Origin of the sequence: Mycolicibacterium peregrinum, from assembly GCF_001665625.1 — a bacterium.
Taxonomy (GTDB): domain Bacteria; phylum Actinomycetota; class Actinomycetes; order Mycobacteriales; family Mycobacteriaceae; genus Mycobacterium; species Mycobacterium peregrinum_B.
In genome coordinates, this window is sequence record NZ_LZSY01000088.1 from 1 (window position 1) to 56151 (window position 56151).

At 66.5% G+C, this 56151-nt stretch carries 63 protein-coding genes (1 of these 63 only partly in view); 45 read left to right on the plus strand and 18 right to left on the minus strand.

Annotation, left to right across the window (positions count from 1 at the left end; all coding sequences use genetic code 11):
* Positions 1-121 precede the first annotated feature (121 nt).
* From A5779_RS12300 to A5779_RS12320, 5 genes are all read left to right on the plus strand, one after another.
* Positions 122-400: a phosphatase PAP2 family protein gene (locus A5779_RS12300; protein WP_082941661.1), complete on the plus strand. Its 279-nt coding sequence runs from the start codon at positions 122-124 to the stop codon at positions 398-400.
* Between the two features lie 406 nt (positions 401-806).
* Entirely contained in the window at positions 807-1952 is a 1146-nt protein-coding gene (locus tag A5779_RS12305) for a hypothetical protein (RefSeq protein ID WP_064882202.1), read from the plus strand.
* Between the two features lie 197 nt (positions 1953-2149).
* Positions 2150-3679 (plus strand): aldehyde dehydrogenase family protein, encoded by a 1530-nt coding sequence (locus tag A5779_RS12310; RefSeq protein ID WP_064882204.1) that lies wholly within the window; start codon positions 2150-2152, stop codon positions 3677-3679.
* 63 nt (positions 3680-3742) lie between these two features.
* Positions 3743-4600 (plus strand): polyphosphate kinase 2, encoded by an 858-nt coding sequence (gene ppk2 / locus A5779_RS12315; RefSeq protein WP_055110501.1) that lies wholly within the window; start codon positions 3743-3745, stop codon positions 4598-4600.
* A 36-nt stretch (positions 4601-4636) separates the two neighbouring features.
* Positions 4637-5485, plus strand: coding sequence for a hypothetical protein (locus tag A5779_RS12320; protein WP_064882206.1), 849 nt, complete (start codon positions 4637-4639; stop codon positions 5483-5485).
* A gap of 29 nt (positions 5486-5514) precedes the next feature.
* On the opposite strand, the gene A5779_RS12325 is transcribed toward A5779_RS12320, so the two are convergent.
* Both A5779_RS12325 and A5779_RS12330 read right to left on the minus strand, forming a co-directional pair.
* On the minus strand, positions 5515-6672 hold the full coding sequence (locus A5779_RS12325; RefSeq protein WP_064882208.1) for a neutral zinc metallopeptidase: 1158 nt from the start codon (positions 6670-6672) through the stop codon (positions 5515-5517).
* A gap of 60 nt (positions 6673-6732) precedes the next feature.
* Complete coding sequence (locus A5779_RS12330; protein WP_269085841.1) at positions 6733-8769, minus strand: prolyl oligopeptidase family serine peptidase; 2037 nt, start codon at positions 8767-8769, stop codon at positions 6733-6735.
* A gap of 26 nt (positions 8770-8795) precedes the next feature.
* Between A5779_RS12330 and A5779_RS12335 the strand changes: the two genes are divergently transcribed.
* A complete protein-coding gene (locus A5779_RS12335; RefSeq protein ID WP_064882210.1) occupies positions 8796-9323 on the plus strand; it encodes a DUF779 domain-containing protein in 528 nt (175 codons plus the stop codon).
* On the opposite strand, the gene A5779_RS12340 is transcribed toward A5779_RS12335, so the two are convergent.
* Positions 9307-10170 carry a cyclopropane mycolic acid synthase family methyltransferase gene (locus A5779_RS12340; RefSeq protein WP_064882324.1) on the minus strand — a complete coding sequence of 288 codons (864 nt, stop codon included), beginning with the start codon at positions 10168-10170 and terminating at the stop codon, positions 9307-9309. The genes A5779_RS12335 and A5779_RS12340 overlap by 17 nt on opposite strands.
* Positions 10171-10334: 164 nt before the next feature.
* On the opposite strand from A5779_RS12340, the gene A5779_RS12345 reads away from it, so the two are divergent.
* The 4 genes from A5779_RS12345 to A5779_RS12360 are packed head-to-tail and all read left to right on the plus strand — an operon-like array spanning position 10335 to position 12791.
* Positions 10335-10613 (plus strand): putative holin, encoded by a 279-nt coding sequence (locus tag A5779_RS12345; RefSeq protein WP_064882212.1) that lies wholly within the window; start codon positions 10335-10337, stop codon positions 10611-10613.
* Positions 10606-11100 carry a hypothetical protein gene (locus A5779_RS12350; protein ID WP_064882214.1) on the plus strand — a complete coding sequence of 165 codons (495 nt, stop codon included), beginning with the start codon at positions 10606-10608 and terminating at the stop codon, positions 11098-11100. Before A5779_RS12345 ends, A5779_RS12350 begins: the two co-directional genes overlap by 8 nt.
* A gap of 30 nt (positions 11101-11130) precedes the next feature.
* Positions 11131-12525, plus strand: a complete 1395-nt coding sequence (lpdA, locus tag A5779_RS12355; RefSeq protein WP_064882216.1) for a dihydrolipoyl dehydrogenase — start codon at positions 11131-11133, stop codon at positions 12523-12525.
* Positions 12522-12791, plus strand: a complete 270-nt coding sequence (locus tag A5779_RS12360) for a hypothetical protein (RefSeq protein WP_064882219.1) — start codon at positions 12522-12524, stop codon at positions 12789-12791. Before lpdA ends, A5779_RS12360 begins: the two co-directional genes overlap by 4 nt.
* 88 nt (positions 12792-12879) lie before the next feature.
* Here the strand turns inward: A5779_RS12360 and A5779_RS12365 are convergent, their stop codons facing one another.
* The 3 genes from A5779_RS12365 to ramB are packed head-to-tail and all read right to left on the minus strand — an operon-like array spanning position 12880 to position 15543.
* Positions 12880-13431: a carboxymuconolactone decarboxylase family protein gene (locus A5779_RS12365; protein ID WP_064882221.1), complete on the minus strand. Its 552-nt coding sequence runs from the start codon at positions 13429-13431 to the stop codon at positions 12880-12882.
* Between the two features lie 29 nt (positions 13432-13460).
* On the minus strand, positions 13461-14081 hold the full coding sequence (locus tag A5779_RS12370; protein WP_064882223.1) for a hypothetical protein: 621 nt from the start codon (positions 14079-14081) through the stop codon (positions 13461-13463).
* A gap of 46 nt (positions 14082-14127) precedes the next feature.
* On the minus strand, positions 14128-15543 hold the full coding sequence (gene ramB, locus A5779_RS12375; protein WP_064882225.1) for an acetate metabolism transcriptional regulator RamB: 1416 nt from the start codon (positions 15541-15543) through the stop codon (positions 14128-14130).
* 131 nt (positions 15544-15674) lie between these two features.
* Between ramB and A5779_RS12380 the strand changes: the two genes are divergently transcribed.
* From A5779_RS12380 to A5779_RS12395, 4 genes are all read left to right on the plus strand, one after another.
* Complete coding sequence (locus A5779_RS12380; RefSeq protein ID WP_064882327.1) at positions 15675-16496, plus strand: acyl-[acyl-carrier-protein] thioesterase; 822 nt, start codon at positions 15675-15677, stop codon at positions 16494-16496.
* Between the two features lie 254 nt (positions 16497-16750).
* Positions 16751-18037, plus strand: a complete 1287-nt coding sequence (gene aceA, locus A5779_RS12385; RefSeq protein WP_055110490.1) for an isocitrate lyase — start codon at positions 16751-16753, stop codon at positions 18035-18037.
* 194 nt (positions 18038-18231) lie between these two features.
* On the plus strand, positions 18232-19092 hold the full coding sequence (locus tag A5779_RS12390) for a 3-hydroxybutyryl-CoA dehydrogenase (RefSeq protein WP_082941662.1): 861 nt from the start codon (positions 18232-18234) through the stop codon (positions 19090-19092).
* A gap of 150 nt (positions 19093-19242) precedes the next feature.
* Complete coding sequence (locus A5779_RS12395; protein ID WP_055110489.1) at positions 19243-20118, plus strand: cyclopropane mycolic acid synthase family methyltransferase; 876 nt, start codon at positions 19243-19245, stop codon at positions 20116-20118.
* Positions 20119-20132: 14 nt separating this feature from the next.
* Here the strand turns inward: A5779_RS12395 and A5779_RS12400 are convergent, their stop codons facing one another.
* Genes A5779_RS12400 through A5779_RS12410 form a run of 3 tightly spaced genes read right to left on the minus strand, consistent with a single transcriptional unit; the run spans position 20133 to position 22291 of the window.
* The gene (locus A5779_RS12400) at positions 20133-20669 is read right to left on the minus strand and encodes a hypothetical protein (RefSeq protein ID WP_064882227.1); all 537 of its coding nucleotides are present in this window, start codon (positions 20667-20669) and stop codon (positions 20133-20135) included.
* A 46-nt stretch (positions 20670-20715) separates the two neighbouring features.
* A complete protein-coding gene (locus A5779_RS12405; RefSeq protein WP_064882230.1) occupies positions 20716-21582 on the minus strand; it encodes a polyphosphate kinase 2 family protein in 867 nt (288 codons plus the stop codon).
* Between the two features lie 4 nt (positions 21583-21586).
* A complete protein-coding gene (locus A5779_RS12410; protein ID WP_055110487.1) occupies positions 21587-22291 on the minus strand; it encodes a TetR/AcrR family transcriptional regulator in 705 nt (234 codons plus the stop codon).
* A 106-nt stretch (positions 22292-22397) separates the two neighbouring features.
* Here A5779_RS12410 and A5779_RS12415 point away from each other — a divergent pair, with 106 nt between their 5' ends.
* From A5779_RS12415 to deoC, 6 genes are all read left to right on the plus strand, one after another.
* A complete protein-coding gene (locus tag A5779_RS12415; protein WP_064882232.1) occupies positions 22398-23726 on the plus strand; it encodes a DUF445 domain-containing protein in 1329 nt (442 codons plus the stop codon).
* Positions 23727-23815: 89 nt separating this feature from the next.
* Positions 23816-24220, plus strand: a complete 405-nt coding sequence (locus tag A5779_RS12420; RefSeq protein ID WP_055110485.1) for a helix-turn-helix domain-containing protein — start codon at positions 23816-23818, stop codon at positions 24218-24220.
* A 60-nt stretch (positions 24221-24280) separates the two neighbouring features.
* Positions 24281-24922 (plus strand): hypothetical protein, encoded by a 642-nt coding sequence (locus tag A5779_RS12425; protein WP_064882233.1) that lies wholly within the window; start codon positions 24281-24283, stop codon positions 24920-24922.
* A gap of 73 nt (positions 24923-24995) precedes the next feature.
* Positions 24996-25280 carry a DUF2516 family protein gene (locus tag A5779_RS12430; protein ID WP_064882235.1) on the plus strand — a complete coding sequence of 95 codons (285 nt, stop codon included), beginning with the start codon at positions 24996-24998 and terminating at the stop codon, positions 25278-25280.
* Positions 25281-25284: 4 nt separating this feature from the next.
* A complete protein-coding gene (locus A5779_RS12435; RefSeq protein ID WP_064882237.1) occupies positions 25285-25704 on the plus strand; it encodes a DUF2599 domain-containing protein in 420 nt (139 codons plus the stop codon).
* Positions 25704-26384, plus strand: coding sequence for a deoxyribose-phosphate aldolase (gene deoC / locus A5779_RS12440; RefSeq protein WP_064882239.1), 681 nt, complete (start codon positions 25704-25706; stop codon positions 26382-26384). The genes A5779_RS12435 and deoC overlap by 1 nt, the downstream gene beginning before the upstream one ends.
* Before the next feature lie 33 nt (positions 26385-26417).
* Here deoC and A5779_RS12445 read toward each other — a convergent pair whose 3' ends face one another.
* Genes A5779_RS12445 through A5779_RS12465 form a run of 5 tightly spaced genes read right to left on the minus strand, consistent with a single transcriptional unit; the run spans position 26418 to position 30013 of the window.
* Positions 26418-27320 (minus strand): LmeA family phospholipid-binding protein, encoded by a 903-nt coding sequence (locus tag A5779_RS12445; protein WP_064882241.1) that lies wholly within the window; start codon positions 27318-27320, stop codon positions 26418-26420.
* Complete coding sequence (locus A5779_RS12450; protein ID WP_064882243.1) at positions 27317-28132, minus strand: carbon-nitrogen hydrolase family protein; 816 nt, start codon at positions 28130-28132, stop codon at positions 27317-27319. The genes A5779_RS12445 and A5779_RS12450 overlap by 4 nt, the downstream gene beginning before the upstream one ends.
* 54 nt (positions 28133-28186) lie before the next feature.
* Complete coding sequence (locus tag A5779_RS12455; protein ID WP_064882331.1) at positions 28187-28996, minus strand: class I SAM-dependent methyltransferase; 810 nt, start codon at positions 28994-28996, stop codon at positions 28187-28189.
* Positions 28971-29483 carry a DUF2505 domain-containing protein gene (locus A5779_RS12460; protein ID WP_064882333.1) on the minus strand — a complete coding sequence of 171 codons (513 nt, stop codon included), beginning with the start codon at positions 29481-29483 and terminating at the stop codon, positions 28971-28973. Before A5779_RS12460 ends, A5779_RS12455 begins: the two co-directional genes overlap by 26 nt.
* 23 nt (positions 29484-29506) lie before the next feature.
* The gene (locus tag A5779_RS12465; protein ID WP_064882245.1) at positions 29507-30013 is read right to left on the minus strand and encodes a DUF2505 domain-containing protein; all 507 of its coding nucleotides are present in this window, start codon (positions 30011-30013) and stop codon (positions 29507-29509) included.
* A 26-nt stretch (positions 30014-30039) separates the two neighbouring features.
* Here A5779_RS12465 and A5779_RS12470 point away from each other — a divergent pair, with 26 nt between their 5' ends.
* Together A5779_RS12470 and A5779_RS12475 are read left to right on the plus strand one after the other, a co-directional pair.
* Positions 30040-31131, plus strand: a complete 1092-nt coding sequence (locus tag A5779_RS12470; RefSeq protein WP_064882247.1) for a UDP-N-acetylmuramate dehydrogenase — start codon at positions 30040-30042, stop codon at positions 31129-31131.
* A 6-nt stretch (positions 31132-31137) separates the two neighbouring features.
* Complete coding sequence (locus A5779_RS12475; RefSeq protein WP_064882249.1) at positions 31138-32466, plus strand: L,D-transpeptidase; 1329 nt, start codon at positions 31138-31140, stop codon at positions 32464-32466.
* Positions 32467-32610: 144 nt separating this feature from the next.
* Here the strand turns inward: A5779_RS12475 and A5779_RS12480 are convergent, their stop codons facing one another.
* The gene (locus A5779_RS12480; RefSeq protein ID WP_064882250.1) at positions 32611-33375 is read right to left on the minus strand and encodes an SDR family oxidoreductase; all 765 of its coding nucleotides are present in this window, start codon (positions 33373-33375) and stop codon (positions 32611-32613) included.
* Between the two features lie 190 nt (positions 33376-33565).
* Between A5779_RS12480 and A5779_RS12485 the strand changes: the two genes are divergently transcribed.
* The 6 genes from A5779_RS12485 (at position 33566) to regX (ending at position 39573) form a co-directional block, all read left to right on the plus strand.
* Complete coding sequence (locus tag A5779_RS12485) at positions 33566-34924, plus strand: ROK family protein (protein WP_413784911.1); 1359 nt, start codon at positions 33566-33568, stop codon at positions 34922-34924.
* 10 nt (positions 34925-34934) lie between these two features.
* Positions 34935-36242 carry a D-inositol-3-phosphate glycosyltransferase gene (mshA, locus tag A5779_RS12490; RefSeq protein WP_064882253.1) on the plus strand — a complete coding sequence of 436 codons (1308 nt, stop codon included), beginning with the start codon at positions 34935-34937 and terminating at the stop codon, positions 36240-36242.
* 25 nt (positions 36243-36267) lie between these two features.
* Positions 36268-36780 carry a type III secretion system chaperone family protein gene (locus A5779_RS12495; RefSeq protein WP_064882255.1) on the plus strand — a complete coding sequence of 171 codons (513 nt, stop codon included), beginning with the start codon at positions 36268-36270 and terminating at the stop codon, positions 36778-36780.
* A gap of 23 nt (positions 36781-36803) precedes the next feature.
* Positions 36804-37547: a phosphoglyceromutase gene (locus A5779_RS12500; RefSeq protein WP_064882256.1), complete on the plus strand. Its 744-nt coding sequence runs from the start codon at positions 36804-36806 to the stop codon at positions 37545-37547.
* A gap of 143 nt (positions 37548-37690) precedes the next feature.
* Positions 37691-38878, plus strand: a complete 1188-nt coding sequence (locus A5779_RS12505) for a sensor histidine kinase (RefSeq protein WP_064882258.1) — start codon at positions 37691-37693, stop codon at positions 38876-38878.
* Between the two features lie 8 nt (positions 38879-38886).
* A complete protein-coding gene (gene regX / locus A5779_RS12510; protein WP_064882260.1) occupies positions 38887-39573 on the plus strand; it encodes a two-component sensory transduction protein RegX in 687 nt (228 codons plus the stop codon).
* A gap of 4 nt (positions 39574-39577) precedes the next feature.
* On the opposite strand, the gene A5779_RS12515 is transcribed toward regX, so the two are convergent.
* The gene (locus A5779_RS12515) at positions 39578-40363 is read right to left on the minus strand and encodes a DUF3109 family protein (protein ID WP_064882262.1); all 786 of its coding nucleotides are present in this window, start codon (positions 40361-40363) and stop codon (positions 39578-39580) included.
* Between the two features lie 149 nt (positions 40364-40512).
* Between A5779_RS12515 and A5779_RS12520 the strand changes: the two genes are divergently transcribed.
* The 9 genes from A5779_RS12520 (at position 40513) to A5779_RS12555 (ending at position 48234) form a co-directional block, all read left to right on the plus strand.
* Positions 40513-41484, plus strand: a complete 972-nt coding sequence (locus tag A5779_RS12520; RefSeq protein WP_064882264.1) for a Ppx/GppA family phosphatase — start codon at positions 40513-40515, stop codon at positions 41482-41484.
* Between the two features lie 30 nt (positions 41485-41514).
* Entirely contained in the window at positions 41515-42648 is a 1134-nt protein-coding gene (locus A5779_RS12525; RefSeq protein WP_064882266.1) for an Rv0497 family membrane protein, read from the plus strand.
* Positions 42649-42695: 47 nt separating this feature from the next.
* Positions 42696-43541: a sugar phosphate isomerase/epimerase family protein gene (locus tag A5779_RS12530; protein ID WP_064882267.1), complete on the plus strand. Its 846-nt coding sequence runs from the start codon at positions 42696-42698 to the stop codon at positions 43539-43541.
* Between the two features lie 34 nt (positions 43542-43575).
* Positions 43576-44388 (plus strand): thioesterase family protein, encoded by an 813-nt coding sequence (locus A5779_RS12535; RefSeq protein ID WP_064882269.1) that lies wholly within the window; start codon positions 43576-43578, stop codon positions 44386-44388.
* Positions 44389-44518: 130 nt separating this feature from the next.
* Positions 44519-45379, plus strand: a complete 861-nt coding sequence (proC, locus tag A5779_RS12540) for a pyrroline-5-carboxylate reductase (protein ID WP_110777207.1) — start codon at positions 44519-44521, stop codon at positions 45377-45379.
* Between the two features lie 138 nt (positions 45380-45517).
* A complete protein-coding gene (locus A5779_RS12545) occupies positions 45518-45745 on the plus strand; it encodes a cell division/environmental response transcriptional regulator (RefSeq protein ID WP_003882954.1) in 228 nt (75 codons plus the stop codon).
* A 118-nt stretch (positions 45746-45863) separates the two neighbouring features.
* Positions 45864-45965, plus strand: coding sequence for a 30S ribosomal protein bS22 (locus A5779_RS32970; RefSeq protein WP_003402602.1), 102 nt, complete (start codon positions 45864-45866; stop codon positions 45963-45965).
* Positions 45966-45994: 29 nt separating this feature from the next.
* Positions 45995-47131: an SDR family oxidoreductase gene (locus tag A5779_RS12550; RefSeq protein ID WP_082941663.1), complete on the plus strand. Its 1137-nt coding sequence runs from the start codon at positions 45995-45997 to the stop codon at positions 47129-47131.
* Positions 47132-47166: 35 nt separating this feature from the next.
* Positions 47167-48234: a lysophospholipid acyltransferase family protein gene (locus A5779_RS12555; protein ID WP_064882338.1), complete on the plus strand. Its 1068-nt coding sequence runs from the start codon at positions 47167-47169 to the stop codon at positions 48232-48234.
* Positions 48235-48327: 93 nt separating this feature from the next.
* Here the strand turns inward: A5779_RS12555 and A5779_RS12560 are convergent, their stop codons facing one another.
* Both A5779_RS12560 and A5779_RS12565 read right to left on the minus strand, forming a co-directional pair.
* A complete protein-coding gene (locus tag A5779_RS12560) occupies positions 48328-48861 on the minus strand; it encodes an FAS1-like dehydratase domain-containing protein (protein WP_064882272.1) in 534 nt (177 codons plus the stop codon).
* A gap of 108 nt (positions 48862-48969) precedes the next feature.
* Positions 48970-49863, minus strand: a complete 894-nt coding sequence (locus A5779_RS12565) for an HAD family hydrolase (protein ID WP_064882274.1) — start codon at positions 49861-49863, stop codon at positions 48970-48972.
* 38 nt (positions 49864-49901) lie between these two features.
* On the opposite strand from A5779_RS12565, the gene A5779_RS12570 reads away from it, so the two are divergent.
* The 8 genes from A5779_RS12570 to A5779_RS12605 form a co-directional block, all read left to right on the plus strand.
* Entirely contained in the window at positions 49902-50186 is a 285-nt protein-coding gene (locus A5779_RS12570) for a glutaredoxin family protein (protein WP_269085842.1), read from the plus strand.
* A gap of 52 nt (positions 50187-50238) precedes the next feature.
* Entirely contained in the window at positions 50239-51594 is a 1356-nt protein-coding gene (locus A5779_RS12575) for a glutamyl-tRNA reductase (protein ID WP_064882275.1), read from the plus strand.
* A 24-nt stretch (positions 51595-51618) separates the two neighbouring features.
* Positions 51619-52554: a hydroxymethylbilane synthase gene (hemC, locus tag A5779_RS12580; RefSeq protein WP_064882277.1), complete on the plus strand. Its 936-nt coding sequence runs from the start codon at positions 51619-51621 to the stop codon at positions 52552-52554.
* Positions 52551-54230, plus strand: a complete 1680-nt coding sequence (locus tag A5779_RS12585) for a bifunctional uroporphyrinogen-III C-methyltransferase/uroporphyrinogen-III synthase (protein ID WP_064882279.1) — start codon at positions 52551-52553, stop codon at positions 54228-54230. Before hemC ends, A5779_RS12585 begins: the two co-directional genes overlap by 4 nt.
* Positions 54231-54318: 88 nt before the next feature.
* Positions 54319-55299, plus strand: a complete 981-nt coding sequence (hemB, locus tag A5779_RS12590) for a porphobilinogen synthase (protein WP_082941664.1) — start codon at positions 54319-54321, stop codon at positions 55297-55299.
* Positions 55296-55730, plus strand: coding sequence for a hypothetical protein (locus tag A5779_RS12595; protein WP_064882281.1), 435 nt, complete (start codon positions 55296-55298; stop codon positions 55728-55730). Before hemB ends, A5779_RS12595 begins: the two co-directional genes overlap by 4 nt.
* Before the next feature lie 20 nt (positions 55731-55750).
* Positions 55751-56137 (plus strand): hypothetical protein, encoded by a 387-nt coding sequence (locus A5779_RS12600; protein ID WP_064882284.1) that lies wholly within the window; start codon positions 55751-55753, stop codon positions 56135-56137.
* On the plus strand, positions 56127-56151 hold the 5' end (the start) of the coding sequence (locus tag A5779_RS12605; protein ID WP_064882286.1) for a transport-regulating membrane protein Mce1N. The gene runs 461 nt beyond the window's last position; the window shows 25 of its 486 coding nt (coding positions 1-25); its start codon is at positions 56127-56129; the stop codon falls past the right edge of the window. Before A5779_RS12600 ends, A5779_RS12605 begins: the two co-directional genes overlap by 11 nt.

Here is a 56151-nt window from a genome sequence, read left to right on the forward strand (position 1 = left end):
CAGCACCCACAGCCTCATGCCTGCCACCAACACGAGCAAGCTCGTCCCTGCCACGAGAAACGTGGTGTGACCGCTGGGATAGGCCAGCGCACCACCTTTCTCCCTACCGAAGATCGGCTTGATGACGCGAACGACGGTGATCGCCACCAGCGGTCACACCACGTTTCTCGTGGCAGGGACGAGCTTGCTCGTGTTGGTGGCAGGCATGAGGCTGTGGGTGCTGGTGGTGGCGGTCTGCGTTGTCCTGCTCGCCATGTTCGGCCTGTCGATGACCTTTCACTACTTCACGGACACGATCGGCGGGGTGCTGCTGGGCACCTCGGTGGTGTGCGTCGCCGCGATGCTCGCCCGAGATCGGCAATATGGCCAGGTGGATGACGCCTCGCCTGATCTTCGCTGAGCGATCATTTGTCCGGTGCGGACTTTTCGCCCGATGGCTACCCGCGACGCGGAGCCCTCAGGTGCGAAATGGCGCGCGATGTCCTCGGGGCATTTTCAAGATCGGCCAACCATCAAGGACCAGTTGATGGTTCAGGCATGACGGTCGTCGTCCGGTGTTGCGTTCCGCAATGCTTTTAGAACTGGCGTAGCCCCACAGCAAACTCTTCGTGCGGGTGCGAGCTGCGCAGATGGTTACTTTCTGATTTTTGCGGCAACCGCGCCGGGAGCGAAGGTAGTTGCGTATGCAACAACCGCAAAATTTCCACCTGAGAAAAACCTGAGATCTTGATTAGTGCCAGGTAAATTTCGGCGCGTACCGAGTCGTCGGTCAGCCCAAATAGCAAGTCATCGAGGGGATTTCATCAATGAACAGTCGTGTCAACAGTCGTGTCTCGAGCGGTCTGGCCGCATGCGTCGCCGTCGCCACCGCCGGCGTCGTCGCGATCACTCCGGTCGCGGTGTCGACGCCCACGCCGCCGCGGCGTGTTCTCGACGCGTCGACGGCCTTGATGGCCAGCTTCGAGGGCATGAATCAAGCGGGGCTGGTGTTCATGGCCGGTCAGCGGCTCGCGGACCAGTTCGTCCAGGCGCCGCTCACGCCCTTTGTCCTCGCGGCTCAGCTCGTGGCCGGCGACAACGAGCGGCTGTTCTCCCAGATTCGGCAGATCGTCGATTCGCCGGTCTACGTCGCTGATCCGCTCATCGAGGCGATTGCCATCACGTTGCCGGATGAGTTGGGTGGCGGCTCGGACCACGTAACCAACACCTCGGCCGGTGACGGCGCCTTCATGCAATTCCGCAACAACGAACTCCTGGGCCTCCGGGATGACATCAACGCGCAGTTCGCGCAGGTGCTCGACGTCGACACCCCGTGGCCCAACGACAACTACACCGCGGCGCTCGCTCAGGGGCTGCAGGAATCGGCGGTGCGGAGCGTCAACGGCGCCGTGCTCGGGGCGGTCGGCCTGGTATCCGTCGCGCAGGCGGTGGCATCCGGCGACAAGCTCGCGGTCTACAAGGCGGTGAAGGAATACATCGATGCGCCGATGTGGGTCGCGGACCCGGCGATCGAGGGTCTTGCCGAAGCGCTCCCGGCCGGGCTCGGTGGCGGCACCAATCACGACCCGACCGACCCGACCGGTGACGGCGCCCTCATGCAGTTCCGTAACAACCAACTGATCGGTGCGCGCGATTCCGTGCGGATCGCAGCCGCCAACGTGCTCGGTGTGCGCGACAAGGTGGACAGCACCGGCAACGTGCTCGCCAACAACAGTCTCAATCGGAGCCGGCTGCTGTCGGCCGCCGACGACAAGTCCGACCAGAAGCCGAAGGTGAACAACCTCAAGCCCCACGTCACCAACCTCAACGCCGCGCTCGACGGCGCCAAGGACAAAGCCGAGAAGCGGCGGGAAAAGGCCAAGGCGAACGTCGACAAGGTCGTCAAGAAGGTGCGCGAAGCGGCCGACAAGACGGCCAAGAAGCTCGGCCCGAAGAAGGGTTCTGAGGACTGAGGTGATACCGGCGTAGAGCGCGGTGATGAGGGGTCGCCACGCTCTCGGTAACTTTCCCTCGAATTCGACGAGATGGCCGCTCACACACTCCGCGGGGCGGCCATTTCGTCGATCTGGACACCCCGGCGCGGCCACCAACTTGACAGGTGTCAACCCCGGTGCGACGTGCGTCACAAACGCCGATTAACATAGGCCGCATGACAGCGACGCCAGATGTAGCTCTGACCGGAGAGTTCACGGGCTCCGGCACCATTTACAACCCCGCGACCGGCGCCGTCGCCGGCCAAGTGACCTGGACCGACGCGGCCGACGTGCCGCGTATCGCGGCGGGTCTGCGGGAAGCGCAGAAGGAGTGGGAGGCCCGAGGCGCCAAAGGCCGCGCCAAGGTCCTTTCCCGCTACGCGGTATGGCTGGGGGACCACCGCGACGAGATCGAGAAACTCCTGATCGCCGAGACCGGCAAGTCGGCCATGGACGCCGCACAAGAGGTCCCGCTGCTGATCATGATCCTCTCGTACTACATCAAGGTCGTCGAAGAGGCGATGGCCCCGGACACCCGGCCGGCCGCGCTGCCCATCATGTCGATCAAGAAGATCGCCGTGCATTACCGGCCGCGTGCAGTCGTCGGGATCATCGCGCCGTGGAACTACCCCGTGGCCAACGCCATGATGGACGCCATCGGCGCCCTGGCTGCCGGGTGCGCGGTGCTGCTCAAGCCGTCTGAGCGCACCCCGTTGACTGCCGAGGTGCTGCTGCGCGGCTGGCTGGATTCCGGTGCCCCCGAGGTGTTCGCCCTGGCGCAAGGTGCGCGTGCGGTGTCGGAGGCCGTCATCGACAATTCCGACTACGTCCAGTTCACCGGTTCCTGCGCGACGGGGGCCAAGGTGATGGAGCGGGCGGCACGTCGTCTGACCCCGGTGAGCCTGGAGCTCGGCGGCAAGGACCCGATGATCGTGCTCGAGGATGCCGACGTCGAGCTGGCCGCCAACGCCGCGGTGTGGGGCGGGATGTTCAACGCCGGCCAGACCTGCGTGTCCGTCGAGCGGGTCTATGTGCTCGATCCGGTCTACGACCAGTTCGTCGCCGCCACCGTGAAAGCCGTCGAAAACCTCAAGATGGGTACCGGCGAGGGCTACCACTTCGGCTCCCAGATCGACGACAGCCAGGTGGCGATCACCGAACGTCACGTCAACGAGGCTGTCGCAGCCGGCGCAAAGGCGCTGACCGGAGGGAAGCGCCCCGAGGGCGGTGGCAGCTTCTTCGAGCCGACCGTGCTGGTCGACGTCGACCACTCGATGGCCTGCATGACCGAGGAGACCTTCGGTCCGACCCTGCCGATCATGAAGGTGTCGTCGGTCGAGGAAGCCGTTCGGCTGGCCAACGACAGCCCCTACGGGCTGAGCGCCTCGGTGTTCTCCAAGGATGTCGACCGGGCCAAGGCCATTGCGCTGCAGCTTGATTGCGGTGCGGTCAACGTCAACGACGTCATCTCCAACCTGATGTGCACCACCGCGCCGATGGGCGGCTGGAAGACCTCCGGTATCGGTGCCCGCTTCGGCGGCGTCGACGGGGTGCGCAAGTTCTGCAAGCAGGAGACCGTGGTGGTGCCGCGCACCAGTGTGGGCGCCGGCGGCAGCTACTACAACAACTCCGAGAAGGCGATCGTTCGGATGAACAAGCTGCTGACCAAGCTGGCGCTGGCGCGTCCGCGCCGCAGGGCCAAGTAGGGCACTACCAGCCGTTCACCCCGGCGACACCTTCGTGTTCGCCGGGGTGGATACCGTCGGCCGGTGACTCTCGACATCACCGGGTACACGGTCCGCGACGACGACGATGACGACCCCGAACTGCTGCTGCAACCCAGCGGCGAGGTCGTCGACACCTGGCGGGAGAACTACCCGTACGACGACCGCATGTCGCGTCAGGAGTACGAGGAACAGAAGCGCCTGCTGCAGATCGAACTGCTGAAGCTGCAGAAGTGGAGCCAGGGCAACGGACTCCGGCACGTCATCGTGTTCGAGGGGCGTGACGCCGCAGGTAAAGGCGGCACCATCAAGCGGTTCATGGAACACCTGAACCCCCGCGGAGCCCGCGTGGTCGCGCTGGAGAAGCCGACCGAAAAAGAACGCACCCAGTGGTACTTCCAGCGCTACGTGCAGCACCTGCCCGCCGCCGGCGAGATCGTGCTGTTCGACCGCTCCTGGTACAACCGCGCCGGGGTGGAACGCGTGATGGGCTACTGCTCGCCCAAGCAGCACGCCGAATTCATCCGGCAGGCCCCGCTGTTCGAGCAGATGCTGGTCAACGACGGCATCAGTCTGACCAAGCTGTGGTTCTCCGTCACGCAATCCGAGCAGCGCACCCGGTTCACCATCCGTCAGGTCGACCCGGTGCGGCAGTGGAAACTCTCACCTACCGACCTCGCGTCGCTGGACAAGTGGGACGACTACACCGCCGCCAAGGAAGACATGTTCGCCTGGACGGACACCGAAATGGCGCCTTGGACTGTGGTCAAGAGCAACGACAAGAAACGCGCCCGCATCAACGCCATGCGCCACGTGCTCGGTAAGTTCGATTACGACAACAAGGATTTTGAGGTGGTCGGCCACGCCGATCCGCTGATCGTGGGGCGAGCCCTGTCGGACTGAGCAGTCTGGCCGCCGCCCGGGAACTAGGAGGACGGCGTGCGCTTCGTCATGACGCTGTTCCTGTGGGTGTTGACGACGATCCTGCTGGCCGCGGCGCTGCCGTCGGCGTGGGTGCAGAAAAACGTCATCGACGAGCAGGGCTACTCGTCCTTCGCCGCAGGCGCCGCTGCCGACCCACAGTTGCAGCAGGCCGTCGCCGGGGAACTCACCACCCAGGTGCAATCCCTGGCCTCGCAGAACGGTGCCGATGTCGACTCGCGCCGGATCCGCGCCGTGGCAGGTGCCTACACCGCCGGGCCGGACTTCCCTGGACAGTTCGCCCTCGCCAACCAGCTTGCGCACACCTGGATGTTCACCGACCGGCTGTCGCGGGACGAGAACGGTAGTTGGGTGATCGATGTGGCCCCGATGCTCAGGGACACCTCGTTCCGCGAAACCCTGTCCAACTTCGGTGTCGAAGTGCCGCAAACACTTACGGTCCCAATCGCCTCATCGGCACCGGATAATCTGCGGCCGGGGATCCTGCGACCGCTGGCCGTGTGGGGCCCGTGGGTGAGCGTCGGCGTGACAGTGCTGGCCGGCGTCTTCGCGCTGCTGACTCTCGCCGCCGCGCGCGCCCGCGGTAAAACCCTTGCTGCACTGGGCATCTCCGCCTTATTGGTGGGGGCCGCCGGTTGGGCCGGGTTGGAGGCGGGCCGACGCTACCTCAACGAGGCCCTCAACCACACCAGCGGCGACATCCGCCAGATCGCCGATGCCATGGTGGGGCATGCCATCGACAGCCTGCACCAATGGCTCAACCTCGCCCTGGCGGCCGGCGGTGCGCTTGTGGTGTTCGGGATCATTGTGGCGCTGCTCGGTGGGTTGCGGCGTCGACCAACTTGAGTTCCGGTTGCGCCCCGTAGCTTTCGCCGCTACGACACGTCGCTGGGAGGCGAGAGCCACGTATTGCATTCGCCGATCTTGTTCAGGCGGTAGCCCTGATCCCACCAGGATCCATAGTGCTCAGGCGATCCGTGGTCGCGTGGCGAAACAGCATCCCAATGGCCGTTTGCAATCACCTGGTAATCGGCCACGGTGAACCGGCCTCCGGTGTCGACGATGGAACCGACGAACATGCCGGAGAAGCACTGCGCCTGAAGTTCCAGGCGGCGCGACAGTTCCAGTCCTGGTTCGGACTGCTCGCCCACGGCTCGCGCCTGTTGGTGCAGTTCGCCTAGGGTCCCGATGAGGTGCTGGACGTGATGGGCGTATTCATGGGCGAGCACTGCCAGGTTGAAGATCACCTCGGCGTTGTCTTTTTTCGGGGACAAGCTGGAAAGTGGCACGGACAGAGTTTCCGTCTTACTGCAGTACATGCCTGCGAAGCCCCGCATCCCGTCGCTATCGCATCCTTCGGCCAGGGACACCTTGGGACTACGGAATTCCATTCCCGCCGCAGTGACCAGGGGCTTCCACGCCGTATCCATGCACGACACGGCTGTCTCGTAGAAAATCCGGGCCGCCGCTGCGTCGCTCGGCCAACCGACGGGATTGCATGGTTGTTTTGCCAGGCCGGCGTCGAAGTTGGCAGCGATCCGGTTTTGTCCCAGCGCCGCGTCACCGGTGGGCAGGGCCTGCGCCGTGGTGGTGGTCGGGTGCGGCGTCCTGGTTGCGGTGTATGACGGCGCGGACGTGAGCTCGCTGGTGGGTACGGCGACTGCGGGGCTGACCGGCTCGCTGGCGCTGGCCGTGCCCTGCTTGTTGAGCACGAAGACCCCGGCGGTGACCAGTGCGATCACCACCACGACGGCGGCGGCGGAGCCGATCAGGATGGCAGCGCGCCGAGAGCTTTTCGGCAACGGCGCAGGCGCCGGATAGGCGGCGGACGGAGCGCCCCACGGATCGGCAAAGTGCTGCTGGGGAGGCGGACCGGATGGAGCGGTTGCCCAGGGATCGACAGCAGGAGTCCACGGGTCCGCCGGTTTGGCGGTGCTCTTTTCGGCCGGTGTGAACGGGTCGGCGCCCGCGGCGAAGGGATTGTTGTTATCCCAGGACTTGGGCGGCGGACCGAACGGACCCCACGACTGCATTTCGAGAACGATACTGGCCTGACCAGGCGCGGCTGCGCACGAATTCCCGGCAGGGCCCCGCTAGCCGCTCAGCGTTTGCCAGAGGAACTCGTACGTCAGCGCGGACCTGAACGCCGCCTGCTTGTTGTCGGCCGCGCCGCCGTGGCCACCCTCGATGTTCTCGTAATACAGCACCCGGTGCCCGGCGGCCTCCAACGCCGCCGTCATCTTCCTGGCGTGGCCGGGATGCACCCGGTCATCGCGGGTCGAGGTGGTGATCAAGATCGGCGGGTACTTCGCGTCCTTTGAAATATTCTGGTACGGAGAATATTTCGACATGAACTCCCAGTCCGCCGGATCGTCGGGATTGCCGTACTCGGCCACCCACGACGCACCTGCCAGCAGCAGGTGGAAGCGCTTCATATCCAGCAGCGGCACGCTGCACACCAGCGCTCCGAACAGCTCGGGGTAGTGGGTCAGCATGACGCCCATCAGCAGCCCACCGTTGCTGCCGCCGGAGGCGCCGAGCTGCTCGACCGTGGTGATGCCGCGGCTCACCAGATCCGCTGCCACCGCGGCGAAATCCTCGTACACCAGGTGGCGGTTCTGCCGCATCGCCTGCTTGTGCCAGTCCGGGCCGTACTCGCCGCCGCCACGGATGTTGGCCTGCACGAAGGTTCCGCCGCGGGCCAGCCAGGCTCGGCCCGCGCCGCCGAGGTAGCTCGGGGTCAACGAATTCTGGAACCCGCCGTAGCCGTAGAGGTGGGTGAGGCTCGGTTCGTCGCGGCGCCCGACCACGAAGTACGGCACCTGCGTGCCGTCCTTGGACGTCGCGAAGAACTGTTCGACGGCGATGCCCGTGGCGTCGTAGAACGCCGGTGCCGACTTGACCTCGACCAGTGGGCCTCCGGCGGTGCCGTACAGCAGCTTTGACGGGGTGGTGAATCCGCTTGAGTTGTAGAAGACTTCGTCACCGAGGTGATCGCTGTCGACGACGATGGTGTCGGTCGCGGGCGGAATGTCCGGTGCGTCCCTGTGCTCCCAGGTGCCGGGAGTGACGATCTCGACATGGCTGGCGACATCACGCAGCGTGACGAGGATCAGCTTCTCTTTGGTCCACTGCACACCGGCCAGGCTGCTGTGCTCATCCGGCTCGTAGACCATCGCAAGATCGGCTGTGCCGGAGAGAAAGTCGTCGAACTTGGTGCCCAGTAGCGCCCCGGCCGGGTAGGTGACATCACCCACCTGCCAGTCGCTCCGCAGGGAGATCAGCAGCCACTCGCGGTGCAGCGACAGCGACGAGTCGGTCGGGATCTTGATCTCGATCAGCTCACCGTCGCGCAGCTCGTAGCGGATGCGGTGGTAGAAGTCGGTGTAGCGGCCCAGGCGGGTGTGCTCGAAGCCCGGGCTCCGGTCGACCGAGGCGATCACCCGGACATCGGTTGGCTCCGCCTCATACACCGTCTCGGCCTCGGCCAACGGCCGCCCACGCCGCCACCGCTTGGCGATCCGCGGATACCCGGACTCGGTCATCGAGCCTTCGCCGAAGTCTGTGCACACCAACAGGGTGTCCTCGTCCTCCCAGGACACCGACGACTTGGCTTCGGGCAGCTCGAACCCGCCCGGCACGAATTCTCTTGTCCGCATGTCGAACTCGCGCACCACGGCGGCGTCGGCGCCGCCGCGGGACAGGCTGATCATGGCGAGTGTGTGATCCGGCTCGATCACCTCGGGCCCGGACCACACCCAGTTCTCGTCCTCGGCGCGGGCCAGCTCGTCCAGGTCCAGGATCACGTCCCAGTCCGGATCGTCGGTGCGGTAGCTCTCCAGCGTGGTGCGCCGCCACAGGCCGCGCGGATTCGTCTCGTCGCGCCAGAAGTTGTACAGGAACTCACCACGCCGGCCCGGGTAGGGGATCCGCGCATCGGTGTCCAGGATCTGCAATATCTCGGAGCGCATCGTCTCGAAACGTTCACCGCTCAACTGGGCGAGCGTCGGCTCGTTGTGGGCACGCACCCACGCCAAGGCGTCGTCGCCGGTGATGTCCTCAAGCCACAGATAGGGGTCCTCAGCCACCTGCCCATTGTGACTGCGCGAGTACTGTGAGCTGAACAACACCACTGGCCCGTGGAAGTGAGGACGTGATGAGTCGAGCACCGGCGCGGGCCCTGATCACTGTGGCCGCCGCCGATCTGCTGGCGCGGTTGCAGGAGCGTCACGGGGCGTTGATGTTCCATCAGTCCGGCGGGTGCTGCGACGGATCGTCGCCGATGTGTTACCCCGACGGCGAGTTCATCGTCGGGGACCGCGACATCGTGCTGGCGGTGCTCGACGTGGGCGGTGCGGACGCGAGGAGCAAAGGCATCTTCGGTGTGCCCGTGTGGATCTCCGGCCCCCAGTTCGAGGCGTGGAAGCACACCCAGTTGGTGATCGACGTCGTACCCGGTCGGGGTGGTGGGTTCAGTTTGGAAGCGCCCGAAGGCATGCGCTTCCTGTCGCGTGGCCGGGCGTTCACCGACGAGGAGAATGCCCTACTGGCCGAGCAACCCCCGGTGACGGGCGCGCAGTACAGCGCCGGCGCCCGCCCGCCCGATACCGGCAGCCACCTGGTCGGCGAAGCCGCCGACGCCTGCCCGGTACCGGCGCGAACGGTGCCTACTTCGCCAAGGTGAACTGGACCACGTCGGTCTGGCGACGGCGGAACAGCTTGGCGCAGCCGGTCAGATACTTCACGTAACGCTCGTAGACCTCTTCGGACTGGGTCGCGACGGCCTGCTGCCGGTTAGCCTGCAGATTGTCAGCCCAGACGTCGAGGGTTCGGGCGTAGTGCGGCTGCAACGACTGCTCCCGAGTGACCGTGAATTCGGCTGCGGTCGCGTGCTCATGGACCATCGGAATCGACGGCAACTGCCCACCGGGGAAGATCTCGGTCAGGATGAACTTGATGAACCTGGCCAGCTCGAAGGTGACAGGTACTCCCATCTCATGAGCCTTGCGGGGATCGATCCCGCAGATGGTGTGCAGCAACATCACCCCATCGGACGGCAGGGCCTGATACGCCTTGTCGAAGAAGGCGGGGTAGCGGTCACGACCGAAATGCTCGAACGCGCCGATGGAGACGATCCGGTCGACCGACTCGTCGAACTGCTCCCAGCCCTGCAAGAGCACTCGCCTGCCGCGGTCGGTGTCCATACCGTCGAACATCCTGCTGACATGCGCAGCCTGGTTCTTCGACAGCGTCAGTCCCACCACGTCGACGTCGTAGCGTTCGATGGCGCGTCGCATCGTGGCACCCCAACCGCACCCGACGTCGAGCAACGTCATCCCCGGTTCCAGCCCCAACTTGCCCAGCGCGAGGTCGATCTTGGCGATCTGCGCTTCCTCCAAGCTCATGTCGTCGCGCTCGAAATACGCGCAGCTGTAGGTCTGCGTCGGATCGAGGAACAGGCGGAAGAAGTCGTCGGAAAGGTCGTAGTGAGCTTGGACGTCGGCAAAATGCGGAGTCAGGGATTTCGGCACAGGGGCGCCTTTCTGCTGCTCGTCGGTCGAGAGACAGATCGCGGCCGCGATCCTCATAGACCATTCGGAGCCGATCGGGCCACGGATGGCTACGAATCGATATCGGCCGGGGCGCGCCGCACGCGTGCCGCTGTCGTACGGGATCGCGGCGTTATCGTCGAAGGGTGATTCCGCTGCCACGGGCGTGGCTGCTGACCGGCGCAATGTCGGTCGGCGTAGCGGTCGGCCTACTGGCCGGGATTGCCACGACACTGCTGGTGACGGTCTCCGTCCGGCCCGATGTGGTGATCGCCCTCGTCCTCGGAGTTCCCGGCGTCCTCGGGACGCTCCTCGTCCTGGTCGCGGGGCGGCGCTGGGTCACCACGCTCGGAGCCTTCGCGCTGGCCATCGCGCCCGGCTGGTTCGGCGCACTGGCGATCATCCAGGTGGCATCCCATGGCTGAGGACGTCGACACCTCCACCGCGGACTTCGCCCCGCTGTTCGACACCGGGGAAAACGAGATCGTCGCCGACGAATCGTCGGCCGCCACCACGCCTGCGGAAGACATGACGCCGGACCAGACGGAAACCGACGACGCACCCTCGGCGCCGTTGCCCGCCCCGGCCCCGTCCGTCGTGGTCGAGGGGTCCTATCTGTCGGTGAAGTGGTGGACGTTCGTGGGCGTGCTGGCCGGGGTCTGGTTCGTCTCGGCCGCCGCCGGCGCGGGCCTGTACTACTACTGGTATCAGTCGGCCGACAAGACCTGGCCGGTGTTCGCGGCGCTGGCCTACGTCGTCACCACCACGGTCGGCGCGCTGCTGGCTTCGACGGCGCAACGCAAACCGGTGGTATCGGCCCTGGCCATCGCGCTGATGTCGGCGCCGGTGGCGGCAATGGCCGCAGCAGCGGTTTTCTACGGCGCCTACGTGTTCGGCTGGATCGCCCGGTAGCACCATTGCGCCGCCCATTAGGGTGGGGTCGTGACCCACTTTGACGTTGTCGTTCTCGGAGCTGGTCCCGGTGGATACGTCGCGGCCATTCGTGCCGCCCAACTGGGGCTGAACACCGCAATTGTCGAGCCCAAGTACTGGGGCGGTGTGTGCCTCAATGTCGGCTGTATCCCGTCCAAAGCGTTGCTGCGCAACGCGGAACTCGCACACATCTTCAACAAGGAAGCCAAGACCTTCGGGATCAGCGGTGAGGCCACGTTCGATTACGGTGCCGCCTTCGACCGCAGTCGCAAGGTCGCCGACGGCCGTGTGGCCGGCGTGCACTTCCTGATGAAGAAGAACAAGATCACCGAGGTCCACGGCTACGGCACCTTCACCGGCCCCAAGTCGATGTCGGTGAAGCTCAACGAGGGTGGGACCGAGGAGCTCACGTTCGACAACGCGATCATCGCGACCGGGTCGTCGACCCGCCTGGTGCCGGGCACCTCGCTGTCCGAGAACGTGGTCACCTACGAAACCCAGATCCTCTCGCGCGACCTGCCGGGCTCGATCATCATCGCCGGCGCCGGTGCGATCGGCATGGAATTCGCCTACGTGCTGAAGAACTACGGCGTCGACGTCACCATCGTCGAATTCCTGCCGCGCGCCCTGCCCAACGAGGACGCCGAGGTCTCCAAGGAGATCGAGAAGCAGTACAAGAAGCTGGGCGTGAAGATCCTCACCGGCACCAAGGTCGAGGGCATTGCCGACGACGGTTCGACAGTCACGGTGACCGTCAGCAAGGACGGCAAGACCGAGGAGCTCAAGGCCGACAAGGTGCTGCAGGCCATCGGATTCGGGCCCAACGTCGAAGGCTTCGGCCTGGAGGCCGCGGGAGTCGCGCTGACCGACCGCGGCGCCATCGCGATCGACGATTACATGCGCACCAACGTGCCCGGTATCTACTCCATCGGCGATGTCACCGGCAAGCTCCAGCTGGCCCATGTGGCCGAGGCCCAGGGCGTCGTCGCCGCTGAAACCATCGCCGGCGCAGAGACTCTCGCGCTGGGCGACTACCGGATGATGCCGCGCGCTACGTTCTGCCAGCCGCAGGTCGCCAGCTTCGGGCTCACTGAAGAGCAGGCCAAGGCCGAAGGCTACGACGTCGTCGTCGCCAAGTTCCCGTTCACCGCCAACGGCAAGGCGCACGGCCTGGCGGACCCGACCGGTTTCGTGAAACTGATCGCCGACAAGAAGCACCTCGAACTGATCGGCGGACACCTGATCGGGCCGGACGTCTCCGAACTGCTGCCGGAGCTGACCCTGGCGCAGAAGTGGGACCTGACCGCCAACGAGTTGGCCCGCAACGTGCACACCCACCCGACCCTGTCGGAGGCGCTGCAGGAGTGCTTCCACGGGCTGACCGGCCACATGATCAACTTTTGAGAAACGAAATCGTCGCCGGCATAGCCGGATTGGTGGTCGGCCACATAGTGTGGCTGGCTGCCATCACATTGGCGACCGAGGGCTCCCGCGTCAACATCTGGGTGCTGTTGGTCGCGGCCCTGTCCTTCATCGGCGGGGCCGCGGGGGTCTATTTCGGTCGACGTAAGTACCAGCAGAAATCCCACACCTGGGCGGCGTTCCTGTGGACGTTGCCGGTGTCCCCGGTGCTGTTCTCACTGGTGCTGCTGGGCGTGACGTACCTGTAGTGCTGTAGTGCCGCGCCGTTTTCTACTACGGGGTTGTTGATCGGCGGCGCGTACAACCCCCATGTGGAAAACGGCGCAATCGGTAGGCCTAGTCGGGGAAGTCCAGCGGGACTCGCAGCGTCGTCATCGTGGCGGCCAAACCGTCGTATTGGGCTGCCAGCAAGCAGAATTCGATGAGCTGCTGCTTGGTCATCAGCTTCGACAGGGCGGCCCACGTCTCGGAGGAGACCGACCGGGTGACGACGAACTCATCGGTCGCAGTGACCAACACCCGCTGTCGATCGGTCAAGCCTTCAGCGTCAGGCCCCTCGAAGATGCGGGCCTGAGTCTCGGCGTCGACACCGCGGCTGCGGGCCAGCCGGCGATGCTGCTGCAGCTCGTATTCGCAATCCCGCAGATGCCCGACCCGCAGGATGACCAGCTCGGCATCCTGACGTGACAACTTGCCCAGCGGGCCGAGTAGCAGGCCCGAATACGGCAGCCAGGCCAGGAACAGCAGCTTGTGCTGGCCAAGCACGTTCATCAGGGTGAACCTCGGTGCCCGGATAGCCCTGGCGCCCAGTTTGGCGATGGCCCAGTTGACCGGGCCCAGCTCGCGGAATCCGCCCGGCGCGATGCGGGCCGGCTCGAGTGCACTCACCCCGCCGAGTCTGGCACAGGTGGCGCGGCTCAGAAGGTCCAGGCGCCGGTGGGTTCGATGACGAACCCACGATTCGTATAGCCGTCGATGCAGGCGATGCGCTGTTTCGGTCCGACAGCGCAAATCTTGTCGCCGAGCCCCGGGTTGTTTCGGCTCCAGTCAAGGACGATCTTCTGCCCGACATCCAGAAGTGGATAGGCGCTGGGTTCGCAGCCGTCATCGATTCGTTCGATTGTGAAACCCCGGTCGTAATTCACCGCTCCCACCCGCAGCTGTGAGACATCGGAGCAGGTGCGGTCATCGGGTTTGTAGAAGTCCGACGAGAACCTGCCCGAGCATCCGATATCGCCGAGAGAGATCTGGCAGCTCAATCCGGTCGGCGTACTGAACCGGTAGACCGGGCCTCCGCGCAGCGGGATATAGAACCTCTCCGGATCGGCGGAAGAGAAATCCTGCAGGTTCGGGACAACGTGCGGTGGTGGCGCGGGACGCGCTGTACCGGAGACCGGTTGGGTGCAGGCCGTCAGGCCGGCCGCGGCAAATGCGACCAACCCAAGCGCAAGAGGCCATTTGCTCGCCGGTGCGATGAGTTTCAGGAATGTCCATCGCCGGTCGGCGACGGCGCTCAGCCGCCAGCGGGCCCCGGTCATTCCCAGATCTTATGGGCTGCTCGCGGGCCCCTGGAGCGCCAGTTCGCTACGGCTCACGCACCAAATACGGTGACACCGTCGAGCGGTGCTCGTTGAGGTCAAGGGCCTTGCCGAGCGCCGGGAAGGCGCGCTGCGGGCAGTTGTCACGTTCGCACACCCGGCAACCCGATCCGATGGGCGTGGCGACCTCGCCCGAGAGGTCCAGCCCTTCGGAGTACACCAGCCGATGGGCATGGCGCAGTTCGCATCCCAACCCGATCGCGAAGGTCTTGCCGGGCTGCCCGTAGCGCGAGGCGCGGCGCTCCACGGTGCGGGCCACCCACAAGTAGTTGCGGCCGTCGGGCATCTGCGCGATCTGCACCTGGATCTTTCCCGGGTTGGTGAAGGTTTCGTACACATTCCACAGCGGGCAGGTGCCGCCCGAGGAGGAGAAGTGAAAGCCGGTGGCGGACTGTCGTTTTGACATGTTCCCGGCGCGGTCTACCCGGACGAACGAGAACGGCACGCCGCGCATCGACGGACGCTGCAGCGTGGAGAGCCGGTGCGCGATGGTCTCGTAGCTCACCGAATAGAACGCCGACAGCCGCTCCACGTCGTACCGGAAATTCTCGGCCACATCGTGGAATTGGCGGTAGGGGAGAACGGTCGCCGCGGCGAAGTAGTTGGCCAGGCCGAGCCGGGCCAGGGTGCGGGATTCGTCGCTGGTGAACATGCCCTCGTCGACCATCTTGTCGATGAGTTGGCCGAACTCGAGGAAGGCCAGTTCGGCCGCCATCTTGAACACCTGCTGGCCGCGGGAGAGATGATTGCCCATCTCCAGCGTCTTGGTGGCCGGATCATAACGGTGCAGCACGGTGTCGCCCAGATCGATGCGCCGCACGATCCGGACCCCGTGCTCGGTGGTCAGCCGGTTGGCCAGCTCGCCGGCCAGATCACCGCGGTGCATCCGGATCTTGGCGGTCAGATCCTCGGCGGCGGTATCGAGCTCGTGCAGATAGTTCTGCCGTTGGTAGAAGTAGTCGCGCACTTCTTCGTGTGGCATGGTGATCGACCCGCTGCCGCTGCCGTCCGAGTAGCGGTCTTCGGTGGCGGCGGCCAACTGGGTGGTGGTGAGCCGGTACCGACGGTGCAGGTTCACCATGGCGCGGGCGAAGTTCGGATACGCCGCCACCATGTCGGCGACTTCGGCGACATCCATGCCGGCGCCGAGATCGCGGTCCATCGCCACCTCGCGCATTTCCGCGACCAATCGGGTGTCGTCGTGGGAGGCGAAGAACGTCGCGTCCACCCCGAAAACCTCGGTGATGCGGAGCAGCACCGCCACGGTGAGCGGCCGGACGTCGTGCTCGATCTGGTTGAGGTAGCTGGGGGAGATCTCCAGCATCTGAGCCAGGGCCGCCTGGCTGAATCCACGCTCGCTCCGCAGTTGACGCACCCGCGACCCAACGAACGTTTTTGCCACGGTGAACTAGGCTACCGCCGGATTAACACAGTTGCGAAGACGTCATTGGCTCCCTTGGCAGTTCAGGCTCTACTGGCAGTATCGGGCTGCCTGGCATGATCGGCTCAGGCGACAGCAACTGGGAGATGACCATGACGGGAACCGCGCAAACTTCGACCACCGGGCTCAACAAGGTGATGATGCCGGTGCCCGATCCCCATCCCGACGTCTTCGACCGGGAATGGCCGCTGCGGGTCGGCGATATCGATCGGGTCGGACGTTTGCGGTTCGACGCCGCCGCCCGGCACATCCAGGACATCGGCTCCGACCATCTCCGCGAACTCGGCTTCGAGGAGACCCATCCGTTGTGGATCGTGCGGCGCACGATGATCGACCTGATCAAGCCGATCGAGTTCCAGGACATGCTGCGGATGCGGCGGTGGTGTTCCGGAACGTCGAACCGGTGGTGCGAGATGCGGGTGCGGATCGACGGCCGCAAGGGCGGCCTCATGGAATCCGAGGCGTTCTGGATCAACATCAACCGGGAGACGCAGGGGCCGGCCCGCATCTCCGACGACTTCCTGTCCGGCCTGCGCCGCACCACCGACGAGGCGCGGCTGCGTTGGAAGTCCTACCTGAAGGCCGGCAGTCGTGAGGATGCGGCCGAAATTCGCGAGTATCCGGTGCGGGTGTCCGACATCGACCTGTTCGATCACATGAACAACTCGGTCTACTGGACGGTGATCGAGGACTACCTGTACTCCCATCCCGAGCTGCTGGAGAAGCCGCTGCGGGTGACCATCGAGCACGACGCCGCAGTGGCGCTCGGCGAGAAACTCGAGATCCTTTCGCACGTTCACCCCGCCGGATCGACCGACAAATTCGGCGAAGAGCTCTCCGACCGCACTGTTAGAACGCTCACATATGCCGTCGGCGACGAGACAAAAGCGATCGCTTCACTGTTCTCGCTCTGACCCCTCCCGGTTTAACAGTACGAGCGTACTGACCTGCGCCTTTGGGCTACCCGTCGGTAGCTTCTGAACCGGTACAGCCATCATATTTCTTCGCAATCTTCGCAAGTTAACTAAGCGCTTTGGCGAAAGTTGGCAACTGAAACGGGTGGACCTGCGGATATGGGTTATGACATCTTCGGATTAGCACACCAGTGAAGCTGCTGCGGCGTTAGCAAGGAACCGCGGTGGTCGAACCAAACCGAAGGAGCAGTCCTATGTCGACCGTGGGCACCCCCAAGTCACCGGAGCAGATCCAGCACGACTGGGATCACAACCCCCGCTGGAAGGGCATCACCCGTACCTACACCCCGGCCGACGTGGTTGCCCTGCAGGGGACCGTCGTCGAGGAGAACACCCTCGCCCGCCGCGGCGCCGAGGTGCTGTGGGAGCAGCTCCACGACATGGACTTCGTCAACGCGCTCGGCGCGCTGACCGGTAACCAGGCCGTGCAGCAGGTCCGCGCCGGCCTGAAGGCCATCTACCTGTCCGGGTGGCAGGTCGCCGGTGACGCCAACCTGTCCGGCCACACCTACCCCGACCAGAGCCTCTACCCGGCCAACTCGGTGCCGCAGGTCGTCCGCCGCATCAACAACGCTCTGATGCGTGCCGACCAGATCGCCAAGGTCGAGGGCGACACCTCGGTCGAGAACTGGCTCGCCCCGATCGTCGCCGACGGTGAGGCCGGCTTCGGTGGTGCGCTCAACGTCTACGAGCTCCAGAAGGCCATGATCGCCGCCGGTGTCGCCGGTTCGCACTGGGAAGACCAGCTGGCCTCCGAGAAGAAGTGCGGCCACCTCGGTGGCAAGGTGCTGATCCCCACCCAGCAGCACATCCGCACCTTGACCTCGGCCCGCCTGGCTGCCGACGTCGCCGACGTGCCCACCCTGGTCATCGCGCGCACCGACGCCGAGGCCGCCACCCTGATCACCTCCGATGTGGACGAGCGCGACCGCCCGTTCATCACCGGTGAGCGCACCAACGAGGGCTTCTACCGGGTGCAGAACGGCCTGGAGCCGTGCATCGCCCGCGCAAAGGCCTACGCGCCGTACGCGGACCTGATCTGGATGGAGACCGGCACCCCGGACCTGGAGCTGGCCAAGAAGTTCGCCGAGGGCGTCAAGAGCGAGTTCCCGGACCAGATGCTGTCCTACAACTGCTCGCCGTCCTTCAACTGGAAGCAGCACCTGGACGACGACACCATCGCCAAGTTCCAGCGCGAGCTGGGCGCGATGGGCTTCAAGTTCCAGTTCATCACGCTGGCCGGCTTCCACGCCCTCAACTACTCGATGTTCGATCTGGCCCACGGCTACGCCCGCGAGCAGATGAAGGCCTACGTCGAGCTGCAGGAGCGCGAGTTCGCCGCCGAGGAGCGCGGTTACACCGCCACCAAGCACCAGCGTGAGGTTGGCGCCGGCTACTTCGACCGCATCGCCACCACGGTTGACCCGAACAGCTCGACCACCGCGCTGGCCGGTTCCACCGAAGAGGGTCAGTTCCACTGAGCTTGCGAAAGTGGAACCGAACAGCCGGAGCCACTGAGCTTGCGAAAGTGGAACCGAACAACCGGAGCCACTGAGCTTGCGAAGTGGAACCGACGAGCCTGAGGCACTAAACCCAGTGGCTTGACAGCAGCAGGCCCCGCTCAGAATTCTTGGGCGGGGCCTGTCGCATGTCTGCGTATTGAGAAAGTGAAGTCGTGAGCAATCAAATTGAACGTATAGGTGTGATCGGTGCCGGCCAGATGGGTGGCGGGATCGCCGAGGTGTCCGCGCGCGCGGGCGTGGACGTGCTGGTGTTCGACACCGCCGACGCCTTCGTGACCGCCGGACGCAACCGGATCACCAAGTCCCTCGAGCGCGGAGTCAGTGCGGGCAAGATCACCGAGGGGGAGAAGGACGCCGCGCTGGGCAAGCTGAAGTTCACCACCACGCTCGCCGATCTGGCCGATCGTCAGCTGGTCATCGAGGCCGTGATCGAGGACGAGGCCGTCAAGACCAAGATCTTCGCCGACCTGGATCGCATCGTCACCGACCCCGATGCAGTGCTGGCCTCGAACACCTCCAGCATCCCGATCATGAAACTCGCAGCAGCTACCCAGAATCCTGCCAGGGTTCTCGGCCTGCACTTCTTCAACCCGGTTCCGGTGTTGCCGCTGGTCGAATTGATCACCGCCCTGACAACCGACGAGGCCGCCGCCGCGCGGGTCGAAGACTTCGCCAGCACGGTTCTCGGAAAACAGGTTGTCCGTTGTTCGGACCGGTCCGGTTTCGTCGTCAACGCGTTGCTGGTGCCGTACCTCCTGGCGGCGGTCCGGATGGTCGAGGGTGGCTTTGCCACAATTGACGATGTCGACAAGGCAGTGGTGGCCGGGTTGTCCCACCCGATGGGGCCGCTGCGCCTGTCCGATCTGGTCGGATTGGACACCCTCAAGCTCATCGCCGACAAGATGTTTGACGAGTTCAAAGAGCCTTTGTATGCCGCGCCGCCGCTGCTGTTGCGCATGGTGGAGGCGGGACAGCTGGGCAAAAAATCGGGCCAGGGCTTCTACGAGTACTGAGAAAGACCGCGCTGGCACTATGGCCGAGGCTTAGCTAGTCTACCCATGGTAGGGCCTGCTGGCTCGCTCTATAGAGTCTGCATGTAAAACAGTGTCGGCCCCTAAACCATTGGTCGTCAGCAGCAGAAACGCAAAGAGGTAATTTTTCGCATGTCTAACGTCGAGTCCGATCTTGCTCCGTACTACGAGGAGTCGCAGTCGATCTACGACATCTCGAATGAGTTCTATGCTCTCTTCCTCGGGCCGACCATGGGCTACACCTGCGGTTACTACGAGCGCGAGGACATGAACCTCGAGGAATCGCAGAACGCCAAGTTCGATCTCGCGCTGGGCAAGCTCGACCTCAAGCCGGGTATGACCCTGCTGGACATCGGCTGCGGCTGGGGCGGTTGCCTTGAGCGGGCGCTGATCAACCACGACGTCAACGTCATCGGGATCACGCTGAGCAAGGAACAGTCGGACTACGCCCGCAAGCGGCTGGCCAAGATCGACACCAACCGCAACGTCGAGATCCGGTTGCAGGGCTGGGAAGAGTTCAACGAGCCCGTCGACCGCATCGTCTCGATCGGCGCGTTCGAGGCCTTCAAGCAGGAGCGTTACCCGATCTTCTTCGAGCGGGCCTACAGCATCCTGCCGGACAACGGCGGCCGCATGCTGCTGCACACGATCCTGGCACACACCCAGCAGTTCTTCCGCGAGAACAACATCAAGCTGACGATCAGCGACCTGAAGTTCATGAAGTTCATCGGTGAGGAGATCTTCCCCGGTGGGCAGCTGCCTGCGGTCGAGGACATCGAGAAGCTCGCCGACGACTCGGGCTTCAAGCTGGAGCGCATCCACCTGCTGCGGCCGCACTACGCGCGCACGCTGGACATGTGGGCGGCCAACCTGGAGGCCAAGAAGGACGAGGCCATCGCCCTGCAGGGTCAGGAAGTGTACGACCGGTTCATGAAGTACCTGACCGGTTGCGCCGACTTCTTCCGTCGCGGCATCACCAACATCGGCCAGTTCACGCTGGTCAAGTAGTTTCGCTTTTCCTCTCACGCCGAAACTACGGTTCCTGATGGATTTCGCTTGGAATCCGTCACAACCCGTAGTTTCGGCGTGAGTGCTTTAGGGCGTTGTGCACCCGAGCGACGATCTCGGGCTGCCGGCACCGCAGTTGACGGGCGCTGACCCGCACGATCGTCCATCCGCGTGACGCCAGGAATTCCAGTCGGACGATGTCGTAGCAGGTGCGGGCGACGCATCTCGCCGACGAGGTGAAGCTCGTCGGCGGCGATGACGCCGGTGTGGATCAGGATCCAGGGCGGCGAGGGCTGGCGGATGCGGGCCAGTTCGGCCGGCGCATCGTCGGGGAGCCATTTGCTGCCCAGTACTGCCGCGGCGGAATACCCGGCAAGCGTGGCGTTGCGGCCCGACCACAGCCACGCGGCTATCGCATGGTCATGCGCGGTCAGCAGCAAACCTGTTGGCGCATAGACATTCTGGTGCGGCATCACATATTTGGACCGCAATGTCTGGCGGGTGGCGGACTCCGCCGCCATCGCCTCGCTGCCTACGATGATCTGCGCCACGGATATTGGACGTGGGGTGCACACAGCCGGGCCCGGCGAAAGAAACTCAGGCCTCAGCCAACCGCTTCTTCTCCGCCTCGACGTCGAAGTCGGCAGGCGGCCACGACATGTTGAGGCCCTTGAGTGCCTCGATGAGCAGTTCGGTGATGGCCAGCCGGCTGTACCACTTCTTGTCGCACGGCACGATGTGCCAGGGCGCATAGTCGGTGGAGGTCTTCTCCAGCATGGCCTGATAGGCCTCCTGGTATTTGGGCCACAGCAGCCGCTCGTCGATATCGGCCGGGTTGTACTTCCAGTACTTGTCGGGCCGCTCCAGTCGTTCGGCCAGCCGCGCTTTCTGCTCGGCGAGTGAGACGAACATGGCCACCTTCACCAGGGTGGTGCCGGCATCGACCAATTCGCGTTCGAAGGCGTTGATCTCGTCGTAGCGGGTGCCCCAGACGTCCGGCGGCACCAGGTTGTGCACGCGGACGATCAGCACGTCCTCGTAGTGCGAGCGGTCGAACACCCCGATGTGCCCGGCCGGCGGGAGAGCGTTACGGATCCGCCACAGGTAGTGGTGGGCGCGCTCCTCCTCGGTGGGCTTGCCGAAACTGGTATAGCGGATGCCCTGCGGATTTGCCGCTCCCACAACATGTTTGACGATCCCGCCCTTGCCTGCGGTGTCCATGCCCTGCAGGATCAGCAGCACCGAGCGGTTGTCGTCACCACTCTTGCTGCGGGCGTAGAGCATTTCCTGCAGCGAGGCGAAGCGCATGTTGCGTTCGGTCTGCAGGGTGGGCGCATCGCTCTTGTTCCCGCGGAATCCCGGCGTGCTGTTGGCGTCGATGCGGGCGACCTCGTCGCCGGGGCGGAAAGCCAGCTGGTCATGTGGTTCGTGGGTCCACAGGGCAGGCAGATCTCTGTCGCTCACCCGATCAGTCAAGCAGTTGTGGCGGCAAAACCGGTGATGGATGTGGCAGTGAGTTGAACTTCTCCAGCGAGCCGCCGACTTCGACGATGCCGCACAGCGCGTTCCACGACAGCATGGTCAGGTAGTCGATCAGTTCATCGGCGGTCATCCGCGGGTTCGACATCCAGGAGTGGGTGGCCAGCTGGACCCCGCCGACGGTGTGGAACGCCCACGCCTCGGCGCCACGGGTGTCCATGCCGACCGAGGCCATGCGGCGGCGCAGCATGACGGCGAGCATGCGCGCGATGATCTGCTCGGAATCGGCGACGGCCTTGCTCTTGCTGGCCGAGTTGTTCGCCATCACGAACGGATAGATCTCGGGCTCGGCGGCAACGGTTTCCACGTAGACCTTGATGATCTCGCGGGTCAGATCGAATCCGTCGAGATTCGAGGACAGGGCGGCAGCCATGTTGGGGATCAGGGTGGTCTGGGCGAACCGCATCATCACAGCGGTGGTGAGGTCGTTCTTGTCGACGAAGTAGCGGTACAGCACCGTCTTGGAAACGCCGATCTCAGCGGCGATCTCGTCCATGCTGACGTTGCTGCCCTGGCGCCGGATCGCTTCGAGGGTGCCGTCTACCAGCTCATTGCGCCGCTCCACCTTGTGTTGGTGCCAGCGCCGTTTGCGTCCATCGGTCTTCACCGTCACCGGCGGAGTCTGCTGTGCCACTGTCGCAGTAGTCCCATTCCCTAGTTCCACTTGATACTACGGCGAATCTGCGGTTACCGGCTTGAGGGTCAGGCCGTCAGTCGCGGCGATAGCGCAAGATGGAAAGGTGGCACATCGAACCGACGCCGGAGTCCGCGTGAATGCGGGCCCGCGGCAAAGTTTTGCCGAAACGCTGGCCGGTGCGGACAGCGCTGCCGACGCCGAACGCCTACGGGGTTTGCGGAGGATGAAGCTGGTAGCGCTGAGCTTCCTGGTCGGCGCCACGGTGATCTTCCTCCTGTGCACCTGGGCGCAGTCGCGGGGCGCGGCCGGCTGGGTCGGTTATCTGCGGGCCGCGGCCGAGGCGGGCATGGTCGGCGCGCTGGCCGACTGGTTCGCGGTGACCGCGCTGTTCAAGCATCCGTTGGGCCTGCCCATCCCGCACACGGCGATCATCAAGCGCAAGAAGGACCAGCTGGGCGAGGGTCTGGGCACGTTCGTGCGGGAGAACTTCATGTCTCCCGAGGTGATCGCCACCAAACTTCACGACGCCCAGGTCGCGGGCCGGCTGGGCAAGTGGCTGTCCGACCGTCCGCATGCCGAGCGGGTGGCCGCCGAGGCGTCGACCGTGCTGCGGGTCGGGGTCGAGATGCTGCGCGACGAGGACGTCCAGCACGTGCTGGACCGGATGATCGTCAAGCGCATCGCCGAGCCCAAATGGGGACCACCGATCGGCCGGGTGCTGTCCACGCTGCTGCAGGAGGGGCGCCAGGAAGCACTGATCCAGCTGTTGTGCGACCGGGCGTTCCAATGGTCGCTGAACTCCGGTGAGGTGATCGAGCGGGTGATCGAGCGGGATTCGCCCACGTGGTCGCCCCGCTGGGTGGACCACCTGGTCGGGGAGCGGATGCACCGGGAGCTCATGGACTTCACCGACAAGGTGCGGCGCAACCCCGACCACGAGCTGCGCCGCTCGGCGACCCGGTTCCTGTTCGAGTTCGCCGACGATCTGCAGAACGACGAGGCGACGATTCAGCGCGCCGAGAACGTCAAGGAACAGATCATGGGTCGCGACGAGGTGACGCGGGCGGCCGAGAGCGCGTGGGCGGCGGCCAAGCGGATCATCCTGGAGTCGGTGGACGACCCGTCCTCGGCGCTGCGCACCCGGATCGCCGACTCGGTGATGCGCATCGGGGAGTCGCTGCGTGACGACGCCGAGCTACGCGACAAGGTCGACAGCTGGATCATCCGAGGGGCGAAACACCTGGTCGCGGAGTATGGGACCGAGATCACAGCAATCATCACCGAGACCATCGAACGCTGGGACGCCGACGAGGCGAGCCGCCGGATCGAACTGCATGTGGGCCGTGACCTGCAATTTATCCGGATCAACGGCACGGTGGTGGGATCGCTGGCGGGCCTGATCATCTATTCGGTAGCCCAACTACTCTTCTGACCTGCGCTAACTAGTGCTTGCAAAAGTTAGCACCCCGTCGTAGCGTGAATTTTGTCGTTAACGGATACACGGCCTACGAGGGGAATGACATGGCGCAAGACGAAAATCTCGCCGCTGTCGTCTCCAACGCTGCGCAGGACATCGGAAGCTTCATCCGGGCCCAGCGCGAGGCGGCGCAGGTATCGGTTCGGCAGTTGGCCGAGAAGGCCGGCGTCAGCAATCCCTACCTGAGCCAGATCGAACGGGGATTGCGGAAACCCTCCGCCGACGTGCTCAACCAGATCGCGAAGGCACTTCGGGTGTCCGCGGAAGTCCTCTATGTGCGCGCCGGGATCTTGGAGCCCAGCGAGCCCAGCGAGGTCCGCGACGCCATCGTCAACGACGTGGGGATCACCGAGCGGCAGAAGCAGGTGCTGCTCGATATCTACACATCGTTCCGGCAGCAGAACGAAGCCGAAGCAGGTGAGGAGCAGACATCTGATCCGACTGACTGACACCTCACCAACTGACCGATAACCATTCGCACGAAAAGCCATCCTGAGAAAGGAATTCGCATGACCGAGAAGACTCAGCCCACCATCGAAGACCTCAAGGCCCCGCTGTTGGCCGCCGTCGGCGCTGCCGACCTGGCCCTGGCCACGGTCAACGAGATCGTCGCCAGCCTGCGTGAGCGTGCCGAAGGCGCGCGCACCGATGCCGAGGCCCGCGTCGAGGAGAGCCGTGCCCGCCTGAACAAGCTGCAGGAGGAGCTGCCGGCCCAGTTCGGTGAGCTGCGCGAGAAGCTGAACTCCGACGAGCTGCGCAAGGCCGCCGAGGGCTACGCCGATCAGGCCACCGCGACCTACAACAAGCTGGTCGAGCGTGGCGAGGCCGCGTTGGAGCGCCTGCGCAACCAGCCGGCCATCGAAGAGGCCGCCAGCCGGGTCGAGGGCTACACCGACCAGGTCTCCGAGCTGACCCAGGAGGCTCTGGGCACCGTGGCGACCCAGACCCGCGCGGTCGGCGAGCGCGCCGCCAAGCTGGTCGGCGTCGAGCTGCCGAAGAAGGCCGAAAAGGCCGAGGCCCCCGCTGCTGCGGCCCCCGCCAAGAAGGCCGCCCCGGCCAAGAAGGCCCCGGCTGCTCCGGCCAAGAAGGCTGCCACCCCGGCCGCCAAGAAGACCACGGCCACTCCGGCCAAGAAGGTCACCCAGAAGTAATACCGGTGTCGATCGGCGGGACATTGAGCCCCGTCGGTCGACGCTGACGATGAGGCCCGCATAGGCTGGTGAGGTGCAACTTGCCAACCTTGCGGGCCTCATTATTTCCGTACTCGGTTACGTGGTCGTTCTCGTGACCGTGTACGCCTTCGTGCATGCGGCGATGCAGCGTCCGGACGCCTACACGGCCACCGGCAAGCTCACCAAGCCGGTATGGCTGGCCATCCTGGGTGTGAGCGCGGTGCTGACGCTGCTGGTGGGTGGTGTGTTCATCCCCGTCATCGCGGCCTGCGCCACCGGTGTCTACCTCGTCGATGTGCGGCCCAAGCTGCTCGAAATCCAGGGAAAGTCGCGCTGACCTGATGCGTTCGTCACTGGCTGCGTTCGGCGCGGCTTGTCTCGCGCTGGGCGCGACATTGACCTCGATCCCCGTCGCTGCCGCCGACCCGGCTGCCGACCACGTCTACGTCGACCACGTCGAATGGGCCAAATGGCGTGACCTGTCGAGCCTGCGCGTCTATCCCACCGACGCTGCCCGGGAGCTGGCCCGTCAGCCTGGCAACGTCGCGCAGGCCGACCAAGCCTGGGCCGAGGTGCTGGCCCTGTCGCCCGATGCCGACCTACCCGGGATGCGTGAACAGTTCGTGTGTCACTGGACGTTCGCCGAACTCACCGAGCCCGGCAAGACCAGCTGGAATCTGGAGCCGTGGCGGCCCGAGGTCGCCCCCGAGGTGATTCTGGCCAGCGGATGCAATCCCGGCGGCAGTGAGGAACCGTTCTGATGGGCAGCTACACCCGCGCTCAACTGGCGGCCCTGGTCGACCACACCTTGCTCAAGCCCGAGGCCACCGTGGCCGACGTCGAGAAGCTGGTGGCCGAAGGCGCCGACCTCGGGGTGTTCTCGGTATGCGTGTCACCGTCGCTGGTCACCGCCGCGGCCGCGGCGGCCCCGTCCGGCCTGGCGGTGGCCGCGGTGTCCGGTTTCCCATCGGGCAAACACCTGGCCGAGATCAAGGCCCGCGAATCGCACCTGGCGGTGGCCGCGGGCGCCGCCGAGATCGACATGGTGATCGACGTCGGGATCGCGCTGATGGGCGACCTCGACGCGACCGCGGCCGAGGTCGCCGAGGTACGTGCCGCGGTGCCGGGCGCCACGCTCAAGGTGATCGTCGAGTCCGCGGCGCTGCTGGAGTTCGGCAGCGAGGCGTTGTTGCAGGACGTCTGCCGGGCCGCCGTCGGCGCCGGAGCCGACTTCGTCAAGACGTCCACCGGCTTTCACCCCTGCGGGGGCGCTTCCACCCGGGCTGTCGAACTGATGGCGCGCGCGGTGGGTGACGGTGTGGGGGTCAAGGCGAGCGGCGGCATCCGCACCGCCGACGTGGCGGTCGCGATGCTCGACGCCGGAGCCACCCGGCTCGGCCTGTCGGGCACCAGGGCGGTGCTCGACGGCCTCACCGGCTGAGCGCGGAGTCAGGCATACCAAACGCGGGAAAACTCAGAGCTTGTCGAAGCAGGGATCGTCGGCGGGTTTCGGCATCGACGCGTTCTTTGTCGAGAACTTCGCCACCACGCCGCTGTCGGTGACCTGCACGCTGTCGGCGTGAATTCCCATAGGATAGTTCTCGGTCAGCTGGCCGGTGAACTTGTCCAGGATGGGTTGCAGCGTCTCGCGCGGCCACGACAGTCCGATCGCGCTCAGGTCGACGATCTGCATCGAGATGCCCTTGTTGACCACCGTGGGCTTGGCGGTGATGGTGCCGAGCAGGCCCTTGAGCTCGATCGTCCCGTTCGAAGGGTTGGTCTTCACATCCGAGATGGCCGAGCCGATGAACGGCAGCTGGACCATGTCGGCCACCGTCTGGCGGATGCCGTCGGTGCCCCAGGTGATGTCGGCGACCAGCGATCCGACGGTGCCGCTGGAATCGGCGGTCTCCTGGATGCGCACGTCCTCGATGCCGAGCTTGACCTGCATGCCCTTGGCCTCGCGGATCTGGTTGCCCGCGGTCTCGATGTTGATGTTGGTGTAATGGCCGCTCGCGTGCTGCATCAGGAACGGCGGCAGCGGGTCGAACGAGGCCTTCGCACCGTCCTGCACGATGCATTCGACGATCGAGGCGACGATCTTGTCGGCCCGGCTGCGGGCGTACAGCTCACCGCCGAGCACGCCGGCGGCGACCAGAGCCACCACGATCACGAAGACCAGCACCACCGACAACGGATCCGACAGCAGCTTCTTGATCTTCGCCAGTGCCGAGGGGCTCTCCGGGCCCTGCGGCTGGGGAGCTGCAGGTGCCGGTTCGTCGACCTGACCCGGCTGAGCCGTCGGGGGCTGCGGAGGCAGCTCCTGGGTAGGCGATGGCGGGGACTGGTCGGTTGGGCGAGCCCAGGGATCGGTCACCCCAGCGATTGTGCCTTACCGAACTGAGCGAACTGTGAGCGGTTCTGCAGCACCGCGATGGTGTCCCGGACCTGGTTGGCGGCGTCGAGGTCGACGTCGAAAACCAGCAACTCCCGCTCGGCCCCGGCCACGGCGAGAACCTCACCGGTGGGGGAGGCGACCACACTGCCACCGACGCCCGTCGGCCCGACCTTGGCGATCTCGTCGCCCGGATACGCCTGGTCCACCGCGGCGATGAAGCCGGTGGTGTCCAGCGCCCGGGCGCGGGCCAACAGGGTCCACTGCTCCAGCTTGCCGGGCCCGGACCCCCATGAGGCATGCACGGTGATCAGCTGGGCGCCGCGACGGGCCAGCTCCACATAGAGCTCGGGGAATCGGATGTCGTAGCAGGTGCTCAGGCCGACCGTGACCCCGTCGACCGTGATGGTCACCGGATCGAAACCCGGTGCCACAGTGCGTGATTCGGCGAACCCGAAGGCGTCGTACAGGTGGATCTTGTCGTAGTGCGCATCGACGCCGGGGCCCGTTGCGATCAGGGTGTTGGTGACCCGACCGTCGTCACTGGGGACGAACATCCCGGCCACCACCACCACCCCGGCCCGCGCGGCGATCTCGCGTACCGCCGTCGCCCACGGTCCGTCGAGGTTCTCGGCGACAGGGCCCAGCGGCACCCCGAAGCGGCACATCGTGGCCTCGGGGAACAACACCAACCGCGCGCCATCAGCGGCGGCGCGGTGGGTGTACTCGTCGACCAGTGCGAGATTCGACGACGGGTCCGTGTCGGTGGCGATCTGCGCCAGGGCAATTCGCATGCGGATCAGTTTAGTGGCGCCACGGTGCCTAATTTGTGGCTGGCGCCACGGTGCCTAATTTGTGGCTGGCGCCACGGCGCCCCACGGGACGGTGAGCACTCCGTCGCGCAACCGGCGGCGCGGCGCGGCGACCGGCCATCCCTCGGTGCGCAACAGCTCGACCATGGCCCGCCAGCGCACCCGCGGTCCGAACACGCCGTGCCCGGCCGCGCTGGCCCACGCCCGGTCGGCGGCGCCGAGCAGCGCGTGGATCGGCTGACCTTCGACGTTGTGGTGGATCAGCACCTTGGGCAGCCGTTCGGCCAGATCCGACGGCCGCTCGATGCTGAACGGGTCACACGCCAGGGTCAGGGTCACCGGCCCGTCCGCGTCCAACAGCACCCAGCAGCATCGGCGGCCCAGCTCGTCGCAGGTCCCGTCGACGATCAGCCCACCGGGCGCGAGCCGGCGCGACATCGTCGCCCAGGCATCCGGCACCGCCTCGACCGGATACTGACGCAGCACGTTGAACGCCCGCACCAGCACCGGTCGCAGCCCGGCCAACTCGAACCCGCCGAGGGCGAAGTGAACGTCGCTGGCCCCGGACATCGCGCGGGCGGTGGCCACCCGTTCCGGGTGGATCTCCAGGCCGACGACCCGCACGTCGGGACGCACCGACTGCAGTCGCGCGGCCAGTTCGAGCGTGGTCACCGGCAGCGCGCCGTACCCGAGATCGACCACCAGCGGATCGGTCGCGGCCCGCAACACACTGCGTACCCGCGGCGAGTGCACCAGCCAACGGTCACTGCGGCGCAGCCGGTTGTATCCGGTGGTGCCCCGGGTGACCGCGCCGACGGGTCTAGACGTGCTCGGCGATCCACTCAGCGGTGAACGCCCCCTCGATGGTGAAAACCTCGTTGACGGACTGCAGGACCATGTCTTCGAGCTTGCCGCCGACCAGGGGCATCGGCACCTTGCAAATGCTGTCGACCTCGAGCCGGCTACCCGCCGACGCCCCGGTGAGCACATAGCGGCCGTCGAGCCGGCCCGGGACGTGTGAGACCGACGCGGCGTAATGGCCTTTCACGCCTTGCGGGTCGAAGGGGCCGAAAATCTGCCTGCGGGTGATGGCCATGTCGAGCGGTATCACCGATCGCAGGAGGGCGGGCAATTCCTCGCGCGGCAGCACCTGCCGGAACTCGACCTCGATCCCGCTCCCGTCGGAGCTGAACGCCGTGATGTCGGATTTCCCGGGCGTGAGGTCGTCGTAGCGGTCCATGAGGGCCTGCCAGTAATCGCCGTCCGCGAACACGGCGTACATCGTCTCGGCGGGTGCGTCGAAACTCAACGTCGACTGCCGGCTTCGGCTCATGGCTACCGACCGTACCGCCGGATTCAGCTGTGATCGGTGATCCACCCCGAGGTGAATCGTTGCTCGGCGGTCAACAGGTCGACCAGCTGCGAACCGATGAAACTCTCGATCTTGCCGCCGACCAGCGGCACCCTCACCTCGACCGTGATGTGCACCGACAAGCGGCACCCGCCGTCGGTCCCCGTCAGTGTCGCGGACCCGGACAGCGACACCGGTGCTCCTGAGATGGAGCCCTGGACCGTGCCGCGGGACGCGCCGTCACAGATCGGCTGCCAGTGCTCCTCGCGGCGGATCTTCAGATCGCCGCGGTGAAACTGTGACACCAGCCCGGGCAGCCGGTTTGCGTGCAGGATCTGCGTGGTGACCGCTTTGATCTCGCCGTCGTCGGACACGGTCAGGGCGTCCAGAGTGGCTTCGTCGGCCCCCGAATCGGCCAGCCGGGCCAACCAATACTGTTCGTCAGCGAATGCCCGGTGGACCTGTTCGACGCCGGCTTCGTAATCGGTGGCCATGTCGAATGATCGCGGCATAGCTGGTCAGGCTACCGTTACGGCCCGTGGTCAGTTCGTATGTTGCCGGGGTCGCGGTCGCCGAGTCGGTTGCGCTGGCCCCGCTGACCACGCTGCGCGTCGGTCCGGTGGCTCGCAGAGTGCTGACCTGCACCAGCACCGATCAGCTGATCGATGTGCTGCGCGCGGTCGCCGACCCGATCCTGGTGCTGGCCGGCGGATCCAACGTGGTGCTGGCCGACGATCTCTCCGAGACGATGCCCGATCTCACCGTGGTGCGGGTGGCCAACACTGCGATCACCGTCGAGGGCAACATGGTGCGCGCCGAGGCCGGCGCCGTGTTCGACGACGTCGTCGTGTCCTCCCTCAATCATGGGCTGGGCGGCCTCGAATGTCTGTCCGGGATACCGGGTTCGACCGGGGCCACCCCGGTGCAGAACGTGGGTGCCTACGGCGCCGAGGTCGCCGACACCATCAGCCGGGTGCGGTTGCTCGACCGGCGCACGGGCGAAGTCCGTTGGGCCGCACCGGAAGAACTCAAGTTCGGCTACCGCACCAGCATCCTCAAACACTCCGATGCCGTCATCGTGCTCGAAGTCGAGTTCGCCCTCGATCCGACGGGGCGCAGCGCACCGCTGCGGTACCGCGAACTGGCCACCGCGCTGGGAGTCGAACCCGGGGACCGGGCCGACCCGACGCGTGTTCGCCAGACCGTGCTGCAGTTGCGTGCCGGCAAAGGGATGGTGCTCGACGCCGATGACCACGACACCTGGAGCGTCGGGTCGTTCTTCACCAACCCCGTGGTGTCGCAGGCCGAGTTCGAGCGGGTACAGGCCACGTTCGAGGCAGGCCAGGACGGAGCGGCCGGGGCGGTGCCGCATTACCCGGCACCCGACGGGGTCAAGCTCGCGGCGGGCTGGCTCGTCGAGCACGCCGGCTTCGGTAAGGGCTACCCCGGTGAAGGCGCTCCGGCGCGGCTTTCCACCAAGCATGCCCTGGCTCTGACCAATCGTGGCGAGGCGAACACTGCCGATGTGATTGCCCTGGCCAGAGCGGTGCAGGCGGGTGTTTTGGACCGCTTCGGGATCACGCTGCACCCAGAACCGATTCTGATTGGCTGCGATCTATCAGTACCCTAGATCCACGTGAGCCCTGGCGGTGATATAGAGGCGGATGCGCCGTTGTTCAATCGGCGGCGTGCCCTGACGGTGTTGACCGTCGGAATGGGAGCCGGACTGCTGGCTGCCTGCTCGGGAAAGTCGCCCGTCTCGGCACCTGAGGCAGCCGGGCCGGTGGCGCCGACGGTGACCTACGAGCCTGCCGCCGACTCCGATGACGTGCTGCCGACGGCGCCGGTCGGCGTCAAGGTCGAGAACGGCGTGTTCCAGCGCGTCAGCCTGACCAACGCCAACGGCAAGGTCGTCGCCGGCAAATTCAACAGCGACCGCACCGCGTTCACTGTCACCGAACCCCTCGGCTACGAATCCACCTACACGTGGGCGGGTGCCGTGGTGGGCCAGGACGGGAAGTCCGAATCCGTGCAGGGCAAGTTCTCCACCGTCGCCCCGCAGAAACAGGTCAACGGCCAGTTCCAGCTCGCCGACGGCCAGGTCGTCGGCGTGGCCGCGCCGATCATCCTGCAGTTCGACGCCGCGATCGACGACAAGTACCGGGCGACCGTCGAAAAAGCTCTTCAGGTCACCACCACCCCGCCCGTCGAGGGCAGCTGGGCATGGCTGCCCGACGAGGCCGGGGGCTCGCGCGTGCACTGGCGCACCCGGGAGTACTACCCGGCCGGAACCAAGGTCAGCGTCAACGCGCCGCTGTACGGCGTCAGCTTCGGTGACGGCGCCTACGGTGCGGCGGACTCGACGCTCGACATCGAGATCGGCCGCCGCCAGGTCGTCAAGGCCGAGGCCTCCAGCCACCGCATCCAGGTGCTCGACGGATCCGGCGCGGTGATCATGGACTTCCCGTGCAGCTACGGCGAGGGCGACCTGGACCGCAACGTCACGCGTAGCGGCATCCACGTGGTCACCGAGAAGTACGAGGACTTCTGGATGACCAACCCGGCCGCCGGGTACAGCAATGTGCACGAACGCTTCGCGGTGCGTATCTCCAACAACGGCGAATTCATCCACTGCAACCCGAACAGCATCGGTTCGCAGGGCAACACCAACGTGACCAACGGTTGCATCAACCTGAACCTGGAGAACTCGCAGCAGTACTTCAACAGCGCGATGTACGGCGACCCGGTCGAGGTGACCGGGACCCGGATCCAGCTGTCCTACGCCGACGGCGACCTCTGGGACTGGGCGGTGGACTGGAACGAGTGGAAGTCCATGTCCGCGCTGTCCTCGGAGGATTCGCCGTCGAATCTGCCGGCCAGCGCGCCGGCGACGCCGACCGACGCGCCCACCCTGTCCGGTACCCCGACGACAACAACGCCGCCGAAGCCCACGCCGGGCGGTTGATGCCTGCGCCGAAAGCAACGCTGTGGTCGTTGCGGCATTGCGCCAACGACCAGAGCGTTGCTTTCGCGGTTGTCAGGTGCGGTTACCGGGCTAGTCGTTCAACCCCCGGTTACTGCGCTAGTCGTTCAACCTCCGGTTACTGGGTTAGTCGTTCAACCTCCGGTTGAAGCGCGACCCGGGGGCCCCGCTGACCTGGTCACGCGGCCTGACCACGATCAGGTCGAGGTCGACGTGAGACGGGCGTGAGGCGACGAAACCGATCACCTCGGCGATGTCCTCGGCCACCAGCGGGGTAACCCCCTCATAGACCTTCTCGGCTCGCTCCTCGTCTCCGTCAAAGCGGTTCAGCGAGAAGTCGGTCTGCACCATCCCGGGCGCAACTTCGGTGAGCCGCACGGGTTTTCCGAGCAATTCGCTGCGCAGGGTGCGGTGCAGGACGCCCTGGGCGTGCTTGGCCGAGGTGTAGCCCGCCCCGTTGTCATAGATCTCGACGGCGGCGATCGAGGTGACGGTGATGATCAGCCCGTCGCCGGAGTCGATGAGCTTGGGCAGCAGTGCGCGGGTGACGCGCAGGGTGCCCAGCACATTGGACTCCCACATCCAGCGCCAGTGGTCGATCTCGGCGTCGGCCACCGGCTCCAGCCCGCGGGCCCCGCCGGCGTTGTTCACCAGCACATCCACCCGGTCCAACTGGGCCGCCAAGGCGTCGACGGAGGCCTGGTCGGTGACGTCCGCCACAATCGCGGTACCGCCGATCTCGTCGGCCAGCGCCTGGATCCGATCGGCCCGACGGGCCGCGCAAACCACGTGAAAGCCCAGGGCGGCAAGGGATCTGGCGGTTGCGGCACCGATCCCGGCGCTGGCGCCGGTGACCACTGCGACCCTTTTTTCTGACTGTGATGTCGTCACATGACCAACATTAGATGGCGTGCTAAGTTCTTCGTGTGTCCGGAAACCTCCAGTCCCGCTTCGTGCGGCGTGCGTGTTGTTGTTGCGCACCCCGCCGCGCCTGACTGAACCCGGACACCTTTTCACGTCCTGCTGAGTCGCCAGGTGTGGTCTTCAACCCACCAGTCGACAATCAGTAAGGACCATTCACGTGACCACCGCCATCGCCGCTCCCCGCCGCTCTTCTGCCCGTTCCGCTGCCGTCTCTTCGAACGGCGCCGCCACGCGGACCGCTCGGTCGCTGTCCGCCGCCTCGCGCTACCCGCAGTCGCGGCTGCTGCACATCGTCGCGCCGTCGCTGAAGGTGCCCGACGCCGCCGCGGCCTCGGTCTTCAGCGCCGTCCGCACCCGCGGGCCCATCGCCCGGGATGCCATCGCGCAGCTCACGCAGTTGAGCATCGCGACCGTCAACCGTCAGGTCACCGCGCTGCTCGACGCCGGAATCCTGCGTGAGCGTGCCGATCTCGCGGTCTCCGGGGCCATCGGACGGCCCCGGGTGCCCGTCGAGGTCAATCACGAGCCCTACCTCACGCTCGGCATCCACATCGGTGCGCGCACCACCAGCATCGTGGCCACCGACCTGTTCGGCCGCACGCTCGACGTGGTCGAGACGCCGACCCCGTCGGGGCCCCAGTCCGCAGCATTGGCCACCTTGGCTGCCAGCGCCCGCCGGTACCTGAGCCGCTGGCACCGTCGTCGCCCGCTGTGGGTCGGTGTCGCCGCCGGTGGCGTCGTCGACAGCGCCACCGGATACCTCGACCACCCGCGGCTGGGCTGGGCCGATGCCCCGGTGGGCCCGGTGCTTGCCGAAGCGCTTGCGCTGCCCGTGTCGGTGGCCTCGCATGTCGATGCGATGGCCGGTGCCGAACTGCTGCTGGGGGGACGCCGCTCCTCCCCGGAAGCCGCCGGCGCTCCGGCCCGGACCAGCCTCTATGTCTATGCCCGCGAAACCGTCGGCTATGCGCTCTCGATCGACGGCCGGGTGCACTCTCCGGCCAGCGGTCCCGGCACCATCGCCGGTCTGCCTGCGCAATCCGAATTGCTGGGCGGCTCAGGGCAATTGGAGACCACGGTAAGTGACGAGGCGGTGCTCAACGCGGCCCGCAAACTGCGGATCATCCCGGCCGAAGGTCCCTCCTCGACGCTGCCCGCGGTGCTTCGCGCGGCCCGGCAGGGTAACGAGAAGGCGGTCGAGCTGCTGGCCGACCGGGCCCGCGTGCTCGGCGAGGCCGTCGCGCTCCTGCGCGATCTGCTCAATCCCGACGATCTGGTGCTCGGGGGCCAGGCCTTCACCGAATACCCCGAAGGCATGCCCGTCGTGGAGGACGCCGTCACGCGCCGCTCGGTGCTGGGGCCCCGTGACATCCGGCTGACGGCCTTCGGTAACCGGGTCCAGGAGGCCAGTGCCGGCATCGTTTCGCTGGGCGGTCTCTACGCGGATCCGATCGGCGCCATGCGGCGTGCCCAAACCCGCCGGTCGGCGAACGGGGCCGGCATAGCCGCGGTGTAGACATAGAGGTGTGCGTCTAGCGTCAGACCTCGAGCTTCCCCGCCGCGTTGCGGTCATTTCCGTACACACCTCGCCGCTGGCGCAGCCGGGCACCGGTGATGCCGGCGGGATGAATGTCTACGTGCTGCAGACCGCGTTGCAGTTGGCCCGTCGTGGCGTCGAGGTGGAGGTCTTCACCAGGGCCACCTCCTCGTCGGATGCCCCGGTGGTGCCCGTGGCGCCGGGGGTGTTGGTGCGCAATGTGGTGGCCGGGCCGTTCGAGGGCCTGGACAAGTACGACCTGCCCACGCAGCTGTGCGCGTTCACCGCGGGGGTGCTGCGCGCCGAGGCGACACACGAGCCCGGCTATTACGACGTCGTCCACTCGCACTACTGGCTGTCCGGTCAGGTCGGCTGGCTGGCCCGGGACCGCTGGGCGGTGCCGCTGGTTCATACCGCGCACACCCTGGCCGCGGTGAAGAACGCTTCACTCGCCGCCGGTGATTCGCCCGAGCCGCCGCTGCGCGCAGTGGGGGAGCAGCAGGTGGTCGACGAGGCCGACCGACTCATCGTCAACACCGAACATGAAGCACAGCAGCTGGTTTCGCTGCACCACGCCGATCCGGGACGGATCGATGTAGTGCATCCCGGGGTGGACCTGGATGCCTTCACCCCGGGTGATCGCGATGCGGCACGGGCCGTCCTGGGCATTGCGTCCCACGAGCAGGTGGTGGCGTTCGTGGGCCGCATCCAGCCGCTCAAGGCGCCCGACGTGCTGTTGCGGGCTGCCGCGAAACTGCCCGGGGTCCGGGTGCTGGTCGCCGGCGGGCCGTCGGGCAGTGGCCTGGCCGAGCCCGACACCCTGGTTCGTCTTGCCGACGAACTGGGTATCACCGACCGCGTGACGTTCCTGCCGCCGCAGTCCCGCGAACAGTTGGTCAACGTGTATCGCGCCGCCGATCTGGTCGCGGTGCCCAGCTACTCCGAGTCGTTCGGCCTGGTCGCGATCGAGGCCCAGGCCTGCGGGACGCCCGTGGTGGCGGCCGCGGTCGGCGGTCTGCCGGTCGCGGTGGCCGACGGGGTCAGCGGCGCCCTGGTCGACGGACACGACGTCGACGACTGGGCGGCTGCCATCGACGGCGTGCTGCAACGCGATCCGGGTCCGTTGCGCCTGGCCGCCGCGGCCCACGCCGCACAGTTCTCCTGGGCGCACACCGTCGACGCCCTGCTGAACAGCTATGCCCATGCCATGAGTGACTACCGGTCCCGGCATCGCAGGCCGTCGGGCCGGCGTCCGGGGCGCCGGTTCGCGCTGCGCCGTGGGGTGCGGGCCTTATGAGCGAAGCCTGCGAGGGAACCGCATCATGAGCGACGTCGCAAAGATCATCACCGACAGCCTCGACGAGCACGAGCTGGTCTACCACCACCACGAGGGCGCACGCGGCGGCCTGCCCGGCATCGTCGTCGAGCTGCCGGGCGAACGGAAGCTCAAGACCAACACCATCCTGAGCATCGGTGAGCATTCGGTGCGCGTCGAGGCGTTCGTGTGCCGCAAGCCCGACGAGAACTTCGAGGGCGTCTACCGATTCCTGCTCAAGCGCAACCGCAGGCTCTACGGCGTCGCCTACACCCTCGACAATGTCGGCGACATCTACCTCGTCGGCCGGATGGCCCTGCATGCGGTCACCGCCGAGGAGATCGACCGGGTGCTCGGCCAGGTGCTCGAGGCCGTCGACTCCGACTTCAACACCTTGCTGGAACTGGGTTTCCGCTCATCCATCCAGAAAGAGTGGGAGTGGCGGGTTTCACGCGGAGAGTCGCTGAAGAACCTGGAAGCCTTTGAACATCTGATAGAAGAGCGTCTGATCGACGACTGAGCCCTCGTGAGAAGATCACACGCATGCCGACGCTGATCCTGCTCCGCCACGGTGAGAGCGACTGGAACCAGAAGAACCTGTTCACGGGATGGGTCGACGTCGACCTCACCGACAAGGGCCGCACCGAGGCCGTCCGCGGCGGCCAGCTGCTGGTCGAGAACGACGTGTTGCCCGACGTGGTCTACACCTCGCTGCTGCGTCGCGCGATCACCACCGCCAACCTGGCGCTGGATGCCGCCGACCGGCACTGGATCCCCGTGCACCGCGACTGGCGGCTCAACGAGCGGCACTACGGCGCGCTACAGGGCCTGGACAAGGCCGCGACCAAGGAAAAATACGGCGAAGAGCAGTTCATGGCGTGGCGGCGCAGCTACGACACCCCGCCGCCGGCCATCGAGAAGGGCAGCGAGTTCAGCCAGGACGCCGATCCGCGCTACGCCGACATCGGTGGCGGCCCGCTGACGGAATGCCTCAAGGACGTCGTGACCCGGTTCGTGCCGTACTACGAGGCGACGATCGTGCCCGACCTCAAGGCCGGCAAGACGGTCCTGATCGCCGCCCACGGAAACTCGCTGCGTGCGCTGGTCAAGTACCTCGACGGAATGTCCGACGAGGACGTCGTCGGCCTGAACATCCCGACCGGCATCCCGCTGCGCTATGACCTGGACGAGAACCTCAAGCCCCTGGTCGCAGGCGGTGAGTACCTCGACCCCGAGGCGGCCGCTGCCGGTGCCGCCGCGGTCGCCGCGCAGGGCGCCAAGAAATAGTTCGCTGGACACGCAGGCTTGCGGGCAAACAGCAGGTTACCGAGGGTTAACGCCAGCCGAACTCCTGTATTTGTCGGTGTGACTTGTCCCGTTTTGGCCGCACGCTGCTGGGATGACGTTCACCGTGTGCGTACGATTTTCGCGTGAGCTTGGTGTCGGCGTTACTGCTGACGGCGGTCGTGTCGTTGCTCGCGCTGATCGTCGGTGCGGGGCTGGCCGCCGTGGTCGCCCCCCGCATCGTGGCCAAGCGGCAGCAGCGCGAAGCTGATCAGGCCGGCCTGACGGTGTCGCAGATGCTGCAGCACATCGTGTCTGCAGCACCCAACGGCATCGTCGTGGTCGACACGTTCAACGACGTCGTCTACGCCAACGACCGCGCGACCGAACTCGGCGTCGTGCGCGACCGCCTGCTCGACGACCGGGCGTGGCGCGCGGCCGAGCAGGTGTTCGCCACCGGCCAGCCCATCGACGTCGACCTGTCGCCCCGCAAGCTCCCGCACCCCGGCCGGTCGGGCATCTCGGTGCGCGGCTGGGTGCGGCCGCTGAGCAGTGAGGACCGCCGCTTCGCGGTCGTCTACGCCGACGACCAGTCCGAGCACGCCCGGATGGAAGCCACGCGCCGTGACTTCGTTGCCAACGTCAGCCACGAGCTCAAGACCCCGGTGGGGGCCATGCGGGTGCTCGCAGAGGCGCTCCAGGCCTCCGCCGACGACCCCGACATGGTGCGCCGCTTCTCCGACAAGATGGTGGCCGAATCGCTGCGGCTGGCCGACATGGTGGGCGAGCTGATCGAACTGTCCCGGCTACAGGGCGCCGAGCGACTGCCCGATCTAGGGGCCGTCGACGTCGACACTGTGGTGTCCGAGGCGCTGTCGCGGCACAAGGTGGCCGCCGACAAGGCCGACATCTCGATTACCACCGACGCCGCGACCGGCTACCGGGTACTGGGTGACCAGACCTTGCTCGTGACCGCCATCGCCAATCTGGTGTCCAACGCAATTGCATACTCGCCCAACGGATCCGGCATCTCGGTGAGCCGGCGCCGGCGGGGCGGCAGCGTCGAGATCGCGGTCACCGACCGCGGTATCGGAATCGCCAAGGCCGATCAGGAACGGGTCTTCGAGCGGTTCTTCCGGGTCGACAAGGCCCGGTCGCGTGCCACCGGCGGTACCGGGCTGGGCCTGGCGATCGTCAAACATGTGGCCGCGAACCACAACGGAACCATCCGGCTGTGGAGTCAGCCGGGCACCGGGTCGACATTCACCCTGTCGATTCCGGCCTATCCCGAAACCGATGAGTCCACAGGTGACTCAGACGACCGAGAGGATTAGCGAGACCGATGACCAGCGTGTTGATCGTTGAGGACGAGGAGTCGCTGGCCGATCCCCTGGCATTCCTGCTCCGCAAGGAAGGCTTCGAGGCCACCGTGGTGGCCGATGGTCCCTCTGCACTGGCCGAGTTCGAGCGCTCCGGCGCCGATATCGTCCTGCTGGACCTGATGCTGCCGGGGATGAGCGGTACCGACGTCTGTAAGCAACTGCGTGCCCGGTCCAGCGTGCCGGTGATCATGGTCACCGCACGGGACAGTGAGATCGACAAGGTCGTCGGCCTCGAGTTGGGTGCCGATGACTATGTCACCAAGCCGTATTCGGCCCGCGAGCTGATCGCGCGGATCCGGGCGGTGCTGCGGCGCGGCTCCGACACCGACGACAGCGTGATCGGGGACGGCGTGCTGGAAGCCGGCCCGGTCCGGATGGATGTGGAACGCCACGTCGTGAGCGTCAACGGGGAGCAGATCACGTTGCCGCTCAAGGAGTTCGACCTCCTGGAATACCTGATGCGGAACAGTGGCCGGGTGCTCACCCGTGGCCAGCTCATCGACCGGGTGTGGGGTGCCGACTACGTGGGTGACACCAAAACCCTTGACGTGCATGTCAAGCGGCTGCGGTCCAAGATCGAGTCCGATCCGGCCAACCCGGTGCACCTGGTCACCGTGCGTGGCCTCGGCTACAAGCTGGAGGGCTGAGTTCTCACTCGATGTGCTCGGCGGCGCGGGTCGCCGGGTGCACGGCGACCAGGCCGAGGGCGCTGCGCCGCCGGCACATCGCGGCCAACTCGGCGTAGGCCTTCTCGCCGAGCACCGCGGTGAGCTCGGGGGCGTAGGACTCGAACACCGGGCGGGCGCCGACATGGGCGGCGGGGTCACCGGTGCAGTACCAGTGCAGGTCCGCACCGCCCTCGCCCCAGCCGCGCCGGTCGTACTCGGTGATGACGGTGCGCAGGATCTGGGTGTCGTCGGGCCGGGTGATCCACTCCTGGCTGCGTCGGATCGGCAACTGCCAGCACACGTCGGGCTTCATGGTCAGCGGCTCGACCCCGAGCTTGAGGGCCTTGCTGTGCAGCGCGCATCCGATGCCGCCGGGAAAGCCCGGGCGGTTCAGGAAGATGCACGCCCCCTTGTACTTTCGGGTCCGCAGGTTGGGCTTGCCGTCGTACTCGTCGTCCTCCAGGAAGCCCTTGCGGCCCAGGCCCTTGTCCCGGAACTGCCAGTCCTCGTCGGTCAGCTGTTTGACCGCGTCGTCGAGCCGGGCCCGGTCGTCGTCGTCAGAAAGGAACGCGCCATGCGAGCAGCAGCCGTCGTCCGGGCGGCCCTCGACGGTGCCCTTGCAGGCCGGTGTGCCGAACACACACGTCCAGCGGGACAGCAACCACGTCATATCGGCCGCGATCAGATGGGTCGCGTCCTCCGGGTCGTAGAACTCCACCCATTCGCGGGCAAAGTCGAGTTCGACTTCGCCGGGATGCACATCTGTCACGGCGCAAACGGTACCCCTATATGGCGGAACGCATTTCCCAACTGCGGCACGACGCACGGTCGGAAGTCCCACAGCCCCGGCGGGCGCATCTCGCGGGTTGCGGGAGGTCCGGCCACGAAGCGCTGGTGGGCTGCCGTTAGGTTGGTGCAGTGCGGTTAGGCGTGCTCGATGTCGGGAGCAACACGGTTCATCTCCTCGTGGTGGATGCACGCCGTGGCGGACACCCGACCCCGATGAGCTCCACCAAGGCAGCGCTGCGACTCGCCGAGGCGATCGACAGCTCCGGCAAACTGACCCGCAAGGGTGCCGACAGCCTGGTGGCCACGGTCGACGAGTTCGCCAAGATTGCCACCAGCTCGGGTTGTGCCGAATTGATGGCGTTTGCCACCTCTGCGGTGCGCGACGCCACCAACTCCGAGGAGGTGCTGGCCCGGGTGCGGGCCGAGACCGGGGTTTCCCTCGGCGTGCTGAGCGGGGTCGACGAATCCCGCCTGACCTTCCTGGCTGTGCGCCGCTGGTACGGCTGGAGCGCGGGCCGCATCATCAACATCGACATCGGCGGCGGCTCGCTGGAACTGTCCAGCGGGGTCGACGAAGAGCCGGAGGTGGCGCTCTCGCTGCCACTGGGAGCGGGCCGGTTGACCAGGGAATGGTTGGCCGAAGACCCACCTGGGCGGCGCCGGGTCGCGATGCTGCGGGACTGGCTGGCCACCGAGCTGTCCGATGCCGGCACCACCATGCGCCGGTCCGGAAATCCGGACCTCGCGGTGGCGACGTCGAAGACCTTCCGATCGCTGGCCCGACTCACCGGGGCGGCGCCCTCGGGCGCAGGCCCGCGGGTGAAGCGGACCCTCACCGCGGCTGGATTAAGACAGCTCATAGCTTTCATCTCTAGGATGACAGCGGCTGACCGTGCCGAACTGGAAGGGGTGAGTGCCGAGAGGGCACCACAGATCGTGGCCGGTGCTTTGGTAGCTGAGGCTAGTATGCGAGCACTGGAGATCGATTCCGTCGACATTTGCCCCTGGGCGTTGCGGGAGGGGTTGATTCTGCGGAAACTCGACAGCGAGGCCGACGGCACAGCCTTGGTAGAGACGTCGGCGCGGGACGCCGGACGTTAAGGAAAAGCTAGCCCCAAAGGCAACATAGGTATGACAGGACCAGAGAACAGCCCATCCGGCACCCGACCGATCTCGGTCGCCGAGTTGCTGGCAAAGAACGGGACGATCGGGGCACCCCCGGTCGGCGGTCGCCGTCGGCGTCGGCGCGGTAACAGCGACTCGGTGACGGTTGCCGAACTCACCGGCGAGATCCCGGTCATCACCGATGACATGGAGCCCGAAACCCTCGACGAGTCGGTTCCAGCGCCTGATCCACTGGTCGACACCGCCGTCGTGGCCCCGATCCGCGACGAACCCCGCGAAACACGCGAGCCCCGCGATCAACCGCGGGACGAGCCGCGGGTCCGCAACGGTGGCCCCCGGCCATCTCGGGCCCCTCGGGTCAAGCCGCCCAGGCCGGTGGAGCCCGAAGAGGTGCGCACCGAGGCCGAGGACGACTACGACGCGCACCTGGCGGCACGTGACGCCGACCCCGAGCCGATCGAATTCCGGCCACGTCCGCGGCGCGCGCAGCCCAAGGCGCCGGCACGGGACTACCGACCGTCGGGTACCGGCGCTGAGCGGATGAGCCCCGACCCGCTCTACGACATCGGCGCGGACGACGCCGCGGAGTCGGATGACGCGCTGGTGGATCCCGACGCCCACGAACTCGGTGTGGACGCAGTCGACGACACCGTCTACGACGACTACGCGGGTGACGACTACGACGACGAATACGGCGACGGTTCGTACGCTTCGCTCGGCCCGTTGTTCGGCGGCGGGTCCGTCGCCGACGAGCAGGCCCGCCGTCCCCGTGGCCGCGACGACGTCGATCTCGAACACGACGGAGAGCTGTCCGAGGGCACCGGTACGGCCGGTGATTTCGACGAGCACGACGAATTCGACGACGACCAGCCGCCCGCCTCCCCGCTGGTCCGCGGAATGTGGATCGTCGGTCAGTGCGTGATCGCGGTGGCCTTCGGTGCCGGTCTGTTCGTCGCCTTCGATCAGCTGTGGAAGTGGAACACCATCGTCGCGCTGGTGCTCGGGGTGCTGGTCATCCTCGGCCTGGCCGGTGGCGTGCGGGTGGTCCGCAAGACCGAGGACATCGGCAGCACGCTGACTGCGGTGGCGGTAGGGGCCCTGGTGACCTTTGGCCCGCTGGCGCTGCTGCAGGCGAGTTAGCGCCTGCGCACGCGAGGAGCGCAGCAGCCTCAGTACACAATTGGGTTGTGCGCCCAGCCATCAAGATCGGTCTGTCCACCGCCTCGGTCTATCCGCTGAGGACGGAGGCTGCGTTCGAATACGCCGCCCGTCTCGGTTACGACGGTGTCGAGCTGATGGTGTGGGCGGAATCGGTGAGCCAGGACATCGATGTCGTCGCGAAGATGTCCGCCCATTACGGCGTGCCCGTGTTGTCGGTGCACGCCCCCTGCCTGCTGATCTCGCAGCGGGTGTGGGGCGCGAACCCGATCCCGAAGCTGGAACGCAGCGTGCGGGCCGCCGAACAACTGGGCGCGCAGACCGTCGTCGTGCATCCGCCGTTTCGTTGGCAGCGACGCTATGCCGAGGGGTTCAGCGACCAGGTCGCCCAACTGGAGGCCGACAGCGAGGTCCTGGTGGCGGTGGAGAACATGTTCCCGTTCCGGGCCGACCGGTTCTTCGGGGCGGGTGGCACGTCCGTGGAGCGGATGCGCAAGCGCGGCGGCCGGCCGGGCCCCGGCATCTCCGCCTTTGCGCCGTCCTACGACCCGCTGGACGGCAATCACGCGCACTACACACTCGATCTGAGCCACACCGCGACCGCAGGCACGGACGCCTTGGACATGGCCCGGCGCATGGGCGACGGCCTGGTGCACCTGCATCTGTGCGACGGCAAGGGCGCCTCCACCGACGAGCATCTGGTTCCGGGCCGCGGTACGCAGCCGACCGCCGAGGTGTGCCAGATGCTGGCGGCAAGCGATTTCGCCGGCCACGTTGTCCTGGAGGTCACCACGTCGGCGGCCAAGACGGCCGCCGAACGCGACGCGCTGCTGACCGAGTCGCTGCAATTCGCCCGCACGCACCTGTTGCGCTGAACCCGATCCCGCCGAACCCCGCAGAGGACTGCATATGACTGGCTCGACCCTGTTCACCGATGCCATGGCGTTGACGCCGGCCGGCGACGGCGTCTATCACGGTGAGCTCAACGAGCACTGGACGATCGGGCCCAAGGTGCACGGCGGCGCGATGCTCGCGTTGTGTGCCAACGCGGCGCGCACCGAGTTGGGCACCTCCGCGCAACCCCTCGCGGTCTCGGGAAACTACCTGTGGGCGCCGGATCCCGGTCCGATGCAGGTGGTGACGACGGTTCGCAAGCGGGGCCGCCGGATCGGTCTGGTCGACGTGGAACTCCGGCAGGGCGAGCGCACGGCGGTGACGGTGGCGGTGACACTGGGCGAACCCGAGCATCATGTGCCGCCGCTGCTGTCGTTCAACCCCGTGGTGCCGCTGATGACGCCCGAACCGCCGCCCGGGCTGGAGCCGATCGGGCCGGGGCATCCGATGGAGCATGTCGTGCACCTGGCGCACGGCTGTGACATCCGCCCGGCGCTGCACACCATGGGGCCGCGCACCGACGGCGGGCCGCCGGTTTTCGAGTACTGGGTGCGGCCGAAGGGTGTCGCTCCCGACGTCCTGTTCGCGCTCCTGTGCGGCGATGTGTCGGCTCCGGTGACATTCGCCGTGGAACGGACCGGTTGGGCGCCCACGGTCCAGCTGACGGCCTATCTGCGGGCCTTACCGGCCGACGGATGGCTGCGCGTGATGTGTACCTCGGTACAGATCGGCCAGGACTGGTTCGACGAGGATCACATCGTCGTCGACTGTGAGGGTCGGATCATCGTGCAGACGCGTCAGCTGGCGATGGTCCCGGCGTCGGGCTGAGCCGGAGGCGAATCATGCGGCCCTGAGGCCGGAGGCGAATCATGCGGCCCTGAGGCCGGAGGCGAATCATGCGGCCCTGACGCCGGAGGCGTCCATGTGGCCGTGCGCCCGTCATGGGATGCTGTCGCGCATGTCGAGAATCGCGATCATCGGCGGCGGAAGCATGGGCGAGGCGCTGCTGTCGGGGCTGTTACGGGCTGGTAGGCAGGTCAAGGACCTGGTGGTCGCGGAGAAGTACCCGGACCGGGCCAAGTACCTGTCGGAGAAGTACTCGGTGCTGGTGACCTCGGTCGCCGATGCCGCCGACAACGCCGCCTATGTGGTGATTGCGGTCAAGCCGACCGATGTCGCGAGCGCGATCGACGAGATCGCCGATGCGGCGGCTCGCGCCGATTCCGACACCGCCGAGCAGGTGTTCGTCAGCATCGCGGCCGGTGTCAGCACGTCGTACTACGAGAACAAGCTGCCGGCCGGGTCGCCGGTGATCCGGGTGATGCCGAACTCGCCGATCGTGGTCGGAGGTGGGGTGAGCGCCCTGGCGGCGGGCCGGTTTGCGACCGCCGAGCAGCTCAAGGAGGTCTCGTCGATCTTCGATGCGGTCGGCGGCGTGCTCACGGTGAACGAGTCGCAGCTGGACGCGGTGACTGCGGTGTCCGGGTCGGGGCCGGCGTACTTCTTCCTGATGGTCGAGGCTCTCGTCGATGCGGGCGTGGAATCGGGTCTGTCGCGCGCGGTGGCCACCGATCTGGCGGTCCAGACGATGGCGGGCTCGGCGGCAATGCTGCTCGAACGTCTCGATGAGGTGAACGCGGCCGGCGGCGCTGCGCTGGACACGACGCCCGCGCGATTGCGGGCAATGGTGACCTCGCCGGCCGGCACCACCGCCGCTGGGCTGCGGGAACTGGAGCGCGGGGGACTGCGTGGTGCGGTTTCCAACGCCGTTCTGGCCGCGAAAACGCGCTCTGAGCAGCTCGGAATTACATCTGAGTAATTAGATTAATTCCAACTGATTAGCCCACACCCGTCGCAGTAACCCCACCCGCCACGCTATTCTCCCTTTGTATGCGCGGGTCGGTGCCAGCGGTGGGGAAGCCGCTGGAACTGCCTGTGCCTGATTGATTGGGTTGCGATGACGTCTATGAACGGGCCATCGGCGCGGGATGCTGGCGACGGTCAGCCTCGGGCTCAATTTCTGACAGTCGCCGAAGTGGCGAGCTTGATGAGGGTCTCGAAGATGACGGTGTACCGGTTGGTGCACAACGGTGAACTGCCTGCGGTTCGAGTGGGCCGATCGTTCCGGGTCCACGCCAAGGCAGTCCACGATCTGCTGGAGTCTTCGTACTTCGACGCCGGATAGGCACACACCGCAGCGGTCTGGGCGCAGTGAGCAGGCTGGCGTTTTCCGTTTCGGTGGTAGGCCCGGGTAAAGTGACCGGGTCAACCATCCAGCGTGAGTAGCGGAGACACCAGACTTTATGGGCTCAGTCATCAAGAAGCGGCGTAAGCGTATGTCGAAGAAGAAGCACCGCAAGCTGCTTCGCCGTACCCGGGTGCAGCGTAGAAAACTCGGCAAGTAGCTTTCCGCTGCGGCCGCTAGGCTGAGCCGATGGATTCTGATGGTCGTTCGGGGGGACGCCCGACGGGAGTCCCCGGGTCTTCTGATGCGGATTCGTCCGGCGGAGCAAAGTCCGCCGGTACGGCTCCCTCTCCGAAAGTCGTTCTGGTCACGGGTGCGTGCCGGTTCCTCGGTGGTTATCTGACCGCCAGGCTGGCGCAGAACCCGGCGATCGAGCATGTCATCGCCGTTGACGCGGTGGTGCCGAGCAAGGACATGATGCGGCGGATGGGGCGGGCCGAGTTCGTCCGCGCCGACATCCGCAACCCGTTCATCGCCAAGGTGATCCGTAACGGGAACGTGGACACCGTCGTGCATGCCGCGGCGGCGTCCTACGCTCCGCGCTCCGGGGGTCGCGCCACGTTGAAGGAACTCAACGTGATGGGCGCGATCCAGCTGTTCGCCGCCTGTCAGAAGGCACCGTCGGTTCGTCGGGTCGTGCTCAAGTCCACCTCCGAGGTGTATGGCGCGAGCTCGCGCGATCCGGTGATGTTCAGCGAGGAGAGCAGTGCTCGTCGTCCGCCGGGTGACGGGTTCGCCCGCGACAGCATCGACATCGAGGGCTATGCGCGCGGTCTCGCCCGGCGCCGTCCGGACATCGATCTGACGATCCTGCGGCTGGCCAACATGATCGGTCCGGCGATGGACACCGCACTCTCGCGGTATCTGGCCGGGCCGGTGGTCCCGTCGGTCGTCGGGCACGACGCACGGCTGCAACTACTGCACGAACAGGACGCCCTCGGCGCACTGGAACGTGCATCGATGGCCGGCAGAGGTGGCACGTTCAACATCGGCGCCTCGGGCATCATCATGATGAGCCAGGCGATCCGGCGTTCGGGACGGGTTCGGCTCCCGGTGCCGCGCGGGGCGTTGTCGGCGATCAATTCGCTCAGTCGCGCAACGCGTTACACCGAACTCGACCGCGATCAGATGAACTATCTGAGCTACGGCAGGGTCATGGACACTACGCGAATGCACAGGGATCTGGGCTACAGTCCCAAGTGGACGACCGCCGAGGCATTCGACGACTACGTCCGTGGTCGTGGATTGACACCGATACTCGATCCGCGATGGGTACGCTCAATGGAGAGTCGCGCCGTGGGGGTGGCGCAGCGTTTGGGATATTAGTACTGGCTCTATCCGGGGTGGGAGAAGGTATCGACGTGGCGGCCGAATCCAAAGCGAAAGTCATTCCGCTACATGGGAACTCGAACCGATCGGCTGCTGCACGCCGGGCGGCGGCACGGTCCGAAAGCGCCCGTCGACATCCATCCGTCCTCGCTGATCCGGGAAGCCGCGCCTCGGCCGAGCAGATCGCCGCGGTGGTGCGTGAGATCGATCAGCGGCGCAGCAGTGCCTCGGGTCAGTCCACCGCCGACGAAGGCCCCAGCGAACTCGTCAAGGGCATAGCGGCGGTCGCGGAGTTCGTCCGCACCCGGATGACCGGTGAGTACACGGTGGACGAGTTCGGGTTCGACCCGCACATCACCAATGCAATCTTTTTGCCTTTGCTGAGAACGTTTTTCCGGTCCTGGTTCCGGGTCGAGGTTTCCGGTATCGAGAACCTGCCCGAGAGTGGCGCCGCACTCGTGGTGGCCAACCATGCCGGGGTGCTGCCCTTCGACGGGCTGATGACCCAGGTCGCGGTGCACGACCACCACCCGCTCAACCGCGATCTGCGTCTGCTCGCGGCGGATCTGGTGTTCGATCTGCCGATGGTCGGTGCGGCCGCACGCAAGGCCGGGCACACCATGGCCTGCACCGCCGACGCGCACCGGCTGCTGGCCAACGGCGAGCTCACCGCCGTGTTCCCCGAAGGCTTCAAGGGGCTGGGCAAGAACTTCAAGGATCGCTACAAGCTGCAGCGGTTCGGCCGCGGCGGCTTCGTTTCCGCAGCTCTGCGGGCCCAAGCGCCGATCGTGCCGTGCTCGATCGTGGGCTCGGAGGAGATCTACCCGATGATGGCCGACGTCAAGCTGCTGGCTCGGTTGCTCGGTCTGCCGTACTTCCCGGTGACCCCGCTGTTCCCGTTGGCCGGCCCGCTCGGCCTGGTGCCGTTGCCGTCGAAGTGGCACATCCAGTTCGGTGAGCCGATCGAGACGACCGACTACGACGAGAGCGCCGCCGACGATCCGATGGTCACCTTCGAGCTGACCGATCAGGTCCGCGAGACCATCCAGCACACGCTGTACCAACTGCTGGCCGGTCGTCGAAACATGTTCTTCGGCTGACCTTTTCGCCTCACCTCTTCACCGCGACCGGTAACAAAACTGCCCACTTCCTTGCGGAAGTGGGCAGTTTTTGTCTGCTCGCGCAAACGAAAATCAGGCGCCGGACTTTTGCCCAGCAACCATCTTGGCGATCGCGGCGTCGCGCGCGGCGGCGATCTGCGAACTGATCTCGTCGGCCTCGTCGATGGCCGCCTCACCGAGCATGGTGACGATGCTCGTGGCAACCGGATTGCCGTCGTCGTCGGTGACCTCGGCCCGGACCTCGGCGATCACCGTGCCGTGCGACTCGATGACCGAGTCCAGGTACGAGTCGAACCACAGCTTGTCGCCGACCATGATCGGCCGGTGGAAGATCAGCTTCTGGTCGCGGTGCAGCACGCGCTCCAGATTGATCGGGATGTCGAACTTGTCGAACAGCTCGAGCTGGACCCGTCGACCGGCCACCGCGAGGAACGTCACCGACGCCACCACGGAGTCGTGGCCGAATTCCTTGGCCGCCTCGGCGTCGTAGAGCGCGGGATGGTCGTCCTTGACCGCGCGGGCGAACTCACGGACCTTCTCCCGGCCGACCTCGAAGTAGTCGGGGTACCGGTAGTGCGTCCCGATGATGTTTGCGGCGATGCTCATATTCCCTGCGCTGTTCGGTCTGCGGTGCGCGGTGCGCACGAAACGGGCATGCTGTGGGGCCCGCATGGTGCGACCCGACGCGGAATCTTACCAACGCGGCCCGGCGGCTCAGCGAATGTCGTGGCGGCGGGAGGCGGCGGCGGCCAGCGCACCGCCCAGTGCGCCGAGTGCCAATGCCGACGGCACCCCGATGCGGGCCGCCTTCCGTGCGGTGCGGAAGTCGCGGATCTCCCAGCCGCGTTCCCTGGCCACATCGCGCAGCGCGGCGTCGGGGTTGATGGCCACCGCGGTACCGACCAGCGACAGCATCGGCACGTCGTTGAAGCTGTCCGAGTAGGCGGTACACCGGCGCAGGTTGAGCCCTTCCCGGATGGCCAGGGACCGCACCGCGTGAGCCTTGCCGGTGCCGTGCAGGATGTCGCCGACCAGCCGGCCGGTGAACACCCCGTCGACCGATTCGGCGACCGTCCCCAGCGCGCCCGTCAACCCCAGACGCTTGGCGATCGTGGCGGCCAACTCGTAGGGCGTTGCGGTGACGAGCCACACCTGCTGCCCGGCGTCCAGGTGCATCTGGGCCAGCGCCCGGGTTCCCGGCCAGATCTTGTCGGCGATGATCTCGTCGTAGATCTCCTCGCCCAGCTCGACGAGCTCGGCGGTGGAGCGGCCCTCGATGAATGCCAGGGCCTTCTGCTTGCCCTCGGCGACGTCGTCGCTGTTCTCCTTGCCGGTGAATTGGAACTTGGCCTGGGCGTAGACGATGCCGAGGATGTCGCGGTAGGTGAAGTACTTGCGGGCGGCCAGGCCACGGGCGAAGTGCACCAGCGACGATCCGTGCACCAGGGTGTTGTCGACGTCGAAGAACGCCGCGGCCGTCAGATCGGGCGGCGGCGCCGGCGTCCCGGTGGGGTCGGTGTCGGACTCGAGTTCGGTTACTGCGAGTTCGGCGCTGGCCTCGGCGGCAAGCTCCTGTTCGAGCGCATCGGCACTACCGGATTCGGGCACGTTTTCACCCTAAGTCACCGGGCCGGGATACTGGCGCTGTGGAGGGTGAGCAGGCGGGTACCGGCGGTCGGGCCACTGTGACGTTGCTGACCCGGGCGGGCTGCAGCATGTGTGCGCGGGCGGCGCAGGAGCTGGCCGCATTGCATGAAGAACTGGACTTCGAGCTGGTGACCACGGACGTGGACGTTGCCGCCGATGCGGGCGACACCACGCTGCGGGCCCGCTACGGCGATCTGTTGCCGGTGATTTTGCTGAACGGGGCCCAGCACAGCTATTGGGAAGTCGACGAGCAGGCGCTTAGGGCTGACCTTCCCACCAGATGAAATTTGGTGGGCGGGCCGGAAACGATTACCTTGGTGACGTGGTGATGAAGCCGTGAGTGTGCTGCTATTCGGGGTTTCGCACCGCAGCGCGCCGGTGTCTGTTCTCGAGCAGTTGAGCACTGACGAATCCGATCAGGCCAAGATCATCGACGAGGTCCTCCGATCCTCGTTGGTCACCGAGGCCATGGTTCTGTCCACCTGCAACCGCGTCGAGGTATACGCCGTGGTCGAGGCCTTCCACGGCGGCCTGTCGATCATCGGGCAGGTGCTCTCCGATCACTCCGGCATGTCGCTGAACGATCTCACCAAATACGCCTACGTCCGGTACGCCGAGGCCGCCGTCGAGCACCTGTTCGCGGTGACCAGCGGCCTGGACTCGGCCGTCATCGGTGAAGCCCAGGTGCTGGGCCAGGTGCGTCGCGCCTACGCGACGGCCGAGGAACACCAGACCGTCGGGCGCACCCTGCACGAGCTGGCCCAGCGGGCCCTCAACGTCGGCAAGCGGGTGCACTCCGAGACCGGGATCGACGCCGCGGGAGCCTCGGTGGTCTCGGTGGCTCTCGGGATGGCCGAAACCAAGCTCAATGGCGGTCTCGCCGGCCGCAGCGCAGCGGTGATCGGCGCGGGCTCGATGGGCGCCCTGGCCGGTGCGCACCTGGTGCGGGCCGGGATCGAACGGGTCAATGTGGTGAACCGCTCGCTTCCGCGGGCCCAGCGCCTCGCGGCGAATCTCACCGAGCAGGGCGTGCAGGCACAGGCATTCTGCCTGGACCAGCTCCCGGAAGCGCTGGCCGATTCCGATGTCGTGGTCAGCAGCACCGGGGCGGTACGCCCGGTGGTCTCCCTGGCCGACGTGCACCACGCTCTGGCGCAGCGCGACGCCGCCGCCGGCGATCGGCAGCTGGTCATCTGTGACCTCGGCATGCCCCGCGACGTGGATCCGGCGGTGTCCGGGCTGCCCGGTGTCTGGGTTGTCGACATGGACCGGATTCAGCGGGAGCCGTCGGCGCGGGCCGCGGCCACCGACGCCGATGCGGCCCGCACGATCGTTGCCACCGAGGTTGCCAACTACCTGGCCGGCCAGCGGATGGCCGAGGTCACCCCGACGGTCACCGCGCTGCGGCAACGCGCCGCCGACGTGGTGGAGGCCGAGTTGTTGCGCCTGGACAACCGGCTGCCCGAACTGGAGGCAGCGCACCGCGACGAGGTGGCCAAGACGGTCCGCCGGGTCGTCGACAAGCTTTTGCACGCACCCACGGTGCGGGTGAAACAACTCGCCAGCGCGCCTGGCGGGGACAGCTACGCAGAGGCTCTGCGGGAGCTGTTCGAACTCGATCCGCAAGCCGTCGAAGCTGTGGCGGCCAGCGAATTGCCCTTTATGACAACAGATCTCGATAAGTCTGAGTAGAGCTTGGTAGAAACGCGCGATACGGTGATCCGGATCGGCACCCGGGGTAGCCTGCTGGCGACCACGCAGGCCGGCACCATCAGGGACGCTTTACGAGCCGCAGGCCACCCCTGCGAGTTGGTGATCATCTCGACCGAAGGCGACCGCAACCAGGGTCCCATCGCCGACATCGGCGTCGGGGTCTTCACCGCGGCACTGCGGGAGGCGATCGACGACGGCCGGGTGGACATGGCCGTTCACTCCTACAAAGATTTGCCCACCGCCCGTGACGATCGGTTCGTGATCGCCGCCGTCCCGCGCCGTGAGGACCCTCGTGACGCGCTGGTGGCGCGTGACGGATTGGTGCTCGGCGAGTTGCCGGCAGGGTCCGTGATCGGCACGTCGAGTGCGCGACGGGCCGCGCAGCTTAGAGCACTGGGTCTCGGTTTGGAAATCCGCCCCCTACGAGGCAACCTAGATACCAGGTTGAACAGGGTTACGAGCGGCGATCTCGACGCCATCGTGGTCGCCCGAGCGGGTCTGGCCCGTATCGGACGTCTCGATCAAGTCACCGAGTCGCTCGAGCCGGTGCAGATGTTGCCAGCGCCGGCTCAAGGTGCGCTCGCGGTGGAATGCCGCTCCGGCGACACCGAGCTGATTTCGGTGCTGTCGGAGTTGGATGACGCCGACACGCGCGCCGCGGTCACCGCCGAACGGACCCTGCTCGCCGAACTGGAGGCGGGCTGTTCCGCACCGGTGGGAGCGATCGCAGAAGTGGTCGAGTCCATCGATGAGGACGGCAATGTCTTCGAAGAGGTGTCGTTGCGCGGCTGCGTGGCGACGCTGGACGGATCCGACGTGATCCGTGCGTCCGGCATCGGAACTCCCGATCGGGCCGCTGACTTGGGTGTCTCGGTGGCCGCGGAGCTTTTCGAGTTGGGTGCACGCGAGCTGTTGGTAGAGCGCGGGAGTGAAGAATGACCATGCGAGGTCGCAAGGCGAAGCCCGGCCGCATCACATTTGTGGGCTCGGGCCCGGGAGATCCGGGGCTGCTGACGGCACGGGCGCAAACTGTACTGGCGCACGCCGAGTTGGTGTTCACCGATCCCGACGTCCCCGAAGCCGTGCTGGCGCTGATCGGCACCGAGCTGCCGCCGGCATCCGGCCCGGCCCCGGCCGAGCCGGCCAAGGCCGCCGCCGCCGCCGGTGAGGATGCCGCCGGAACCCCCGACACGGCGCAAGCCGCCATCATCGCGGGTGGGCCCGAGGTCCGTCCCGCCCTCGGTGACCCTGCCGAGGTGGCCAAGACGCTGATCGCCGAGGCCCGCCACGGCTACGACGTGGTCCGCCTGGTCTCCGGTGACCCGCTGTCCGTGGACGCCGTCATCACCGAGATCGGTGCGCTGGCCAAGTCCCACATGAACTTCGAGATCGTCCCCGGTCTGCCCGCCACCAGCGCGGTGCCCACCTACGCTGGCCTGCCGCTGGGGTCGGCGCACACCGTGGCCGATGTCCGCGGTGACGTGGACTGGGCGGCGCTGGCCGCCGCACCGGGACCGCTGATCCTGCACGCGACCGCGTCGCACCTGCCGGATGCCGCCCGCACCCTGATCGAGCAGGGCCTGGTCGACGGCACCCCGGCAGTGGTGACCGCGAGCGGCACCACCTGCCAGCAGCGTTCGGTGGAGACCACGCTCGGTGGCCTGCTCGACAAGGCCGTGCTGGAGAAGCCGGCCGGAAGCGAGCTGGCCGGGCCTCTGACCGGTCCGCTGGTCGTCACCATCGGCAAGACCGTGGCCAACCGCGCCAAGCTGAACTGGTGGGAGAGCCGCGCCCTGTACGGCTGGACCGTGCTGGTGCCGCGCACCAAGGACCAGGCCGGGGAGATGAGCGACCGGCTCGTGGGCCACGGCGCCCTGCCGATCGAGGTCCCGACCATCGCCGTCGAGCCGCCGCGCAGCCCCGCGCAGATGGAGCGTGCGGTCAAGGGCCTGGTCGACGGCCGGTTCCAGTGGGTGGTGTTCACCTCGACCAACGCCGTGCGTGCGGTCTGGGAGAAGTTCAACGAGTTCGGCCTGGACGCGCGGGCGTTCTCCGGCGTGAAGATCGCGTGTGTCGGACAGGCGACCGCCGACAAGGTCCGGGCCTTCGGCATCAATCCTGAGCTGGTGCCGTCGGGCGAGCAGTCCTCGCTGGGCCTGCTCGACGAGTTCCCGCCGTTCGACGAGGTTTTCGACCCGGTGAACCGGGTGCTGCTGCCCCGCGCCGACATCGCCACCGAGACGCTGGCCGAGGGCCTGCGTGAGCGCGGTTGGGAGATCGAGGACGTCACGGCCTACCGCACCGTGCGTGCGGCTCCGCCGCCGGCGCAGACCCGCGAGATGATCAAGACCGGCGGCTTCGACGCGGTCTGCTTCACCTCGAGCTCCACGGTGCGCAACCTTGTCGGTATCGCCGGCAAGCCGCACGCCCGGACCATCGTGGCCTGCATCGGACCCAAAACTGCTGAAACCGCAGCGGAATTCGGCCTGCGGGTGGATGTGCAGCCCGAGTCGGCCGCGGTGGGACCTCTGGTCGATGCGCTTGCCGAGCACGCCGCTCGACTGCGGGCCGAGGGGGCGCTGCCCCCGCCGCGCAAGAAGAGCCGTAGGCGCTAGTTTCGCCGAAACCGCATTCCGGCAGGGCCGTACTCGAACTTTTCCTGCTGGAATGCCGTTTCGAGGATGGAGCGGAGGAGGGATAGCTGTGGCTTTTCCAAGGCATCGTCCGCGCCGGCTGCGGTCCACGCCGGCAATGCGTCGACTGGTGGCTCAAACCTCTTTGGAACCACGGCATCTGGTGCTGCCGATGTTCGTCGCCGACGGGATCGATGAGCCGCGCCCGATCTCCTCGATGCCCGGCGTGGTGCAGCACACCAGGGATTCGTTGCGCCAGGCGGCCGCCGATGCGGTGGCGGCCGGCGTGGGTGGTCTGATGCTGTTCGGAGTGCCCCGTGACGAGGACAAGGATCCGACCGGTGCCGTCGGCGTCGATCCGGGCGGCATCCTCAACGTGGCGTTGCGGGACCTGGCCAAGGATCTGGGTGACGCGACCGTGCTGATGGCCGACACCTGCCTGGACGAGTTCACCGACCACGGGCACTGTGGCGTGCTGGATGCCGCGGGTCGGGTCGATAATGACGCGACCAACCTGCGCTACGTGGAACTTGCGGTGGCACAAGCGGAATCGGGTGCACACGTGGTGGGCCCCAGCGGAATGATGGACGGTCAGGTGGCCGCCATCCGCGACGGTCTCGATGCGGCCGGGCACGCCGATGTGGCCATCCTGGCCTATGCGGCCAAGTTCGCCTCGGCGTTCTACGGCCCGTTCCGCGAAGCGGTGTCGTCCAGCCTGGTCGGGGATCGGCGTACCTACCAACAGGATCCGGGCAATATCCGCGAAGCCGTGCACGAGGTCGAACTCGACATCGACGAGGGCGCCGACATCGTGATGGTCAAGCCGGCGATGAGTTACCTGGATGTGGTGCGCGCCGCCGCCGATATTTCACCGGTACCCGTTGCCGCATATCAGATTTCGGGGGAGTACTCGATGATCTGCGCCGCTGCGGCCAATGGCTGGATCGACCTACAGGCCGCCGCGTTGGAGTCGTTGACCGGAATCCGGCGAGCCGGGGCCGACATCGTGTTGACCTATTGGGCGGCCGACGTGGCCGGCTGGCTCGCGTGACCGATCCGGGGACCGAACAGGAACCGAGCCCGACCGGTCGTCCCGACGACGTCGACACCGGATTCTGGCTGTGGACTGCCGCACTGGTGCTGATGGTGGTCGGGTACCTGATCGACGCGTTGACCGGATCCGGCACGGGTGTGCAACGGTCCATGACGGTCGTCTTCTCGGTGATGTTCGTGGTGGTGCTGTCGTCGATCGTGGTGGCCTTCCTGATGCTGATGCGGCAGGGATATCGCTGGGCCCGCACGCTGTTGACCAGTGGGGGAATCGTCTCGGTGCTGCACGCGATCAGCAGCCTGTTGACCGGCGAACGCCAGGATGCGGCGGCGATGGGATACGCGGTCACCGCGATCGTGGGGTCGGTGCTGATCGCGGGTGGCCTGTACCTGCTGCACCGCAAGGACGCCGACGGCTTCTTCACCCGCTGATTTCGCTACGCTTCCCGACAATGTCTACGCCGTCATCGCCGCCTCCGCCCTCATCCCCGTCGCGACGCGCGACCATCGGATTCGGCTGCTGGTTGGTCGGCTCGGTGTTGTTGATCGCCGGCGGCATGCTCGCGGTTTCGGCGAGCATCCCGCCCGGCGTCAATACGATGTTGTACCGGGGGATCGGAGCGCTCACCGTGCTGGCGGGCCTCGGTATGGCTTTCCTGGCGGGCCGCGGCCGCTCAGATGATCGCCACCGGCGCGCGGCGGTGGCATTGTCGCTGGCTATCGTGGTCCTGGTGCTGTTGACCGGCCTCAACGTTCTCGTGCTGGTCGCGCTGCTCCCGCTCATCGTGGGAACCGGCGTGAGCGCGCTGCCATTGCGGAGGGGTGACCATGGAGAGTGAACCGGTGAACAAGG

Coding starts and splice junctions, on each gene's coding strand:
- A5779_RS12300 (WP_082941661.1), top strand. CDS start 122: ATGACGCGAACGACGGTGATCGCCACCAGCGGTCACACCACGTTTCTC.
- A5779_RS12305 (WP_064882202.1), top strand. CDS start 807: ATGAACAGTCGTGTCAACAGTCGTGTCTCGAGCGGTCTGGCCGCATGC.
- A5779_RS12310 (WP_064882204.1), top strand. CDS start 2,150: ATGACAGCGACGCCAGATGTAGCTCTGACCGGAGAGTTCACGGGCTCC.
- A5779_RS12325 (WP_064882208.1), bottom strand. CDS start 6,672: ATGCAGTCGTGGGGTCCGTTCGGTCCGCCGCCCAAGTCCTGGGATAAC.
- A5779_RS12335 (WP_064882210.1), top strand. CDS start 8,796: ATGAGTCGAGCACCGGCGCGGGCCCTGATCACTGTGGCCGCCGCCGAT.
- A5779_RS12350 (WP_064882214.1), top strand. CDS start 10,606: ATGGCTGAGGACGTCGACACCTCCACCGCGGACTTCGCCCCGCTGTTC.
- A5779_RS12370 (WP_064882223.1), bottom strand. CDS start 14,081: ATGACCGGGGCCCGCTGGCGGCTGAGCGCCGTCGCCGACCGGCGATGG.
- A5779_RS12380 (WP_064882327.1), top strand. CDS start 15,675: ATGACGGGAACCGCGCAAACTTCGACCACCGGGCTCAACAAGGTGATG.
- aceA (WP_055110490.1), top strand. CDS start 16,751: ATGTCGACCGTGGGCACCCCCAAGTCACCGGAGCAGATCCAGCACGAC.
- A5779_RS12395 (WP_055110489.1), top strand. CDS start 19,243: ATGTCTAACGTCGAGTCCGATCTTGCTCCGTACTACGAGGAGTCGCAG.
- A5779_RS12420 (WP_055110485.1), top strand. CDS start 23,816: ATGGCGCAAGACGAAAATCTCGCCGCTGTCGTCTCCAACGCTGCGCAG.
- A5779_RS12425 (WP_064882233.1), top strand. CDS start 24,281: ATGACCGAGAAGACTCAGCCCACCATCGAAGACCTCAAGGCCCCGCTG.
- A5779_RS12435 (WP_064882237.1), top strand. CDS start 25,285: ATGCGTTCGTCACTGGCTGCGTTCGGCGCGGCTTGTCTCGCGCTGGGC.
- deoC (WP_064882239.1), top strand. CDS start 25,704: ATGGGCAGCTACACCCGCGCTCAACTGGCGGCCCTGGTCGACCACACC.
- A5779_RS12450 (WP_064882243.1), bottom strand. CDS start 28,132: ATGCGAATTGCCCTGGCGCAGATCGCCACCGACACGGACCCGTCGTCG.
- A5779_RS12460 (WP_064882333.1), bottom strand. CDS start 29,483: ATGAGCCGAAGCCGGCAGTCGACGTTGAGTTTCGACGCACCCGCCGAG.
- A5779_RS12465 (WP_064882245.1), bottom strand. CDS start 30,013: ATGCCGCGATCATTCGACATGGCCACCGATTACGAAGCCGGCGTCGAA.
- A5779_RS12495 (WP_064882255.1), top strand. CDS start 36,268: ATGAGCGACGTCGCAAAGATCATCACCGACAGCCTCGACGAGCACGAG.
- A5779_RS12500 (WP_064882256.1), top strand. CDS start 36,804: ATGCCGACGCTGATCCTGCTCCGCCACGGTGAGAGCGACTGGAACCAG.
- regX (WP_064882260.1), top strand. CDS start 38,887: ATGACCAGCGTGTTGATCGTTGAGGACGAGGAGTCGCTGGCCGATCCC.
- A5779_RS12525 (WP_064882266.1), top strand. CDS start 41,515: ATGACAGGACCAGAGAACAGCCCATCCGGCACCCGACCGATCTCGGTC.
- A5779_RS12535 (WP_064882269.1), top strand. CDS start 43,576: ATGACTGGCTCGACCCTGTTCACCGATGCCATGGCGTTGACGCCGGCC.
- proC (WP_110777207.1), top strand. CDS start 44,519: ATGTCGAGAATCGCGATCATCGGCGGCGGAAGCATGGGCGAGGCGCTG.
- A5779_RS12545 (WP_003882954.1), top strand. CDS start 45,518: ATGACGTCTATGAACGGGCCATCGGCGCGGGATGCTGGCGACGGTCAG.
- A5779_RS32970 (WP_003402602.1), top strand. CDS start 45,864: ATGGGCTCAGTCATCAAGAAGCGGCGTAAGCGTATGTCGAAGAAGAAG.
- A5779_RS12550 (WP_082941663.1), top strand. CDS start 45,995: ATGGATTCTGATGGTCGTTCGGGGGGACGCCCGACGGGAGTCCCCGGG.
- A5779_RS12560 (WP_064882272.1), bottom strand. CDS start 48,861: ATGAGCATCGCCGCAAACATCATCGGGACGCACTACCGGTACCCCGAC.
- A5779_RS12585 (WP_064882279.1), top strand. CDS start 52,551: ATGACCATGCGAGGTCGCAAGGCGAAGCCCGGCCGCATCACATTTGTG.
- A5779_RS12600 (WP_064882284.1), top strand. CDS start 55,751: ATGTCTACGCCGTCATCGCCGCCTCCGCCCTCATCCCCGTCGCGACGC.